The organism is Poseidonocella sp. HB161398, assembly GCF_005870025.1.
Lineage (GTDB): Bacteria > Pseudomonadota > Alphaproteobacteria > Rhodobacterales > Rhodobacteraceae > Mangrovicoccus.
Genome location: NZ_VATA01000051.1, coordinates 1 through 44,767 on the forward strand (window position 1 = coordinate 1; position 44,767 = coordinate 44,767).

The following is a 44,767-nucleotide window of genomic DNA, read 5'->3' on the forward strand; positions in this document are numbered from 1 at the left end:
TCCCGAAGCCCGCCTGACCGTCCCGTTGTGGCAAAACTCGCAATGCGATGCGAGCAATATCAAATGCTTATCGATTTTGACGTCGAACTTGGGGGGTCCTCGAGAGCTGCACGGTTCCGTTGCGGACGCTGGGCCAGACGAAGCCGCGGCCCTCGATCCGCTTGTGGATCAGCACCAGCCCGGTGCCGTCCCAGACGATCATCTTCAGCTTGTTCGCCCGCTTCGAACGGAAAATGAACACCGCTCCGGCGAACGGGTCCAGCTCGAGCTCGGACATCACATGGCCCGCAAGCCCATCCATGCCCTTGCGAAAATCCACTGGTTCGGTCGCCAGGTAGATTTTCAGCCCGTTCAGCGGCAGCATCAAGCAGCCCTCAGGGCGCGGATAAATTTCGACAGCGTTCCCTCGTCCAGATCCACCGGCACCTCGATGCGGGCGTCGCCGATCGAAATGGCGATGGTGGCTGCCTGGTCAGGGACAGGTTCCCCGGAGCGGGGCAGCGCGGGCGCCGAGGCCTCCGTGTCTCCGACGGTGACCTCGGCAAAGCCGGCCGACGGGTGCCGGACAGAGGCGCGCCGGACGCGTTCGTCCTTCAGCCAGTCGCGGAGCATGCAGTCATTGGCGCCGATTTCCCGGGCGATGTCTACGGGAGGCAGGCCGTCGTCCAACATCCTCCGGGCAGCCTCGCGTTTCAGCTCCGGCGGCCAGACATTGCGGCCGCTCTTGCTGCGCGTCACGGTGAATCCCCAGACTGTTCTGCTCATCGCTTGTGTCGTCCTGTTCCATGCGTGGGACCGGGCGGATCATCACCGCCGCATGGCGATCGGTACACCGCACCCCGGCAACGCTGGATCCTAGAGCAAAGCCGAAAGGCTCCAACTATAGATCCGGGGAACGGATGCACCGCTTACATTGCAGACGAGGTTTCGCAATGAGCAAGTTTCTCCAGCTTCGCATCCTGACGCCCTATCCGCCGTCGAACCCGAACCATGACGATCTAGGCCGCCCGAAGATGGCGGTTCTCGGCAGCACCAAACGCAACCAGATCTCCAGCCAGACGATCAAGCGTCATCCGGACCTCGGAGGTCTTCGCGGATGCGCTGGCAGACCATACCGGCAGCCGGACCGAGCGGATCGGCGAGGGGGTTGAGAAGCACTTGATTGCGGAAGGTGCCGGCGGCGAGAAGGCGCTCGGGATCGCCCGCTGCCGGGGCAGCCTGATCCTCTCCGGATCACCGTGGCACAAGTGCCGTCAGGAGAGGCTGCCCAACCCGTCATCCGGGCCGCTTCATTGTACTTTCATTGCTTGTTCGGGCAATGCCCAAGCCCGGCCAAGGCTTGGGAATGCGTTGTTGTTAGGTCGGCTCTGACTCTGTCACCGCGCGCTGTCGATGATGGAACCCCCATCGGGCGTCATCGTATAGCCAGTGAGATACTGTGCATCCTTGCTAGCAAGGAAGAGGACCACAGGCGCGATATCCTCCTCGGGCGACCCGTAACGTCCCAGAGGGTTCGTCGCCGGGGGGATGTCGGCTTCAGGGTCCCAGGTCTCGGCAACGGGAAGCAGGTTGTTCACGGTGATCTGGTCGGCAGCCCATTCGCGTGCGGCGGTCCGTGTCAATGCCCGTACGGCCTCTTTCGCCATGTTGTAGGGGGCCATGCCGGCAAGGCCGATCACGCCCGCCATCGAACCGAAATTGATCACACGGGGCTGGGAGCTTTGCTTCAGATGCGGATAGGCAGCCTGCATGCAGCGCAGATAAGCGATCGGGCCCATTTCCAGGTTGCGCTGTAGCTGCTCTGCCGGCAGATCCAGAACCGATGCAAAGGCGACGGATGGGTCGAAGGCGTTGTTCACGAGGATATCCAGGCCGCCATAGGTCTCGGCCACTTTGGCGACGGCCGCCGTGATCTGGTCGGGGTCGCTGATATCGGCGGGGACAGCCAGCGCGATGCCGCCCGCAGCTTCGATCTCGGCCACGACTTCCTCGACATTGGTCGGCGTGCGCGAGAGAACGGCCACCTTGGCACCTTCTGCGGCAAACAGCTTCGCGGTGGCGCGGCCGATGCCGCGAGACGCGCCGGTCACCAGCGCAATCTTTCCGTCAAGTCTTCCCATGTGTGATCTCCATTTCGGTATGTGCAGGGGAGGGGGGCGGGCGCCTATTGCGACGCGGCCTGGATCTGAGGTGCGTAGGGGGAGGGGGCTTCCCGCGCGGCGTTCTGTGTCGCGAAGGACAGGCACAGCAGCAGAAGGCCAATCATGGCCGGGATGGCGCCTGCAGGCTTTCTGACGCCTAGATGGGCGCTGCCGGACAGCAGCATGTGAAACAGGATGCCCGCATAGGCCAGATCGCTCAGGGCCGGGCTCAGGCGCAGGAGGATCACCACCGGGGCGGCGATCTTCACCACGACCATGAGCGGCACGAGATAGGGGGCAGGATAGTTCAGTTCAGCCAGAGCCTGGCGGACCCATGCCCCTTTGGCGAGGTAAATCGCCGCCGAACTGAGATAGAGAAGGGACAGGAGCACTGTGCTGGCCCAATAGAAACTTTCCAAGTTCATGCCGCCTCCTCATCCCGGGCCGTCGCGGGACCGGTTTGCTTTCTGTTCGAAGGGCGTCCTGTGCGATTTCTCCTGGCAGCGCCCGATGTGAAAGTGGAAATGCGCTGCAACATATGTTATTGCAAGTAGGATGAATTATTGACGGATAGTATGGAAGATGTGACTAATGGGTGGTGAGCCGATCAACATGCACGAGGAGATGCGCCGCGCCTTCACCATGCTTGCCGGAAAATGGAAGCTGGAGATCATGTGGCTGCTGAACCAGAGGACGCACAGGTTCGGAGAGCTGCGCAAGCAGATACCCGGGATCACCCAGCACATGCTCACGTCCCAGCTCCGCGAGCTCGAAGCCGACGGGCTGGTCGTGAGGACCGTCTTCGCGGAAGTCCCGCCCCGGGTGGAATATGAGATGACTGACAAGGCCCGCGGCCTTGGTCCGACGATGCAAGCGCTGACAGCCTGGTGGGAGCAGTATGGGCACACCTTGCCGCCCAGGCCGTCGGCGCGTGGACGGAAGCCCTCCGGACCGGCAGCGCCGCGCGAGACAGGGTCCTGATCGCCGGAGAGCGGGTTGGCTCCACTTTCCGAATGTGGTGCGCGAGGACCGTAGTCCTCGCGGGTGCGGGGTTTTCCGGTGCGGAGCCTTGTCGCTCTGTTGATGCTCAGTTCTGCGACGGCATTCCGAGGTCCTTGCGAATGGCGTCAAGCGATTTGTGCTGTATGCCTTCGGAGTCGTAATTGTTAGGATCGAGCCAAGCCTCATAGGCAGGCCTGAGCGCCTTCCAGTCGCTGTCGAGCATGGCGAACCAGGCCGTGTCCCGGTTCTGGCCCTTGACGATCATGTGCTGGCGAAAGACGCCTTCGTGCCGGAAGCCGAACCGCAGGGCTGCGCGCCTGGACGGCAGGTTCTCGTTGTTGCACTTCCATTCGAAGCGTCGGTAGCCCAGATCGTCGAAGACATGCCGGGCCGAGAGGTAGAGCGCTTCGGTTGCGGCCGGACGGCGGGACACCAGGGGCCCCCAGTAGATGTGTCCGATTTCGGCAACGCCATTGGCAGGATCGAGCCGCATGAGGGCCTGACGGCCTGCCACTTTGCCTGATGCCTTGTCGATGACCGCGTAGAAAAGCGGGTCCTCACTGACCGCGGCCTGTTCCACCCAGGCGTGGAACTCGATGCGGTCCTGCGGAGGCAGGTCGGGCAGCCAACGGAAGCGTTCGTCGCCATCGGGCTGCGCAGACGCATCGAACAGACCATCAGCGTGCCTGGCCGGATCAAGCTTTTCCAAAAGGACGAAGCGGCCTTCCATCGGTTCGGCCGGAGGTTTCGGACGTGGCGTCCAATGAGACATGTCTTCTGCCATTTCAATCTCCATAAGTCTTGGGTAGCGATCACTCAGCCCGCTGCCGTGTCAGGCCCGTCGACGTTCTCCAGCGTTTCTCCCTGTCCGATCCGCACGAAGACATACCGGACATCATCACCGCCCTCGAGAATCTGGGCGCGATGGATCAGATGGCGCGGAAAGTAGGCATAGTCTCCAGCACCGAGCTCGAAGGACTGCTTTCCGCCCAGGCCATGGTCCACGCGGATGCGTCCGGACAGCATGTACATCACGCTGTCGAAGTCCTTGTGATGATGCCATTGGCTGGGCTGATCCAGGGCGGTGACGTGGCATTCTCCGACCCAGAGCTCTCCGGCCTCAAGGGCCTTGCGTCGAACTTGTCCTGGCGTGAGCGGGCCCTCCTCGAGTTCGTTCGAGCGGATCACGCCGATTTTCTTGAACAATTCTGCACCCATGTTCTGATGTCCTCGCCATATCTGCTTTCGGGGCGATCTTTCGCATGGTTCGTTGCGCGACGGCAGGACAAGTTTTGTCGCCAAGCGGACATGTTGTTAGGTTAATCAAGGCGCAGTGCCCGGGCCTGCGCAGGTGTCAGGCCAAAGGCACGCCGGAACGCGACACCAAATGCAGACTGGCTGCTGAAACCGACCTTCTGTGCGATGCGCGGAAGATCCCCATCAGTCATGAGCAGCACGAAGGCCGCGTTCAGTCTGGCCTGCAACCGCCATTGCCCGAAGGTCATCCCGGTTTCGCGCAGGAAGAGTCGCGCAAGCGTGCGGGAGGAGGCGCCGCAGGTCTCGCCCCAGTCATCCAGCGACCGCGCGTCCGCGGGGTTATCCATGATCGCCTTGGCAACCCGCGACGCCCGCGCCTCCCGAACGGAGGGCAGCCTGGTGAGAAGGGTTCTGGAGCGCCGGATTTCGTCGATGATGAGAGCTATGATATGCGGGCACCTACCGTCCTGTTCCCAGTCTATGGGCTCGTTGCAGATCGCCACAAGCAACTCGCGCAATAGCGGGCCGACAGTCAGGACCCGCGCTTCTGGCGCGACCGTGGCGGCCAGCGTCCGGTCTATGAACATCTCCCGCATGGAAACCTCTCCTTCCATGAAAATGGAATGGTCCTCGTCCGGAGGAAGAAACAGCGCCTTGGTGGGCGGCAACACGAAGTAGGCGTCTTCGGTCTCAACGTTCATCACGCCCGAGATGCCGTAGATCAGCTGTGCCTTCGGATGGCTGTGCATGCCGGTATGCAGGCCACTTGGGTAGTCCATGGAAAAGCCGACCGCCATGCGGTCAGCCTGTTCGTAAACATCAATCAACGCTTGGCGTTCTGGCGAAAGAAAGGTCGATCTTGGCTCCATAAGGCCAGACTAGGTGACCCGTGCCCGGGCCGCAATCTGGCGTTTTCTCAGCCCATTTGGTCGATCCTGCCTCCCTACAGCCGCGCGGCTACCAGGGCTGGTTTGCCGGACCCACGGTGAACTCGTTGATCGTCGTGTCCTCCGGCTGGTCGATGGCGATGGCCACGACACTGGCAACGCGCTCGGCCGGAATCCCGTAGGTTTTGTAGATGCCGTGCAGCGCATCAGAGGTCTTTTCATCCCCGATCGCATTCAGCAGCTCGGTGGTGATCGCTGCCGGATAGATCGTGGCGGTCCGGATGTTGGTGCCCTCCATTGCGGATTCCATGCGCAGGACTTCCATGAAGTTCTTAACGAACCATTTCGTGCCGCCATAAACGGCCCCGTTCGGGTAGGCTTTCAGGCCAGCGATGGAAGACGTAGCGATAATTTGACCGCCCTTTTGCGCAAGGAACGAGGGCAGGATCGCGGCCACCCCGTTGAGCACACCCTTGACGTTGACATCGACCATCTGGTGCCACTCGTCGGTGCGCAGGGCCGAGAGGGGAGAGTTCGGCATGATCCCCGCATTGAGGAAGACGACGTCCACGCGGCCATAGGTTTCCTTTGCGAGCCTGACGATGGCCTCGTTCTCGTCCTGCCGGGTGACGTCCAGTTCCTGATAGACCGCCTGGCCGCCTGCGCCGGTGATCTCGTCTGCGATGACCTTGAGCTTGTCGGCACGGCGCGCACCGAGGACGATCCTGGCGCCCTTGCTGGCCAGAAGCCTGGCTGTTGCCTCGCCGATGCCGGAGGAGGCGCCGGTGATGATGACGACCTTGTCCTTGATCATGATGAAGTCCTTTCTTCGATCCGTTGTCGCCAGGTCCTTTGGCAACCATGGGGGTGGGGAGGCGTCCTGTCCTGTGCGTGGCTAAAGCCGGATTCCGGACAGGGCCTGACACTGTTCCAGCAGCCGGGTCTGGATGTCTGTCTCGCGCGTGCCGCACTGAGGCTGGCGCACGCCCATGTGATAGAGGAATTCGCCGCTCAGCTTCTCCAGCTGCCTGGGCGCACCCGCTGCCAGCGCAGCCTGGGTCTTGGTCCCCTGCTCCAGATCGTCGGGGGCAGAGCGCCCGCCCATCCGGGTCGGGACCCAGCCGGGATCCACGGCGTTGGAGCGGGTATCCGGGCGCAGGCGTGCCACGGCGAAGGCCAGGGCGGTCACGAGGAACTTGCTTTCGGAATAGGCGGAATAGCCGCTCCAGTTGCGGCGACGCCAGAGCATGTCGTCAAGGTCAGGCGTGACGAAATGCATGTCCGAGCTGAGATAGACCAGACGTTTGGGGCCCTGGATGCTTGCCGTCAGAATGTAGGGGGCAAGGACATTGACGCCGAAGAGGTCAGGGATGCCGTCAGACGTCAGTGTCAGTCCCGTATCGGCACCTAGCCCGGCATTGTGGATCACGGCATCGGGCGCGCCGAGCGCGTTGACCTGGTCCGCGACATCGAGGGCACCGGAGACCGTGCTGATGTCGCCTGTCACGATGTCGGCAACGTCGCTGAGGTTCTGCTTCAGCGTGTCGGCCCGGAAGGCGTTACGGGCATGGAAGATCACCTCGTGACCCGCCGAAAGGAGGGTTCTGGCCGCCATCAGGCCGAGGCCGGTTGTCGATCCGGTGACGAAGATGCGCGCCATGGGTCGGGCACTCCTGTTGAAGTTGGGCCGGCGGACCGGCCCGGTTGGTCACATGCGGTCGTAGGTGACGCGCCAGGGTTCGCTGGAATTGGCCGGTCCGATCGTCAGCTGATCGCCCTCCACCGACCAGACGCGGGTCAGGTCCTGACCGATCAGGTCGCGCACGAGCGACGACTCGACCGTGATGGTGAAGGTGCCGTCCTGGTCGTCGATAGCGACGGGGCCGTAATACGCCTCGTAGGCATTCGCGGTATAGGGCGTGGGCGCGGCATCGGGGTCGGCATCCATGGCCTGGACCGAGAGCGTGCCCGCCTCGGTGAAGATCAGCTGGCCGCTATAGGGGATAGTGGAGGTGGTGCCGTCATCCTGGGTGATCATGAGCGCGGTCATGCGCCAGGCACCGATGATCGGCGACGTGGCGTCCTGAGCGAAGGCAGGCATGCACAGCATGAGGGCTGTGACGGCCAGAACGGGAAATTTCATTCTTGTTGTCCTTTCTATTGGAAAGGCGCGTTGGCGCCGGGGGGCACCGGCCACGGACGTGGCCGGTGATTGGGCGGGAAAGCACCTGCACCAGCTGCTTCGCCTTTTCTGGTCAGACCGGCTGTTGGACCGGACGGAACAGGACTTCGTTGATGTCGACATTCTCGGGCTCGTTGATCGCGAAGGCGACCGCGCGCGCGAAGGTGCCGGGCTCGATCGCGAACCTGGAGACCGCGTCCTTCACCCCTGCGCGCACATCCGCCTCGCCGATGTGGTCGGTGAGCTCCGTGTTGACCGCGCCCGGCGAGATGACGGTGGTGCGAATGTTGTAGGGCTTCGTTTCCTTGCGCAGCCCTTCCGACACCGCGCGGACGGCGAATTTCGTTGCGCAGTAGACGGCGGCACCCGGATCCACGACATGGCCGTAGACGGAGGACACGTTGATGACATGACCAGACTTCTGAGCCTGCATGTGCGGCAGGACGGCGGCGATGCCGTAGAGCATGCCCTTGAGATTGACGTCGATCATGCGATCCCATTCGTCGGTTTTCAGGCGCTCCAGCGGGGCAAGCGGCATGAGACCGGCATTGTTCAGCATGACGTCGACCCGGCCATAGACTTCGATCGCGCGGGCGACCAGGGCCTTCACCTGCTCCTTGTCGGTCACGTCGGTCTGGACCGCGGTCGCCTGGAAGCCCGCCTCGGTCAGTTCCTTCGCGAGGGCGTCGATCCGATCCGCACGGCGAGCGCCGAGCACGACCCGTGCGCCTTTTTCCGCGAGGTGGCGGGCGGTAGCGGCACCGAGTCCGCTGCTGGCACCGGTGATGACGACGACTTTGTTTGCGATGTTCTCAGACATGAGAAACTCCTTCGGGTTGGTATTTGAGGGATGAGTTGGCCGTGGACCGAACGGTGGCTGCGGCAAGAAGCGCTGATCCGATCAGCAGGAGAGAGGAGAGCAGGAAGCCGCTCCACCAACCGACGTGATCGAACAGGACTCCGCCGACGAAAGCTCCGCCCGCGAGGGCACATTGCATGAGGGCGACTTGCAGTCCGCCGCCTGCTTCGAGATTGTCAGGGATGGTTCGTGCCATCCAGGCGTTCCAGGCGACGATCAGCGGGCTCGTGAAAAGCCCCCAGAGAACCAGCAGAGAAGCGGTGATGGGCTTCACGTCTCCCGATGCGATCAGGGTGAGCGCGATGATCGCGGTGATCACGGGAAGGCCGATCAGGACGGGATTGGTGCCCCGGCGCAGGACGCGCCCGATCAGGGTCAGACCCGCCAGCCCGCCAAGGCCGAGGCCGAGCAGTGCGAACGAGACGGCAACGTCGTGAAAGCCCGTGACGCTCTCGAGAAAAGGCCTCAGATAGATTGACAGGGTATTTTGGCCGATGAAGGCAACTGCAATGGCAGCCATGCCGGTCGCGAAGTCTTTCCGGTTCAGAAGGCCAACCATCGCGCCGATCGAGGCCGAAGCCTTGGGGGGCATCTTGGGGAGCACGGCAAGCTGCCAGACGAGAAGCGCAACTCCGATCGGAACTGTGACGAGGAAGGTCGTGCGCCAGCCGATCAGGGCCTCAAGGAAGCTGCCGAGCGGGGCTGCGATCACAAGCGCAGACGCGTTTCCGATCTGCAGCAGCGCGATGGCCTTTGTGACATCCTCCTTGCGCGCGAGACGGGCGGCGAGCGAGGTTGACAGTGACCAGAACCCCCCGATGGCGATACCGGCAAGGGCGCGGCCAGCAAGGAAGACCGTGAAGTTGGGTGCAATGGCGACCGCAAGGCTAGATGTGGTGAGAGCGGCCGTGTACATCAGCACCGTCTTGCGGCGATCAATATGACCGAGCAGCGTATTGCCAAGCAGGCTTGCCATCACGGCCAACGCGCCGGAGACGACAATCGACAGTCCGGCTTGCCCCTCGGTAATTGAAAGATCCGCAGCAATCGGTGTCAGAAGGCTTGCAGGCATGAATTCGAGGCCGACAAGCAGAAAGGCCAGCACAGAAAGGCTGGTAACTGCCATCCACGGCGTTGCCGTCGGCTCAATTTTCGTGGTCGTGGCGATACTCATCAGTCGAGCTCTTCGGTTTGTGTTCTGGACTGCGAAGTAAGGCTGTTGGTTTTGGGCGACTAGATGCCATAATGTGAACCTAGTAGTGAAATAGGTTCACCAATGAAGCGAGACGAATTCAGTGAGCTAAGGGCACTCATTGAAGTGGCGCGCGAGCGGAGTTTTACGCGGGCCGCAGCCAATCTTGGCGTGACGCGTTCTGCGCTAAGCCATACAATTAGAGCACTTGAAGAACGGCTGGGGATTCAGCTGCTTTCACGCACGACGCGAGATGTCGCGCCGACTGCAGCAGGCGAACGTTTGATCGAAGGGATCGCGCCCCACTTCCAAGCAATTGCGACCGAGGTCGAGGCAATGGGCATTCTGCGAAGCAGGCCTGCCGGGAACGTTCGTGTCGTCTGCCCCGATGATGCCATCGCGATCGTCTTTCGGAGCCGGATGCCCGCTTTCCTGAAAGAATACCCGGACATCAATGTTGAGTTGGTTGCGGACAATGGCCTCACGAACATCGTCGAAAGCCAGTTCGACGCAGGTGTCAGGCTGGGAGAGGCGATCGCGCTGGACATGGTTGCGGTCCGTGTCAGTCCCGACATTCGCTATGTCGTTGTCGGAGCTGAGGCATATCTCGCGGAGAGCCCCGCACTTGACACGCCAGACGACCTCACGCGGCACCAGTGCATCAATCTGCGGCTTCCCACATCGGGCGCGATCTACCCTTGGGAGTTTCAAAAAGGAGACAGGGAATTCAGCGTCCGCGTCAGCGGGCAACTGACCTTCAACAACCTCCTGCCCGCAGTCGAGGCAGCGATTGACGGGATGGGCCTGATGTATGCCCCGCGAACGTTCCTTAAGGACCACATAGATGCGGGACGCTTGCGGGAAGTGCTGACGGACTGGACGCCCACATTCCAAGGGTACCACCTCTACTATCCCAGCAGACGCAATCTCTCCCCGGCCTTCGCTGCTTTCGTGAAGGTGTTCAGGTGCCGCCCCGGCCGCGAGGCGTGAGCCTGGGAAGGCTTTCTTGCAACGGTTTGTCACGCGGCCGCCTCCCTTTTCGCTAGATGTTCTTGCGAAGAGCTTCCAATACGGCTCGAAAGGCCGGAGATGCCTGTCGACGGCTTGGGTAGTAAAGGTGAAAAGGATCGAAGAAGGGGCAGTACTCGTCCAGCACCTTCAAGAGCCTTCCGGCTTGCAGGTGAGGATTTGCCAGGTCGACCGACATATAGGCATAGCCGAAGCCCGCCAGTGCTGCGTCCAGCACCAGTAAGATGTTGTTGAACGCCAGCTGTCCCTCGACCTTGACGCGAAGGTCGTGCCCATCTTCCCGGAACTCCCAGGGAAAGTTGCGATTGGCGGATTGCAGCCGGAAGTTGACACAAGGGAGCTGCGCCAGGTCGTGGGGGTGCCGCGGGACCGGGTATTTCTCGACCACTTCGGGTGCCGCCACGACGATGTAGCGGAGCTCTTTGCCAATCCGCGCCGATATCATGTCTCGTGCAAGGTGTTCGCCACGACGAACACCTGCGTCGTATCCCTCGGAGACAATGTCGTTGAGGCCGTTGTCGAGCGTGATCTCAACCTTGATGTCCGGGTTTTCTCTCAGCAGCGGTTGAAGTTTGGGCCAGAGAACCTGAGAAATGCCTAGCTCGGAAGAGACAATGCGCACCGTACCGGCTGGCGTGTCCCGTAGCGCACCCAAGGCGTCAAGCTGAGCGTCAATTCCCTCGAAATGATCGGCGATACCTTCCAACAGGCGCTGCCCGGCCTCTGTCGGAGAGACTGCTCGTGTTGTGCGGGCGAGCAACCGCACGCCAAGCCTTGCTTCCAGTTGCCGGATGGTATGGCTGAGCGCTGACTGCGAAACGCCTAGCCGGGCAGCAGCCCGGGTGAAGTTGCACTCCTGAGCGACAGCTACAAACGCCCTGAGGTCATTGAGGTTCTCTTGTGGCACAACCACCTCTCATATGTGAGCCATGCTAATATATTACGGTAAAATATATGATACTCTTCATCAATGTTTGGGAAGGAGGGCATGACGAAGGCACCCTCGCCAGTTGTCGCCATCATGAGGTCGGATCAGACATAGGCGAGATAGCGGCCAGCGACGAGCACGCAGATCCAGCACACGGCCGAGATTGCACCCGCCAAACGCGCCTGAATTGGGGGTTTCGCGCTCCCGTCCCAATGCGAGATACGACGATAAATTCCGAAGTGGAAGACCACGATGTTGAGAGCCGCAACGCCGATCAGGCTGAATTTCCATGGTGCGGCAGCGCTTTCGCCGACGGATCTGGCTACGGCGGTAAACAGTAGGGCACCGCTGACAGACACGAGGCCAAAGCCCAGATGTGCCAGCGGAAGCAGGACGTTCGATAGTTCGGTAACACGCAGGCGTCGCCCCCATACCCCCATGAGACGCAAGTCGACTGCGATCGCCGATCCGACCAGAAGTGCGATACCCAGAATGTGGATGCATTCGAGGATCGGATAGACGTGCGGGACAAGCCGGATGGCATTGGCAGATCCGGATTGCTCGATATCCCGCAACAGCATGACCAGCCATTCAGGCAGAGGCACGGCAGCTTACCTGCTTGAGCTTCGCGATCAAGGATGCCGAGCTGGTCAATTTGCAGGCTCGGGGCGTGTCGGGAAAGACGTGAGCTGTTGGTAGATCGCGGTTCCGTCCGCGAGCCAGAACATGACGGCACGCAGATCCTGATCATTCGCAGAGCCGAGGTAGCCGACGACTTCGAGTGTTTCTCCGACTTCGAGCGGTCTGTCGAGCCCCCAGCGTGTCATCCAGCTTGGCTCGGCCATCGTCAGGCGAAGTTCCGAATGCCCCCCCTCATAGGGCCGCGCGGATGCAAGCGTCGCGGTCGCGTCTTCTTCCCTTGCCTGAGCAGGCAACGACCGGTCCCGGAACCCGTCTGGCAGCTCTGTCTCATCGACCGATATCGTGACGATGGAATGGGGGTTGCCCCAGCGAACATCCGTTATCTCGCCGCGGATATAGTAGGCCAGACGCGTATCAAATGTGCTCCAGCCGTGGTGAGCCAGAACCGTTCCGGCGGGCACCAAGGCCGCGCTTGTCGCCGTCAGGACTGCGGTGAGCAGAAGGCCCCTGGTCGTCAATTTCTTCATCGCGATCTCCGATTATCAAGCACTGTATGGTGGGCCACTAATCGTGCCTGGAAGAAAATGCGCCCGTCACAGTTGTCGTGCGTCGACTTATCTGGGCGAGCCAGTGTCGTCAGGCCGCTTCCCGTGACCGTAACCCTTTGCTCCAGAGACTCCGTGACAGCCTTGGAGCATGTGTGGTGGACCTCATTACGGACCAAGCCCGCCCGATTTGTAGCTGCGATGAAGCAAATTCATGCAACGCCGGGCGGTTCTCCGCCTCATTGCCCGGCCTATTGTTGAATCATATTCATAGCGACATGCAGCGCCCGAGAGATTTCTGACGAGGCTGGCAGGGCCTACCTTTCTCGATGAGTATAATTGGCAGGGAGATGATCGCGTGCCTACATTCAGTCGAAGAAATTTCATGCTCGCCACAACCGCGTTCGGTGTGGCGGGGGGGACCGCAATCGCCACGTGCCGTTCAGCGCTCGCCCAGTCCTCGGAGCGGCCATCTGATCCAGCCGCCCGCGGGCAACGCTTCGGTGCCGGGGTCTACAATACGGATCAGGTCGCGGAAGAACTGCGCTACATCGAAGGCACGGTTCAGCGTTCGGCTGCAGTCGGCGCGAAACGTATCCTGATCACAGGGTCTACAGCGGGTGTCGGCCAACTTGCTGCTGCGTATCTTCTTCGCCGGGGTCACCTGGTGGTTGCCCACGCGCGCAATGCGCAGCGTGCATCCGAAGTGGTGCGTGATCTTCCCGGGATCGAGGCGGTCGTCGTCGGGGATCTCATCAACCTCGATGAGACCAGAGACCTCGCGGAACAGGTCAAGCGGCTGGGGACCTTCGACGTCATCGTGCATAACGCAGGCGAGTACGGCCTTCCGGATGCCCAGATCATCAACGCCAACTCGGTGTCGCCCTACCTTCTGACTGCCCTTGTCGATGCGCCGCGGGAGGCAATAGTCTACCTCAGTTCCAGCCTGCACACAGGCGGGGATCTCAAGCTCGACACGCTGCGCAGCGGCGGCACGAACGTCAATTACAACGACAGCAAGCTCCACATGGCGACGCTGGCGACGGCAATCGCGCGCCGACGCCCCGGCCTGCGCGTCAATGCTGTCCGCCCGGGCTGGGTCGCGACCCTCATGGGTTTCCACAATGGACCGCACGCGCCAGATGATCTTCGCGCCGGATACATGACCCAGGTCTGGCTGAGCGAGGGGGCCGATCCTGCGAGCGATCTGACCGGCCGCTTCCTCTTCCATCAGCAGGAGGAGAGGCGCGTGAACCCGAGTGTCTACGATGAGGCGGCGCAGGACGCTTTGCTTGACGCATATGCCGCTCGAACCGGTGTCGAGCTGACTTGAACGGCCTGAGTGCGTTTCCACAAACCCGAACAATCGCGGCATCCTCCGCGGTTGTTCAATCGAGATCGATCCAGCCGGGAGGTGCAATTGTCGGCCGACCTGTTTTTCAACGAGCAAGCCGGGGGCTTGCAGTCCGGGATACCGCGACTTCACGGAACGGCCGCCGCGCCTCTGTCGTTCCTTCCGGGGTTCTTCGTGCGATCCTTCGTCCTGGAGCGCCCTCAGGGCAACATCATCATCTACAACGCGCCTGCGCTGAGCGAGGCCGCCCCGGCCGTGCGCGGTCTTGGTGATCCGCAGAGGCTCTTGTTGAACCATCACCACGAGGCAATGTGCGGTATGCCGGACCTCGATGTTCCGGTCTGGGTACATGAACGAGACCTTCCGAAGGTCGCGATGCCGGTTTCCGGAACGTTCGGTGATCGACAGATGATCGATGATGATCTGGAAATCATTCCGATCCCGGGGCACACGCCGGGTGCAACTGCCTTCCTATGGGACATCGGTACGCATCGCTGTCTGTTTCCGGGGGACTCCCTCTGGGTGAAAGACGGCAGCTGGAGGGCCGTGCCCCTCGCGGAAAGCGACAGGGGCGCATATCTCGAGAGCCTCGCACTCATGAGGGATCTGGAGTTTGACCTGCTCGTGCCATGGGGAGGAGAAGCAGGCGCACCCTACGGTTATGCCGTCTCAAAGGAGCAGGCCCGCGCAGGCTTTGAACAGGCGATGACGCAACTGAAGGCTGACGGGCGGTCCTGATGTCAGACTATACCGGACCAGCCCGCATGACATCGCCGACCATAGGGGCCGCGGTGCCGGTGATGGGCGTGGTCTTCGTTTCGTTCCTGGTGATCGGCATCGGTCTGCCAAGTTTGCCGCTGCATGTGCATCAGGATCTTGGATTCGGCCCAGGCATCGTCGGGCTCATTGCCGGCAGCCAGTTCTGTGCGGCGCTTGTCTCGCGGCTCTGGGCCGGAAATCTGGCAGACCGCCTCGGGGCGAAACGCGCGGTGGAGCTGGGGCTGATCCTCGCAGTTTTAGGAGGACTCGCCTATTGCGTTTCCTTGCAATCGGCCTCGCCGGTGCTGGCGGCCCTGTTGCTGGTGCTTGCCCGCGCGCTCGTCGGGGCAGCGGAAAGCCTAGTCATCACGGGTGGTATCGCCTGGGGCCTCGGGCTGGTATCCGCAGGCGAGAAGGGAAAAGCGATTTCCTGGATCGGAATGTCCATGTTTGCGGCGTTTGCCTTTGGCGGGCCCTTAGGGGGCTTCCTCTACAAGCAATTCGGGTTCTGGGCCATCGCGCTGCCGACATTGTTCGTGCCGGGCGTCGTTCTGCTCTGGGTTCGCGGGATGCCGAAGGTTCCGCCCGCGGGGAACCGGCAGAGGGCGGCGCTGAGCGTATTGCGGTCCGTGATGCTCCCCGGCATCGCCTTTTCGCTGAGCGGCGTGACTTTCGGGGCGATGGTCTCCTTCGTCGTTCTCTACTACGCGGCGCAAGGCTGGAGTGGCGAGATCATTGCCTTCAGCGTATTTGCCGCCGCCTTGATCCTGGCCCGGCTGGTCGCGGGTGGATTGCCTGATCGTCTGGGTGGCGCTCGTGTCGCACTGGTCTGCCTCATGATCCAGGCGGCGGGCTTGTTCATTGTCGTGCTCAGCTCGGGGATGATGCTGGCCACTTTGGGCGTCGCACTGGCCGGGGTCGGCTTTTCGCTGGTGTTCCCTGGCCTGGGACTGGAGGCGATGCGGCGGGCGCCAGAGGAACAGCGCGGGCTCGCAATGGGCACGTACAACGCCTTTCTGGATCTGACGCTTGGTCTGGGCAGCCCGCTGCTTGGCGCTGCCGCCCATGTCTTTGGACTGGGTGCGGTCTTCACCATCGCCGGTCTCGGAGCCGTGCTCGCCATCCCTTTGGTCCTGAGAGTGCTGCGCGCCTCACCCGGCCGGACATGCCGCTAGCTAGCTGCCCTCCGCCGCCGCGCTTCAGAGCAATTCGATGCGGACGGGATAGGTGCCCTTGTGGCGCAAGGGTTCAACGCTTCCCTCGATATGTCCCAGCCGGATCAGGTCGTTCCTGAAGGTGAAGTCATCATAGAACATGGCCAAGTTTCCCCAGCCAAGAAAGTAGCACAGGTCGCCGGGCGTCTCGTCATCGAAGTCCTCGAAGCCGCCCTCATCCAGTCTTCGGGGAAGGCGGACGATTTTCTCGTTCGTCGAAAAATCGGTGATTTCCAGCTCAGCCGGCAGCATGGAGATCAGATCGCGCGCGGTCGGGTTGTCATGCATGCGGTAGATGACGACCTCGCTTGCGAAACTCACCTGCATGCGGGGAGGTGTCTGTGACCTCGCGACTGCGGGGACGAGCAACGAGGCGGCGCTGCTCGCGATAAATGCGCGACGCGTGGCGTGGAGCTTTGAGACGTTTTTCATGTTCAGCTGGTCCTTTCCTGAAGCGGTTCTGGGGAAGCGCGGAGCCTGCTGCCGCGTCCGATGACGGCGACCGCTGCCAAGGCAAGCAGGACGCTTCCGAGGAAGCTCGAGTCGATGGAGAACCAGTCCAGCAAAAGTCCGCCAAACACTCCACCTAGTAGGATGGAGGCCTGCATGGTCGCCACCATGAGCGCCCCGGCGGTCTCCGGCATGTCGTCAACGACCTGGGACATCCAGCTCATCCAGATGACGGACATCGCCGTGTTCATCGCCCCCCAGATGGCGAGCAAAAGGCTGATTGCGACAAGGGAGCTCTCCGTCAGGAGAAGCAGCGCCGTGGACGCTCCCATGACGATCGCTGGAAGCGCCAGGATGCGCTCGATCTTGTCGGTACCGATGCGCCCTGACAGGAAGGAGCCGACGAAGCCGGCGGCCCCCAGCGTCAGCAGAAGCAGGGAAAGCGTCTCCACATCAACGCCGCTCAGGGTCTCGAGGAAGGGGAGGAGATAGGTGAACATCGTGAAAGCTGATCCCCAGGTGAAGGTGATCGCGATGAGATCTGTCCGGAATTGGGGCCGAGCGAGCAGAACCTGAAAGCTGCGGAGGCTCTGGGGCTGGCGGGCTGGCAGCGACGGGAGGGTGACGAGGTGCCAGAAAAGGTTCACGGCGACCAAGGGAGACAATGCCCAGAAAATTCTACGCCACCCCACCAGATCACCAAGGTAGCTGCCCAGGGGCGCGGCAAATGCGGCCGCGATCGCCTGGCCGCCGTACATCATGCTGAGCGCGCGCGGGACACTTGTCTCCGGAACGAGGCGCATGATGATCGAGGCGGCAAGCGACCAGAAGCCGCCTACCGCGACACCAAGCAGAGCACGCCCCAGCATCACCTCTAAGGACGGGGCCACAGCCACGATGACCAGCGATGCCAGCATGACGGCCGTCAGGGCGACCAGCACGGCCTTGCGGTCCATCCTGCCTGCCGCTGTCGCGATGAGCAGGCTCGTGGCAATGGCAAACAGGCCGCTGATGGAAATGGTCTGACCCGTCTGCTCGCTGGTCGCGTCAAGCGAAGCTGCCATCGGGGTCAGCAGGCTGACGGGCATGAATTCCGAGGCAATGAGCATGGCAACGCAAAGCGACATCGAGAAGACCGCGGCCCATTTGGCCTGACCGTCTTGCGCGTCTTTGATGTGTAGGGCGGCTGGCACGGCAGGGCTCCTGGCTTGGTGGGCCGAACGCTAGCCGTTTCGCGGACGGCGAATTATGCCTGATTTTTGCATGTAACGATGGGCGGCATGAATAGATGATCATGCACCACTTTCGTGACTTTCATTCATGAAATTTGCTCATTGTGGCATGCGAAGAGCCGTGACTGTTATGACCGGCTGCGAAGGACCACCTGTGCCCCATTGGAAACAGGTGAGGTACTGGAATGTCCGAAATCGACCGCAGATCCATCGACGCCGCCGGAGCAGATGAGCGCCGCAGAAATTTCCTGAAGATGGCTGGCATCGGTGCTGCCGCCCTCGGGTCCGTTGCGACCTTCGGAACGCCGCTTGGTGCTCAGACCGCGGACTGGGACAAGACCTTCCCCAAGAGCGACGCGGTCGAGCATCGGAAGGTGGAATTCACCAACCGCTTCGGCATCACGCTGGTGGGTGATCTCTATCTCCCTGCCGATCGACCTTCCGATCGGCTACCGGCATTGGCGATCGCCGGGCCCTTCGGTGCGGTGAAGGAACAGGCGGCCGGCCTCTATGCCCAGATCATGGCGGAACGCGGGTTTGCGACCGTGGCGTTCGACCCGTCCTATGTCGGCGAAAGCGGCGGCCAGCCCCGCTCGGTTGCCTCGCCGGACATCAATACCGAAGACTTCATGGCTGCGGTCGACTTCCTCGGGTTTCATGACGCGGTGGACCGCGAGCGGATCGGCATCATCGGCATCTGCGGTTTCGGGGGCATGGCGCTGAACGCCGTCGCCGCCGACAAGCGGGTCAAGGCCGTCGCGACGACCAGCATGTACGACATGTCGCGGGTCATGGCGCGGGGTTACTATGACGCGATGACCGATGAGCAGCGCGCGGCCGGGCTGGAGCAGATGAGCCGCCAGAGGTGGGAAGACGCCGCAAACGGAGAGCCCGCACTGGCGGGCGGTCTGCCGGACAGCCTCGATGGCATCGATGACCCCGTGATCCAGATGTACTATGCCTATTACAAGGATCCCGAACGCGGCTACCATCCCCGGTCCGTGAACTCCAACGCAGGGTGGACGGTCACCAATCCGCTGTCCTTCATGAACATGCCGCTGCTGAGCTATGTAAACGAGATCGCGCCGCGTCCGATGCTGGTCATCGCAGGATCGGAAGCGCATTCGCGCTATTTCAGCGAGGACGCGGTGGCGGCTGCGGCGGAGCCGAAAGAGCTTCAGATCATCGACGGCGCGGATCATGTGGACCTCTACGATCAGGTCGATATCATCCCCTTCGACCGTCTCGAGGCGTTTTTCACCCAGCACCTCGCATGAACGATCCGCGAAGCTCACGAACCGTCGTGGGCTTCGTCCCTCTTCAGAGCGCGCTTTCGTCAGATTGTCCGACCGATGAGAGTGGCAATTTCGCGAACCGCGCGCCGGGAAAACGCGTCGGCCGATCCGTCGATGAACTGACCTCATCGCATGCATGAAATCCGTAGTTCTGGATTTGCGAGCTGGCCCAGCCACTTGTGACTAAGTCTGGTTCACCGGACTCCCTGGGCAAAACTCAAGGAAGGAAGCTCCATGCCACCACCCATCGAATTTGAACTTCGTCGCCGCACGCTCCTTGCGGGGACGGCCGCCGTGGCCGCTGCATCGGTGGCGCGCCTCGCCCATGCCCAGGAGCAGGCCGGATCGGCAGCCTCTGCGCAGCAGCAATCTGATATCGCGCTGACCGTGAACGGGACGGAACATCGGATCACGGTCGACAATCGCACGACGCTTCTCGACGTCCTGCGCGAGGATCTGCACCTGACCGGAACGAAGAAGGGCTGCGATCACGGCCAGTGCGGTGCCTGCACCTGTTCGGTCAACGGCGAGCGGATCAACAGCTGCCTCAGCCTTGCTGTCCTGCACGATGGCGATGACGTCACCACCATCGAGGGGCGGGGAGCTCCGGGGCAGCTTGATCCCATGCAGGCGGCCTTCGTTTCTCATGACGCGTTTCAATGCGGGTATTGCACGCCCGGCCAGATCCAGTCGGCGCATGCGGTCATCGGGGAAATCCGGGCAGGCATCCCGAGCCATGTCACGAGCGACCTGACGGCGGTCATCGAACTCACCGAGGCAGAGATCCGCGAGCGCATGTCCGGAAACATCTGCCGCTGCGGCGCCTACTCGAACATTCTGGCCGCGATCACGGAAGTTGCGGAGGATCAGGCATGAAGGCGTTTTCCTTCGAGCGCGCAAGCTCCGCGCAGGCCGCTGCAGCCCGGGCGGCCGAGGTTCAGGGTGCGAAGTTCATCGCAGGCGGAACCAATCTCGTGGACCTGATGAAGCTCGGGATCGAAGCGCCCGAGCATCTGATCGACGTGTCGGGTCTCGGCCTCGATCGCATCGAGGAAACCGACGAGGGTGGTCTGCGGATCGGTGCCATGGTCAGCAACACGGCCCTGTCCGCCGATGTCAGGATCCGCCGCGATTATCCGGTGCTGACCCGCGCCATCGCTGCCGGCGCCTCTGGCCAGCTGCGCAACAAGGCGACCACCGGGGGCAATCTGCTGCAACGCACGCGCTGCCCCTACTTCTACGACACGGCTCAGGCCTGCAGCAAGCGCGTGCCGGGGTCCGGTTGCTCCGCGCTCACCGAAGGCGCGTTCTCCAGACAGCTCGGCGTGATCGGGACGTCCGACGCCTGCATCGCGACGCATCCCTCGGATATGGCGGTCGCCATGCGCGTGCTCGATGCCACGATCGAGACGGTGACGCCCACGGGGATGACCCGCCGCATTCCGCTGGAAGAGTTCCATCTGTTGCCGGGCGACACGCCGGAAAAGGAGACGGCCCTGATGCCGGGCGAGCTGATCACCGCGGTGACGCTGCCCGCGCCTGTCGGCGGGATCCAGCGCTACCACAAGGTGCGCGACCGGGCCTCCTACGCATTTGCGCTGGTCTCGGTAGCCCTGATCCGGCAACCTGATGGGTCGGGACGGGTCGCGCTTGGCGGCGTGGCGCCCCGGCCGTGGCGACTGGCTGCCGCGGATGCTGAACTGCCCAACGGAGCGCGTGCCGTTATGGCCCGCCTTCTCGACGGCGCCCGCCCGACGGAAGAAACCCAGTTCAAGATCACCTTGGCCGAGCGGACGCTCGCAGCCCTTCTGCTGGAGGAGTAACTCCATGGAGTTCAATGAACCCGCAGGCCAGAACCTGTTCGACAATGCCCGGCTCGTCGGCAAACCCGCAGCGCGGATCGACGGCCCCCTCAAAGTTTCCGGTCTCGCGCCCTATGCGTACGAACGCCATGACGTCGTTGAAGGGCAGCTCTACGGCTATCCTGTCGGAGCGACGATCTCCCATGGCCGGATCCTGTCGATGGACGTGGAGGCGGCACGCGCCGCGCCGGGCGTCAGGGCCGTCGTCACGACGCTCGACATCGCGCCTCTGGCGCTTGGCATGCTGAACGTCGCGCGCCTGTTCGGCGGCGATGAGGTGCAGCACTACCATCAGGCCATTGCCGTCGTAGTCGCCGACAGCTTCGAGCAGGCTCGGGCGGCGGCAGGTCTGATCACGGCAGAGTACGCGACGGGTGACGCTGCCGATTTCGACCTCCATGCGGCTTTCGAGCGCCTGCAGGGGTCCGGCGATCCAGACACGCTGGTGGGCGATGTGGACACCGCTTTCCGATCTGCTGCGGCCGTGGTCGACCAGATGTATCACACCGCGTCCATCTCGCATGCCGCGATGGAGCCCCATGCGTCGATCGTGGACTGGTCCGATGGCGAGCGCATGCGCGTCTGGACCTCGAACCAGATGATCAACTGGACGCGCGGATCGATCGCCACCACGTTCGGGATCGACCCCGAGCTCGTGCAACTGGAAAGCCCTTATGTCGGTGGCGGCTTCGGCGGCAAGCTCTGGCTGAGGGCGGATGCGGTCCTGGCGGCGATCGGATCGCGTGCCGCAGGTGCTCCGGTCAAGCTGGCGCTGCCCCGGCCCTTCGTGATGAACAACACCACCCATCGGGCCGCAACCGTCCAGCGGGTGCGCCTCGCAGCGGCATCAGACGGCCGCCTGACCGGGATCTGGCACGAGGCCGCGTCCCATTCCCTGCCGGGGGGGCGCGGCGAGAACGCGACCGCCCAGACCCCTTATTTCTATGCGACCGACACGATGCGTGTGAAACATCACATCGTGGCCATGCCGCTGCCCGAAGCCTCGGACATGCGCGCGCCCGGCGAAGCCAGCGGGCATATGGGTCTCGAGGTCGCCATGGACGAGCTGGCCGAAGCGCTGGAGATGGATCCCGTCCAGCTCCGGATCGTCAACGACACGCAGGTCAACCCGTCCGAGCCGTCGCAGCCCTTTTCCGAGCGAAACTATGTCGCCTGTCTGGAAACAGGGGCCGAGGCCTTCGGCTGGTCGGACCGCAGCGCAACGCCCGGGCAGCGCCGCGAGGGCCAGTGGCTGATCGGCATGGGCATGGCCGGTGCCTATCGAGGGACACCTGTCCGCCCCTCCGGTGCCCGCGCCATTCTGGAGAATGGGCGGCTGATCATCGAAACGGACATGACGGATATCGGCACTGGAAGCTACACGGTCCTCGCGCAGACGGCCGCCGAAGTGATGGGGCTCACGCTCGACGAAGTTGAAATGCGGCTTGGCAACAGCCTCTATCCTGTGTCGTCCGGCTCCGGCGGGCAGTTCGGGGCCGCGTCCTCGACCGCGGGGGTCTATGCGGCCTGCATGGCACTGCGCGGGGAAATCGGTGAACGGCTCGGATATGATGCGCCCGAATTCAGCGATGGCCTCGTTGTCTCTGGTGACAGCAGCCAAGCGCTGGCCGATCTGCAGGGGCGGTTCGAAGCTGTCGATGAGATGACCATCGGCAACTTTCAGGACAACTACCTTCTGGCGACGTTCGGCGCACATTTCGCGGAGGTGGCCGTTCACATCGCAACAGGCGAGACCCGGGTGCGCCGGATGGTCTCGACGATCGATGCCGGCCGCATTCTCAATCCGACGACGGCGCGCAGTCAGCTGATCGGCGGCATGACGATGTCGATCGGTGGCGTCCTGTCCGAAGAGATGGCGCTTGATACCGGGCGCGGCTATTTCGTGAACCATGACCTTGCCGGGTACGAGGTGGCGGTTCACGCCGATATCCTCGATCAGGAGGTTATCTTCCTGGATACGGCGGATGCGGTTGCAACCCCGCTCAAGGCCAAGGGGGTCGGCGAGCTGGGCGTCTGCGGGGTCGGCGCGGCGGTCGCCAACGCCGTGTACAACGCGACGGGCGTCCGGGTGCGGGACTTCCCGCTCACCCTGGACCGCTTGCTGGGCGGGCTGCCCGAGCTCGCATGATGCCTCTCCTGCCAGCCCCCGGGCTGGCAGGATGCCCCCGGCATTCATCTGACGCCTTGCGTCACTCCCGATACCTGAGCCGATCAATCAGCAGCCGCATGGCCGAGGTGACTTGCCTGCGGCCCGCATAGAACAGGTGGAAGCCTTCGAATTCCGGGCACCAGTCCGTCAGAACGCGGCGAAGGCTGCCCTCCTCGATGTCCTCCGAGACCTCCGCCTCGGTCACGAAGCAGATGCCATGCCCCATCCGAGCCGCGTCGATGGCCATCGTGCTGTCATTGAAGATGAAAGGTCCCGAGATCCGCTTGACGATTTCCTCGCCATCTTTCTCGAACTCCCAGTCGTAGGGAGCGTCATGCACGTTGAAGCGCAGGGCGATGCAACGGTGGTCGTCCAGTTCTGAAGGGTGCTGCGGAGCAGGGTATTTCTTGAAATACTCGGGAGAGCCAACCGCAGCCAGACGGATCCTGGGGCCGACCCGGACGGCGATCATGTCCGGCCCGACATATTCCCCCAGCCGGATGCCGCAGTCGAACCTGTCCTCGGTCAGGTCGGCCAGCTTGGGGTCGGTGCTGACCTCGACGCAGATCTCCGGATAGTCCCTCACGAGCTGGTTGACGACCGGCCAGAGCACAGTCCTGGCTGCCGCGCGCCCGGTTGTGACGCGGATCAGGCCCTTCGGGGCGTCGCCAAGAAGACGAAGCTCCTCGATGCGAGCCTCGACCTGACCGAAGCCGGGACGCAACGCCGCGAGCAACTTTTCCCCCGCATCGGTTATCGTCACCTTCCGGGACGAGCGGTTCAGCAGTTTGACGCCGATGGAGCCCTCGAGCCTCCGGACGGTGTGGCTGATGGCAGACTGGGACACTCCCATGCGCGTTGCCGCCCGGGTAAAGCTGCACTCCTCGGCAACGGCCATGAAGACCGCAAGATCTCCTAGCTCATCCCTTTTCATTCGCGACATCGTGGTTTCCTCACGGCTAGGCCCGTCCCGAAGAGCGCAATAGGTCACTCTCCCGTTCAAGCTTTCGAAAACTAGCAGCCTGCAGAGGTCGTGGAATATCCGAATTCATGATCTGAGTTCATGGCAGCGACGAATCCGGGGGGCTGGAACCAAGGACCTCCATGCGCAGATTTATTGGGCAAGGCAGGCAATGTCGATCAGTCCGAAAGAGCTTTCAAGTAGCCGATCTGCTTCGGGTCGCGCTCTGGCTGACAGCGGTCTTGCGCAAGACAAACGCGCTTATCTCGGAGGAACTATGAACTCAACTAAATATAAGAGCGCCCTAGCGGCACTCGCACTGTCTGCGGGAACGGTACTGACGGCCTCGGCCGGTCTTGCTCAGGACGCCGGGGAAACACCCATTCGCATCATCGTGGGCGATACAGTCTTCGAAGGGCACCTCAACAGCACCACGATGGCTCAGAGGCTGTCCGACCGTTTGCCCATGACCGTGACATTCGGAGAGCACCCCGGAGGCGGCGGGTTCGACACCAAGGTCACGCATCTAGAGCCGCCGCTTTCCACCGAAGGGACCGAACTGGGCGCGGCGCCTGGGCCGGGCGACATTGCGCTCTATGTCCCGTCGGGCAATCTTGGTTTCTACTATGGCCAACTTCGACATTGGCCCGGTGCCGTCGTGCTGGGGACCTACGAGGGAGACCCGGGCTTCTTCGAGCGACAGACCGGCGAGTTCACGGTGACGATCGAAGTCGCCGAAAGGTGATCGGCCGCGAGGCGGCCAAGGCCGCCTCCATCGGTCTGAAATCTCTGCCTCCAAGGCGAAGAAGGGCGTATTCACCGGGTGCTCATCGAGGGGAGCTGGAGCGACCGGATGCTGGACGGCGTCAGCCGCAAATTGCTCGACTGGATCGAGGCCCTGTCGCAGGAGGTCCGTTACATGCCCTGGAAGGGCCAGTTGGCGATGTGCCGACGCGACCGCCACCTGATGGCGGCTGGAATGCCGAAGGGGGACATCGGCTGTGGGATGGCTGCTCCCGGTGCACCTGGGCAGCGTTCTGACACTCTTCCTGCTGATGCCCTATTCGAAAATGGTCCATGGTTTCTACCGCATGGCGGCGCTGACCCGCGAAGCGGCAGAACGAGAGGGACGCCCGGTCTGAGGTCGCAGGTTGACAGGGCATTGTGGTGTTCCGGCTCGGGCTTCTCGATCGTTGAACAGGGCAGGGAAGCTCGGTGAGCAGGCACGAGTTGCATCCCGCGTCCGAGAGCACCGCGCCGGGCCTGTCCCGAGCGTAGACTTTGCATGACTGCTAGGGAGCCGTGGGAGCTGTGCGACATGACAAGAAAGGAAATGTCATGACCCAGAGCTATGGCTGAATTTAGGTGACGCGGCTTGATCAGGCGGCGCGGCTTTCATTGGCATCAGCTTGGGCGACGCCGTCGGTGAATGTGACAACTTCGATGGCGCGCGGCAACTTGTTCCGAAAGGACCGCGAAGCTGAAAACTCTGGCAGCGCTGACGGAAATGGCGCGCAGACTTCAGACAATGCCGGGCGTGGGTCCGCTGACCGCGCTGGCAGTCGAGGCCTTTTTGCCGGACATGGCGCAGTTCACGTGCGGCCGGGATTTCGCGGCCTGGCTGGGTCTCGTGCCGCGCCAGCATTCCTCGGGCGGCAAGGACAGGCTCGGCCGGGTGTCGAAAGCCGGGCAGATCGACATCCGGCGGCTCATGATCATCGGCGCAATGACGCGGATCACGGGACGCGCGGGGGCCAAAGTGCTTGCGGAGAGCGACCGGCCGGATGCTGGCCAGGAAGCCGAAGATGCTGGTCGGCATTGCGCTGGCGAACAGGATGGCGCGACAGATCTGGGCCATGCTGACGAAGGGCGAAGATTACAGGGATCCGGCGCTGACCGCGGCATGACCCTCATGTCGTGAACGGCCAGAACCGGTGCGAAGGGGGGGGTGAGAAGGCGACGACCTGAATGGCGAAATGATCGAACAGATCTGGATTGGGAGAACCATGGCCGGACTTCGAGCTGCGAGCTCGGCCCCAAGATTTGGACCTGATCCGCTGATCACCATGCTGGCCCGCGGCTTCTGGAAAGCGCCGCACATCGAGGCCTGGAAGACGACCGCATTCGATCACACACCGGTAGGGACGGAAACTTCTCGCATCACGGGCGGCAACCAAAGAAGTCCGGCCGCTCATCTCCATCTGCCGTACTGGGGAAGAGCGCAGCTTCGCGCCGCAGGCAAACAGGCGCTGCTAAGCCAAGCGAGATGCCACAAGCCATAGCGATAACCTATAAGTGGCCATGGCAAAGGTACCGGTCCAGCCGGGGCGCCAGTCGGCTAGACTATGTCCGATAGACGAACGCAGCGAGGAACGCGGGGCCGCCATGGAGATAAGACGAAACGGAAGCCGCCCGGCGGCGCCTGGACCCGCCAGGAGCTTCTCCGGCTCCGTCCGGCGCGAGGCGATCCTCGATGCGGCACAGCCGTCGCGGCTGGCGGCTGGCTTCGTCACTTTCGAGCCCGGCGCACGGACGCATTGGCACACCCACCCGGTCGGCCAGCTCCTGATCGTCACAGGTGGCTGCGGGCGTGTCGGGACGTGCGGCGGGCCGGTGGAGGAGGTCCGGGCCGGGGACACCATCTGGTTCGGGCCGGGCGAAAAGCACTGGCATGGCGCCGGGCCGGACACCGGGATGACGCATGTCGCCGTCACCGAGGCTGAGAACGGCAGCGCCGTCGATTGGATGGAGCCGGTCACCGAAAAGGAATTCGCCGGAGGCTAAGCCTTGCGGCGGGATGCAGAGAGCCCGGAGGGGCCAGGAGGAGTGAACATGCGAGGACTTGAGGGCAAGGCCTTCATCGTTACCGGCGCCGGGTCGGGGATCGGCGCGGCCTGCGTCAGGCGGCTACTGGAGGAAGGCTGCAAGGTTGCGGCGGTGGATCTGGATGCGGCGGCCGCCCGGAAGACGCTGGAGGATGCCGGGGCGGCGGAGGGCATGGCCGCAGCCTTCGGTGCGGATGTCTCCGAACCGGACCGGGTCTCAGAAGTGGTTGCCGAGGCGGTAGCGCGGTTCGGCGGGCTCGACGGCGTGCTGAACTCGGCAGGCATCCGCGGCGTCGGCAACATCCTGGATACCAGCCACGAGATCCTGCGCCGCAATATGGCGGTTAATTTCGAGGGCAGCTTCAACACCTGCCAGGCCTTCTGCCGCTATGCCACGGAAAACAGCCGGGCGGGATCGATCGTGAACATCTCCTCCCAGGCTGGGATCGAGGCGGTGCCGAACCGCCTGGCCTATGTCGCGTCGAAGCACAGCGTGATCGGCCTGACACGCTCGGCGGCGCTCGAGATGGCGACCAGCAAGGTACGGGTGAACGCCATCGCGCCGGGGATGATCGCGACCGCGATGACCTCGGGCATGATGGAGGATGCCGGGAATCTTGCGCGGATCCGCAAGGCGCATCCGATCGGGCGCGAGGGCCAGCCCTCCGAGATCGCCGCTGCTGCGGCATTTCTGCTTTCGGATGATGCGAGCTACGTGACCGGAACGGTGCTCTGCGTCGATGGCGGCATTACCGCGGGGGCGCCGTCCTTCTGAGGTCCCCACCTGCCACCGAATGATGCCCGCCCGCCGCTTCGCTCCCAGGTGGCGAGCGGGCGTCGCTTCGGTTCCGGAGCCAGGACAGCCCGCACGGGCTATCCTGGCTCTGCGATTTTGGATGGGCTCAGGCTTCCCCGTCCATGTCGGCCTTCATGTCGGCCTGGAATATTTCCAGCCCCGCCTTGGCGGAGTTCACGCCGCAGGGCCAGCCGCCGTAGAAGGCCAGCTGCACCACGAGGCCGCGCAGCTCGTCGGGAGAGACGCCGTTGCCGATCGCCTTCTTCATATGCGCCTCGAGCTCTGCATTCTTGCCAAGCGCGCCTAGGATGGCGCAAGTGACGAGGCTCCGGTCGCGCGGCGACAGCTCCGGCTGCATCCAGACATCGTCATAGAGCACGTCCTTGCGTAGCCGGGCGAATTGCGGAACAGCGCGGTAGAAATCAAGGTCTTCCATGGTCTCTCTCCTTGGTGGTTCGGAATGGAGCAGCCGGGCGTGGTCTTCCCGGGAGCGCCGGGGCAGGGACGCAGCGGGAGGTGCCGTCTGGCCCGGAACGCAGGCGGGTCCGAGTTTCTCGCATGGCGCGGCGAAAGGCCGTTTGCCGGTATAGGCCAGAGCGGTCGGGGCGATGTCCTCCATGCGGGAGCACTCTAGTACCAGCGAGGGCGGTGTCCTTCAGGGCATTTGCGGGACGCAGACCGCGAGCGCTATGCTCAGGGGTTGCGGAATCCATCCGGCGGGACGTAGCGAGGCTATGGCGGATGCCGGGGTCTTTGCACTGTAGGCAGCCGTTGCGCGGATCCCGACAACGTGGCGTGCCTCCCGACAAGGCCTGCCAATGCGGAGGCCGGGTGGCTGCCAACCGCCGCGCACTCCAGCGGGTGGCGCGGCGGAACGAATGTCCGGGCGCTCCGGCGCCGCGATTGGCCATACCCCATCCTTCTGCATCCCGCCGCAGCGGCGGGGTGGCATCCGGTGCCCTCCTTGACGAGCAGGGTAGGTTCGGCCACCATCTTCCGTGCGTTCCGGCCCGCGGCCGGGACAGGCCGCGGGCCGGGCGCTCATCGCGCTAGGTTCTCGACAATCAGCGCTATACCCTGGCCGCCGCCGATGCACATGGTCGCTGCGCCGTAGCGCCCGCCCGTGCGCACCAGTTCGTGCAGCAGCTTCGTCGTGATGATTGCGCCGCTGGCCCCGATCGGATGGCCAAGCGCGACTGCGCCGCCATTGGGGTTGACCTTGGCCGGATCGAGTTCCAGCTCGGCCGCGACGGCACAGGCCTGGGCGGCGAAGGCCTCGTTCGACTCGATCACGTCGAGATCGGCGACCGTCAGCCCGGCGCGCTCCAGCGCGACCTGCATGGCCGGGACCGGTCCGATGCCCATGTAGCGCGGATCGACCCCGGCATGGCCATGCGCCAGTACCCGCGCCATCGGCGCCGCGCCCTGCGCCGCCGCCGCCGCTTCGGTCATCAGGATCACCGAAGAGGCGCCGTCATTGATCCCCGAGGCATTGCCAGCGGTGACCTTGCCGTCCTTCTTGAAGACCGCGCGCAGTTTTGCCATGTCTTCGAGCGTCGCGCCCGGACGGACATGTTCGTCGGTGTCGAAGATCTGTTCGCCCTTGCGGTTCTTCAGCGTGACCGGAACGATCTGGCCTTTGAAGAACCCCGCCTCGATGGCGGCGGCGGCGCGGCGGTGGCTCTCGACGGCGAAGGCGTCCTGAGTCTCGCGGCCGATGCCGTATTTCTCGGCGACGTTCTCGGCAGTGACGCCCATGTGGCCGTTGCCGAACGGGTCGGTCAGCACCGCAGTCATCATGTCGATCGCCTGGGTTTCGCCCATCTTCTGGCCCCAGCGAATTCCCGGCATGAGGTAGCCTGCGCGGCTCATGCTTTCCGCGCCGCCGGCCAGCACGATCGAGGCCTCGCCCAGCCGCAGCGCCTGGATGCCCGAGACGATCGCCTGCAGACCCGAGCCGCAGAGCCGGTTGACGGTCAGGGCGGGCGCGCGTTCGGCCACGCCAGCGCCGACGGCGATGGTTCGCGAGACGTACATGTCGCGCGGCTCAGTGTGGATCACGTTGCCGTAGAAGGCCTGATCGACCACGTCGGCGTCGATCCCGGCGCGGGCGATCGCCTCCCTGGCGGTGATCACGCCCATCTCGGTCGGGGTCATCCCGGCCAGGGCGCCGCCGAAATCTCCGACCGCGGTGCGGACTGCGGATACCAGAACTACATTAGTCATTGTCTCTGCCTGTTCCTGTCGTGACGGACCTGCCGCGCTCAGAGCGCGGGCAGGCCCTCGATTACGTCGATGCCGCGGGCGGCCAGCCGCTGGGCCATGGAGCCGTGGCGCGCGGCATCCGCCCCGGCGGCGGTTCCCTGGCGGACCCGGTCGGCGATGCCGACCCAGATCACCGAGAAGCGGTAGAGCGCGAAGGCCTTATGGAAGGTCAGCAGCGGCGGCGTGCCCGGCGCGCAGGCCATGTAGCGCGCGACGAACTCTTCCTCTGTCGGCAGGCCGAGCGCCTCGCGGTCGAGCCCGAGAATGCCGCCGTATTCCTCGGGGCCGGTATGCCAGGGCAGCACGCAGAAACCGAGATCGGCAAGCGGATGGCCCAGCGTCGAGAGCTCCCAGTCGAGGATCGCCACCACCCGCGGTTCGGTCGGGTGGAAGATCACGTTGCCCATGCGGAAATCGCCATGTGCAAGGCTCGTCGCGCCGTCATCGGGGGGCAGGTTGGCCCGCAGCCAGTCGCCGAGCCGGTCGAGCTCGGGGATCGGGCCGCTGGGGCTGGCCTCCCATTGCCGCGACCAGCGGGCGATCTGGCGCTCGAAATAGTTGCCCGGACGGCCGAAATCGCCGAGCCCGACTTCGTCGGGGCGGACCTTGTGCATCGCGGCCATGGCCTCGGCGAGGCCGAGCCAGATCGCCTTGCGCTCTTCCTTCGGCACCTCGGGCAGCGCGCAGTCGGTGAAGACCCGGCCATGGACGCGCTCCATCAGGTAGAAGGGCGTGCCCAGCAGTTCCGGATCGGCATGGTAGAGGATCGGCCGCGCCACCGGCACCCCGGCGGGATGCAGCGCCTCGAGCACGCGGTATTCGCGGTCGACGGCATGCGCGCCCTTCAGGATCGGGCCGTTGGGCTGCTTGCGCAGCACCATTTCCTGCCCGGTGCAGGTGACGAAATAGGTCGGGTTCGACTGGCCGCCGGCGATCCGCTCGATCGCCATGTCCCCGGCGGAGCCCAGCTTCTCCGCGAGAAAGCCCCGGAGCCGTTCGGGGTCGAAATCGATGTCAGCACTCATGTCGCCTGTCTCCTCCTCGGCGGGCGGGGCAGGGGCGCATCACGCGCCCGGGGCCCATTTCCAGAAGTCGCGGCCTTCCTTCTCGATACTGCGGTGCAGCACCATCTTGTGCACCTCGTCGGCGCCGTCGACGAGCCGCGCCTGCCGCGCATAGCGGTAGATCCATTCCAGCGGCGTGTCCTTGGAATAGCCGCGCGCGCCGTTGATCTGGATCGCGGTGTCGGCGGCCTTGTGCAGCACGTTGGCGACATGGACCTTGGCCATCGAGACCTCCTTGCGGGCATAGCCGCCGCGGTCGAGCTCCCAGGCCGCCTTCATCACCAGGAGCCGCCCGATCTCGATCTGCATGCCCAGATCGCCCAGCATCATCTGCACGCTTTCGCGCTTCGACAGCCGCTCGCCGAAGGCAAAGCGGTTATGGGCGTATTCGCTGGCGATCTCGACGCTGCGCTTCGCGAGGCCCAGCCAGCGCATGCAATGCGTCAGACGCGCCGGACCGAGCCGGATCTGCGTCAGCTTCAGCCCGTCGCCTTCTTCCATAAGCAGGTTTTCCGCCGGGATCTCCATGTCCTCGTAGACCACCTCGCAATGGCCGCCATGTTCCTCGGGGCCCATGATCGGGATCCGCCGCTCGATGCGGAAGCCGGGGGTGTTGCGGCGGTGCAGGAAGGCCGACAGCCCCTTGCGCGGATCGTCGGAGGTGCGGGCGATCAGGATGAAGTGGTCGCTGTCCTCGGCGCCGGTGATGAACCACTTGCGGCCGCGGACGACATAGTTGCCGCCCTTGCGCTCCGCCTTGGTCAGCATCATGCCGCCCGGGTCCGAGCCCGAGCCGGGCGCCGGTTCGGTCATCACGAAGGCCGAACGCACGTCGCCGCGCACGATCGGCTGTAGCCACTCTTCCTTCTGCGCCTCGGTCCCAACCTTTTCGAGCACCTGCATGTTGCCGTCGTCGGGAGCGGCGGAATTGAACACGACCGGCCCGAAGATCGAGCGGTTCATCTCCTCATAGCAGACCGCCATCCCGACCTTGTCGAGCCCCTGGCCGCCGGTCTCCTTCCGCAGCTGCAGGCACCAGAGGCCCTCGGCCTTGGCGCGGGCGCGCATGTCGTTCAACACCTCGGTACGGATGTTCTCGTGCGGGTCGTAATTGGCGCGGTCCTCCTCGAGGGGCAGCAGCTCGCGTTCGACGAACCTGGTGATCCGGGCGCGGTAGTCCTCGACCTCGGGGGAAATGGTGAAATCCATGGGGTGTTCCTAAAGCGAAGAGACCAGGTGGCCGCCATCGACGGCGATCACCGATCCGGTCATGAAAGCGCTCTCGTCCGAGGCAAGCAACAGCAGCGGGCCGTCGAGATCGCGAAGCTGGCCGAGACGGCGCTGCGGCACGCGGCGGATCAGCGCCTGCCCGGCATCGGAAGCGAAGAAATCGCGGTTCAGGTCGGTCTCGATATAGCCGGGGCAGAGCGCATTGACGCGGATGCCGTGCCGCGCCCATTCCAGCGCCAGGCTTTTCGACATCTGCACCACGCCGGCCTTGGCGGTGGCATAGGCAGCGAGGTTTCCGGCGACGCGCAGTCCGAGGATCGAGGCGATGTTGATGATGCTGCCGCCCTGTCCGGCGGCGGTCATCGCGCGGGCCGCCGCCTGGGCGACGCGGAAGACGCCGGTCATGTCGGTGTCGATCACCCGCGCCCAATCCTCCTCGGAGGTCTTCAGCGCGGGGCCGTCCACCGTGACGCCGGCATTGTTGACGACGATGTCATGCGCGGAGCCCGCGAAGGCCGCCGCCACGCTTGCCGGATCGGTCACGTCGAGCGCCACGGCGCGGGCGCTGCCGCCCGCCGCCACGATCCCGGCAACCAGCTCTTCGAGCCGGTCGGTGCGCCGCGCGGCGGCGGTCACCGCGGCGCCCTCGCGCGCCAGGACTTCGGCGAAGTGGTGCCCCAGCCCCGAGGAGGCGCCGGTGACCAGCGCCGTCTTCCCGGAAAGCCGTCCCTGATATGCCATGTCTGTCCTTCCTCCCGTCAGTACGATTTCGGCAGCTCGAGCACGCGCTCGGCAATGAAGGACATGATCATCTCGCGGGTCACCGGGGCAATCCGCGGCAGCACTATCTCGCGGAAATAGCGCTCCACGTGGTATTCCTTGGCATAGCCGAAGCCGCCATGGGTGCGCACCGCGCGGTCGCAGGCCTCGAAGGCGGCATCGGCGGCCAGGAATTTCGCGGCATTGGCTTCGGCGCCGCAGGGCTGGCCGCTGTCATAGAGTCGGCCGGCATGCCAGACCATCAGGTCGGCCGCCTCGAGCGCCATCCAGCTCTGCGCCAGCGGGTGCTGGATCGACTGGTTCTGGCCGATCTTGCGTCCGAAGACGACGCGCTCGTTGGCATAGTCGGCGGCCTTCTCCAGCGCCCGGCGGCCGACGCCGATCGCTTCGGCGGCAATCAGCACGCGCTCGGGATTGAGGCTATCGAGCAGCAGCTTGAAGCCCTTGCCTTCCTCGCCGATGCGGTCCTCCTCCGGCACCACCAGCCCGTCGATGAAGATCGAGTTCGAGTTGACGGCGTTGCGGCCCATTTTGTCGATCGGGGTGATGTCGATCTTGGCGCGGTCGAGATCGGTGTAGAACAGCGTCATGCCGTCGGTCGGCTTGCGGCAGTCCTCGATCGGCGTGGTGCGGGTCAGGAGCAGGATCTTGTCGGCATTCTGTGCCGTCGAGGTCCAGACCTTCTGGCCGTGGACGATGTAGTTCGCCCCCTGCCGCACCGCGCGGGTGGAGATATGCGTGGTGTCGAGCCCGGCATCGGGTTCAGTCACGCCGAAGCAGGCCTTCTGCGAACCGTCGACCAGCGGCGGGATCATCCGGTCCTTCTGCTCCTTGGTGCCGTGCTTGACCATGGCATGGGGGCCGAAGAGGTTGATGTGGATCGTCGAGCAGGCCGAGATCGCGCCGGCGGAATTGCCGATCGTCTGCATCAGCAGTGCCGCGTCGGTGACGCCCAGGTTCGCGCCGCCATATTCCTCGGGCATGGTGATGCCGAGCCAGCCGGCATCGGCCATCGCCTTGTGGAATTCGTGCGGGAACTCGTGCTTGCGCTCCTTTTCCAGCCAGAATTCGTCGTCGAACCCGTCGCAGATGCGGCGGACCGAGTCCGCGATCTGGCGGCGTTCCTCGGTGATCTCGATGCCTGCGGGCAAATCGCTTTTCTTCATGGGATACTCCTCCCCCGTCATTCGGTGCCGCGCGGCGCGCGGCGGCGCGCCTCAGCGGCGCGGATTGAAAACGCCTGCCTTCGACAGCTTGCCGGGCAGGGAACGGCCGACGATCTCCTCGGCCAGGCGGGCCGCGTCGATCAGCGCGCCGAGATCGATGCCGGTCTCGATGCCCATCCTCTCGCAGAGCAGCGCCAGCTCCTCGGTGGCGATGTTGCCGGCCGCGGCGGGATTGCCCGCGAAGGGACAGCCGCCGAGCCCGCCGACGGAGGCGTCGAAGCGCGCCACGCCCAGTTCCAGCCCGGCCATGGCATTGGCGATGCCGAGCCCGCGGGTGTCGTGCAGGTGCAGTGCCACCGGATAGTCCGGCCAGCGGTCGCGCACTGCGCCGACGAGGCGGCGCACCAGCCCCGGATCGGCGGCGCCGATCGTGTCGCAGAGATAGATGCAGGCGGGCGGCGATCCGGCCTCTTCGCAGAGCCCGACCAGGTCGGCGGCGCGCGCCAGCACCTTCTCCTGCGGGATCTCGCCCTCGTAGTTGCAGCCGAAAGCGGTGAAGAGATAGACCGGGCCGCTGCCGAGGCCGTGGGCGTCATAGAGCGCGCGCAGCTTGCGCTGGCCCTCGAGCTGGGCCTCGGGTGTGCGGCGGTTGTTACGCTCGAGGAAGGTGTCCGAGGCGCTGCCGCTGGTCAGCGCGGGCAGGTTGAGCCCGCTTTCCACGGCCTGCAGGAATCCCTTGTCGTTAAGCCACATGCAGCTGTAGGTCACGCCCTGCTCGCGGCGGATGCCTTCGGCGATCCCGAGGGCATCCGCCATCTGCGGCAGCACCTTCGGGTTGACGAAGGAGGCACAGTCGATCTCGGGCACGCCGGTGGCGGCCAGTGTCTCGATCAGCCTGATCTTTTCGGCGGTGGGCACGCCGGGCGGCTCGGCCTGGAAGCCCTCGCGCGGGCCTTCCTCGACGATGTGGATGCGGGCGGGGATGTCGCTCATGCCGGTCTCTCCGTTAATTGCCGGTCCAGACCGGCGCACGCTTCGCGGCGAAGGCGGCCATGCCTTCCTGCGCGTCCTCGGTCATCGGCATGAGGCCGATCTGCGCCTCCATGTAGGCGATCGCCTGCTCCGGGGTCATGCCGACCATGGCGTTGAGCGCATGCTTGCCGCGGCGGATCGCGGTGGGCGAGCGCGCCGCCACCGTCGCCGCCAGCCCGTCGACGCGGGCGTCGAGCCCGGCGGGATCGGCAACGTAGTTGACCAGCCCGGCCGCCTGCGCCTCCGCCGCGTCGAGGAATTCGCCGGTGTAGCACATCTCGGCAAATTTCCGGGCGGACATCAGCGGCATGAGCAGCGCGGCGACCTGCATCGGGAAGACCCCGACCTTGACCTCGGGGAGGCCGAATTTCGCCGTCGAGGCGGCCACCGCCATGTCGCAGATAGCCAGGAGCCCCATGCCGCCGGCCAGGCAATGCCCGTTGATCCGGCCGATCACCGGCACCGTGCCGCGCCGCGCCTGGCGCATCAGCTCGGCATAGGCGGTGGTCGGCGAGGCATAGTCGAAGCCGAAGGTTCCGGCATTCGGGTTCAGATCCGCCCCGGCGCAGAACGCCTTGTCGCCGGTGGCCGAGAGCACGATCGCCCGCACCGAGGGTCTGCGGGACGCGGCGGCGAAGGCCTCTGTCAGCGCCAGGATCAGCGCCTCGTTCAGCGCGTTGCGCCGTTCGGGGCGGTTCAGCGTCAGCCGCAGGATGCCGTCCTCCTCGCGGCTCAGAAGGATATCGTCAGAAGTTGACATCATGCCCGCCCTTCAGCTTGAGCATTTCGCGCGCCTCGTCCGGGGTCGCGACCTCGAGCCCGAGATCCTCGATCATCTTGCGCGCGGCGGCGACCTGCTCGGCATTGCTTTCGGCCATCCGGCCCTTGCGCAGCCACAGCGAGTCCTCGAGCCCGACGCGGACATTGCCGCCGAGCATCACCGACTGGAGCGCGATCTGGGTCTGGCCCTTGCCCGCGCCGATCACCGACCACTGGTAGTCGTCGCCGAAAAGCCGGTCGGCGGTCCGCTTCATGTGCATCACGTCCTCGGGATGCTGGCCGATGCCGCCGAGGATGCCGAAGACGCTCTGGATGAAGAAGGGCGGCTTGATCAGCCCGCGATCGGCAAAATGCGCGCAGGTATAGAGATGGCCGATATCGTAGCATTCCACCTCGAACCGCGTGCCGTTGTCGGCGCAGCGGGTCAGGATCATCTCGATATCCTCGAAGGTGTTCTTGAAGATCCGGTGCTTCGAGCCCTCGAGATAGTCGCGTTCCCAGTCATGCTTGAACTCGGTCATCCGCGCCAGCATCGGGAACAGGCCGAAATTCATCGATCCCATGTTGAGCGAGGCGACCTCGGGGCGGTAGGTCAGCGCCGGGGCCAGCCGTTCCTCGGTGGTCATCGTGGTCGAGCCGCCGGTGGTGATGTTCAGCACCGCATCCGTGCGCTGCTTGATGACCGGAAGGATGTTCGTATAGGCCTCGACCGACTGGTCTGGCACCCCGGTCACCGGGTTCCTGGCATGCAGGTGGATGATCGCTGCGCCGGCCTCGGCGGCGCCGATCGCGGCATCCGAGATCTGCTCGGGCGTCACCGGCAGGTGGGGCGACATCGAGGGCGTGTGGATCGATCCGGTCACCGCGCAGGTGATGATCACCTTGCGGGGGCTGCGGCCAGGTTTCGGGGTGTCCGTCATGGTCTTCTCCTCCAGGACCGCGCTGCTCATGCCAGGGTCTCCGCTTCGGCCAGCAGCGCGGCGCGGTCGTCGGGATGGGCGATGGCCGCGATGGCACGGGCGCGCTCGCGGACCGTCTTGTTGCGCAGCGAGGCCACGCCGTGCTCGGTCACCACCGTCTCGACGAAGGTGCGCGAGACCGAGACGATGTCGCCGTCGAGCCGCCGCACGATCCGCGCCTTGCCCTTGTTGGTGCGCGAACGCAGCCCGAGGATGAAGGTGCTGTCGGCGAGCTGACCGGAGATCGCGAAATCGACGAGCCCGCCCATCGCGCCGGACTGGCGGCCGCCGATGGTCTCCGCGTTGACCTGGCCGTAGAGGTCGATCTCCAGCCCGGAATTGACCGAGGCCACCGGGCTGCGGCCGACGAAGCTCTCGACCGTGTGGGTCTGCAGCGCCTCGGTCATGGCGACCGCGTCGTTCTCGTGCACCCAGTCATAGAGCGCCTGCGAGCCGAAGATGTCGCCGGCATGGGCCTTGGGCAGGCCGTCCGCGGCGCAGCCCGCCTCGATCAGCTTCATCACCGGGTCGGTCAGGGTGTTGAACGGCCGCAGCCCGCGCGCGCCGCGCGCGATCAGCGCCTCGGCCGCGGCCAGCGGGATGCCGCCGACCCCGAAGCTGACCGCCGCGCCGTCGGGGATCAGCCCGGCGATTTGGCGGCCGATGGTCTCGTCGATCGCGTCGCCGGGCCGGTTCGGGAACTCGGCCAGCGGCTCCTCGGCTTCGACCAGGATGTCGATCTGCGACGGATCGATCCGCGACGGGCCGCGGGTGCGCGGCACCTTCGGGTTGACCTGCGCGATCACCAGCTTCGCGCGGCGCAGGATCGACTGCACCACGGTGCTGTTCAGCCCGACGCTGTAATAGCCGTCAGTGTCGGCGGGCGAGACCTGAATCAGCCCGACATCGAAGGGCGTCTCGTCGAGATAGCGCGCGGTCTGCGCCCAAGTCATCGGCAGGTACTCGGCCTTCACGTCGCCGGTGGTCTTGCGCAGCAGCGTGCCGGGCAGGAACCAGGTCTTGAAGGTCACTTTCGGTGCTGCCGGGGAGGACAGGAACCCGTAGCCCGACAGCAGCATGCCGCTGCAGACCGTCAGCCGCTCGAGGGTTTCGGCACGGGACCACAGGGCGCGGGTCAGCACCAGCGGCTCGGCGCTGAGATGCGGGAACAGCACGGACATGCCGCTGTCCACCCGCGTTAGCGCCTCTTCGGCGCTCAGCCATACCGGAGTCTTCGTCATCGTCTCTTCTTCCGTCTTCCGCTTCAGGCCTGGGCCAGCACGCCGCGAGCGACCAGCGCCTCGATCGTCTGGGCATCGAGCACTTCCATCGCGATCTCCCGCGTATGGGCGCCGATATCGGGGGCGTCGTCCGGCTTGCCCGGCCGCTCGCCGTTGATCCGCCAGGGCGCACGCAAGAGGCGCTGGCCGTCCGGGCGGGCGGGTTCGAACATGTCGAGCCATTGCATCTGCTCGTTGCCGGGCAGCGCGTCGATGGTGACGACCGGTGCGAAGGGCACGTCGGCCGCGACCAGGCGGCGCTCCCATTCGGCGCGGTCATGGCGCAGGAATTCCGCTTCCACGAGCGGGCGCAGCGCGAAATAGTGGGCGCGCCGGTCGGGATAGGTGGCAAAGCGCGGGTCCTCGCCGAACTCAGGGTTGTCCATGGCCGCGAGGAACGCGATCCAGAATTTCTGCGGCGAGGACAGGTGGACGGTCATCCAGCTGCCGTCCGAGGTCCTGACGCAGAAGCTGTTCGCCGCCGGGTGGCGGCTTTCGCGGTGTGGCCGCTCGCCGGTCTCGAACATCTGGGTCAGTGCGTCGACGGTCATGGTCGACATGGCTTCGAGCAGCGAGGTCTTCAGCTCGGAGCCGCCGCGCGCCGGATCGAGCTCGCGGCCGACCAGGGCGGAGGCGATGCCGAGCGCGCAGACCAGCCCGGTCGTGAGATCGCCGATGCAGGTCCCTGCCAGCTGGTTGCGGTTTTCGTCGCTCATCAGCGACAGGAAGCCGCTCATCGACAGGCCGATCGTGTCATAGGCGGCGCGGTCGCGCCACGGGCCGCCATCGCCGAAGCCCGAGGCCGAGGCATAGACGATCGACGGGTTGATGGCGCGCACCGCCTCGGGCCCGAGGCCGAGCCGCTCCATCACGCCGGGACGGCTGTTCTCGATGAACACGTCGAAGCGCGGCAGCAGCGACTTGACCAGCGCGCAGCCCTCGGGGGCCTTGAGGTTGACGGCAAGGCTCTTCTTGCCGGCATTGGCCTGGACGAAATACGGGCTGCCGGTGCCTTCGCCGCGGCGGAACGGGTCGCCGCCATGGGTCGGCTCGACCTTGACCACCTCGGCACCGAGCATGGCGAGGATTTCGGCCGCATAGGGGCCGGCAATGAAGGATCCGAGATCGAGTACCCGGATCCCCTTGAGGGGTCTGTTGTTCTGCATGGGGACCTCTGCAAGATGGCACGCGGCGCTGCGGGCTCAGGCGGTGTCGGGTTGCTCCGCCTCGGGGGCGGGAAGGAAATAGGGCAGGGCGAAGCGCGGATCGTGGCGGATCACCGTGCATTCGAGGGCCATGCCGACGCGCAGCTCGGCCTCGTGTCCGGGCGGCAGGCCGCTGACCATGCGCACGCCTTCCTCCAGTTCGACCAGCGTCACCACATAGGGCACGGACGGCTCGAGGAGCGTGTGCACCGGATGGCGGACCTCGGTGAAGGATTTCAGCGTCGCCCGCCCCGAGGCGGGTTTCCAGCCGGTGTTGAACGAACGGCAGTGCGGGCAGATCGGCGAGGGCGGATGATGTGCCTTGCCGCAGTCATCGCAGCTGCTCAGATGCAGCGTCCCGGCGGCGAGATGCGTCCAGAACGGCTGGTCGAGATAGTCTTCGGAGGGTCGGATAACAGTCATGCGCGTCCCAGAACCATAGAGCTTGCCCCGCGGAGGGTGACGAGAGCGGTTTCCGCCGAGACCTGGTTGTGGGACTCGCCGCGAAGCTGGCGGACCCCCTCGGCGATCGTGTTGAGCCCGTGGAAATACCCCTCGGACAGGAGCCCCCCATGGGTGTTGACCGGTAGCGTTCCGCCCGGGCCGTGGCCGCCGGAGGTGAAGAAGTCATGCGCCTCGCCGCGGCCGATCAGGCCGAAATCCTCCAGTGCGATCGGCACCATCATCGAGGTGGCGTCGTAGATCATCGCGAGGTCGATGTCGGAGGCCGAGAGCCCGGCCTTGCCGAAGAGCTCGCGGCCGACCGCTTCGGGCGCCAGGCTGTGGGTGTCGGCGGCATAGAGATACATCGGCACCGAGCCGGGGAAGATGTGCTGCCCGGCGGCCAGGACGTCGACGGCCTTGGCGCCGAGGCTGCGCGCCCGTTCCCTCGAAACGATGACCATCGCCATCGCCCCGTCGGTTTCGAGGCAGTAGTCGTAGATCCTGAGCGGCGTGCTTATCACCCGGCCCGCGCGGTACTCCTCCATCGACAGCGTCCGGTCATGCAGCAGCGCCCGGGGATTGCCGTTGGCATAGCCGCGCTGGGTCACCGCGATCGCGCCCAGCATCTCGGTCATAGCCTCGGTATCGAGCCCGTAATGCCCGGCATAGGCCTGGGCATAGAGCGCGTGGTGCTGGCCGGGGACGAGCAGTCCGAAGGGTGCGGAATAGATGTCGCCCGGGGGCTCGGGCTGGCGCGTGACGAGGCCGCCATCGACCTCTTCGAGCACCCGTTCGCCACGGCCGAAGCGGACGCCGGAGCGCGCGTTCAGCGCCCGGTAGAACACCACGCAGGACGCGAGCCCCGCCTCGATCGCGGCCGAGGCCTGGGCCACCGCCCCGCAGCAATTGACGCCGCCGAACTCGGTCTCGCCGTAGTATTTCAGCGCCTTGATGCCGAGCGCATTGACGATCGTCGCCTCGCTGGTGTGATCCCACGTGTAGCGGACCAGTCCGTCGATGTCGTCGACCTCCAGCCCAGCATCCTCCAGCGCGGCCAGGATCGCCTCGGTGGCAAGCTTCAGCTCGCTGCGTCCGGAATTCTTCGAAAACTCCGTCTGTCCCAGGCCAACTATGCTTGTTTTCATTCTCTCGCCCATCGGTCTTTTCATTCGGCAATGCCAAGCCTCGGGCATCGCTTCGTATGGACCTAAGTAACCACGGACCGCCCCCTCTCCGTCAATTTCCGCGGGCGCCGCAAAAGCCTATGGCTGGTCAAGGAAAACCGATGGGCTGTCTGGCACGGCCCGGCAGGCGGACCGTCGCCGCCCGCGGAGCAAACCTGCCGTCGCGCGCCGGGATCAGTGGAAAGTCACAATATGTCAGTGAATTAACTTTGGGTATTCATGGGGGGACCTGCGCAGGGATGGCAGCAGGACGTGGCTCGGACCAGAGGGCGCCGGAAAGGCCTCAGCCGCAAGGTATGCGGAAACAGTGCGCCGGAGATTCGGAAAAGCAGGCGAAGATCCGGAGTTTCGCGGCGCGGCACCAAAGGTTTTCGGGATGGGCCGGTTTGGCCTTCGGCGCCTGGCAATGGTCGGACCTCGAAAGGGGATAGGTGTCTCCTATGAGACCGGAGAATCTGCGGACCGGGCCTCGCCAGGCGGCGGAAATGGATGCACTCATGGGCGGGACCGGATATCGGGCGCAGCGCGCCTGTGCCGCTTCCGGCGATGGCCACGTGATGTGCCGTCAAGGCAGGGGCGCTACGGCACATCACGGCCGGGCCCGGACCGCGAGATTTGAGGAGACATCTGCCGATGGTTTGGAACGCGCATGACAATGCCCTCTTTGTCGGCGGGGAATGGCATCTCCCGTCGGGAGGCGAGCGGATCTCCGTGGTCTCGCCTTTCACCGAAGAGGTGATCGCCGGGATTGCCGCCGCGGCCCCGGCCGATGTGGACCGTGCCGTCGCGGCGGCGCGCTGCGCCTTCGATACGGGCCCCTGGCCGCGCATGGCGATGGCCGAGCGGATTGCCGCGGTGGCGCGGCTCCGCGCGGTGATGGAGCGCCGGCTGGAGGAGGTTGCCCAGGTCATCACCGCGGAGATGGGCAGTCCGATCACCGCTTCCCGCACGCAGCAGGCGCTGCTGCCGATCCGCATGCTCGACGCCTTCATGGAGATCGCCCGGGAGCTGCCGCTGCGCGAGCTGCGCAGCTCCGCCGAGGCGCATGCTCTGGTGCTGCGCCAGCCCAAGGGTGTGGTGGCGGCGATCGTGCCGTGGAACGCGCCGCTGATGTCGCTGACCATGAAGATGGGCCCGGCGCTGCTCGCCGGCTGCACGATGATCATCAAGACCTCGCCGGAGACCGCGCTTTCGGGCAACCTGCTGGGGGAGATGATCGCCGAGGCGGGCTTTCCCGACGGCGTCGTCAGCATCCTGCCCGCCGGGCGCGAGACCAGCGAGTACCTGGCGCTGCATCCGGGTGTCGACAAAGTGTCCTTCACCGGCTCGACCGGCGCCGGGCGGCACCTGGCGGCGCGCTGCGGCGAGATGCTCCGGCCGATCACGCTGGAACTCGGCGGCAAGTCGGCCGCTCTGATCCTCGACGATGCCGATCTCCCCTCGGTCGTGGCCTCGCTTCGCGTCGGATCGCTGCGCAATTCCGGCCAGGTCTGTAGCCTGAAGACGCGGATTCTCGTCTCCGCCCGCCGCAGGGACGAGGTGGTAGACGCGTTGGCAGCGATGATCGGCACCATGCCGGTTGGCGATCCGAACGATCCGGCGACCGAGATCGGGCCGATGGCGACGCGCGTTCAGATGGAGCGGGTCGCGGGCTATATCGGCAAGGGCCTGGAGGAGGGCGCCCGCGCGGTCTGCGGCGGCCGCGGGCGGCCCGAGGGGCTGGAGCGCGGCTGGTTCGTGCGCCCGACCCTGTTCGACGGAGTCACTCCGGACGCGACCATCGCGCAGGAGGAGATCTTCGGTCCGGTCCTGTCGGTCATCGGCTATGCGAATGAGGAGGAAGCGGTCGCGATCGCCAACAATTCGCCCTATGGTCTTAACGGCTCGGTCTTCACAGCCGATCCCGGACGCGGGCTGGAGATCGCCGCGCGGATCAAGACCGGGGTGGTGGAGATCAACGGCAGCGGCGTGGGCTTCCGGGCGCCGATCGGCGGGGTGAAGGCTTCGGGCCTCGGCCGCGAGGCGGGAGCCGAAGGGTTCGACCCCTTCTTCGAGCTGAAGAGCATCGGCCTGCCTCCGGAAAGCGTCGCGGCGCTGGCTGCGGAATGAGGCTGCGGCGGCACCGCCGCGTGAGCAGGCGGGACCAGAGGCGATGACAGCCGTACGCCCGACCCTGCACGTTCGGGTCGAAAGCTGGGAATGTGATTTCAACGGCCATTGGAACACGCGGTTCTACTGCCGCAGCTTCGATGCGGCGCGGTCGGTCCTGGAGGCGCAGGAAGGCCAGGTTCGGCCCGGCGCGCCGCCGCCGGGCTGGCGTCACCTGCGCTTTCACCGCGAGCTGAAGGAGGGCGATGCGCTGGAAATCCGCTCTTGTCTGGCCGAAGGCGGGGCGGTGGCGCATGTCATGGTCTGCGAGGGCAGGGTGGCCGCCACGGCGCTGGAAGAGGCGGGACCGCACGTGCCGGACCTGCCCGATCTGCCGCGGGACCTGGAAGGGCTGGTCCTGTCGCGGGGGCTCGCCGGGATCGAGGTTGCGCCGTGGCAGGTCGCGCAGAGCGGGGACAGCCCGGCAGAACTCGGGCCCGTCCGCCGCGACGAGCTCGGCGAAGACGGAACGCTTTGCTTCGAAGCACAGATCGCCAGGCTGGCAACCGGGTCCCACCAGCACATGGAAGATGTGGGGTTCCGGCGCGAGACCGTCCGCAAGACCGGCATCGGCCGGATGCTCGTCGAACTCCGCCACCGGCCGCTGTCGTCCTGCGGCGCCGGTGAACTCCTCCGGATGGAGTCTCGGATCGTGCAGGCGGGCGGAAAATCCTGGATCAGTGCCCATCTCCTGAGGACCGCTTCTGGACGGCCGGTCGCGATTTGCGAAACCTGCCTTCTGGCGGTGGACATGAAGGAAAGGCGGGCGGCGGCTGTGCCGGAGATGATCCATGCCGCAGTTTCGGCGGACTGAGGGGGCCAGGTCCGGGCGGGCGCTGCGGCCCGCCCGTGCGGGTCACAGGCTGTTTTCCAGCTCCGGCACCGCGTCGAAGAGGTCGGCGACCAGCCCGTAATCGGCGACCTGGAAGATCGGCGCCTCCTCGTCCTTGTTGATCGCGACGATGACCTTCGAGTCCTTCATCCCCGCAAGGTGCTGAATCGCCCCGGAAATCCCCGCCGCTATGTAGAGATCCGGCGCCACCACCTTGCCGGTCTGCCCGACCTGCCAGTCATTTGGCGCGAAGCCCGAGTCGACCGCCGCGCGCGAGGCACCCACCGCCGCGCCCAGCTTGTCCGCCAGCGCGCCGATGATCGCGAAGCTCTCCTCGGAGCCCACGCCGCGCCCGCCCGAGACCACGATCTTCGCCGAGGTCAGCTCGGGACGGTCGCTCTCCGCCAGCTTGTCCTCGACCCATTCGGCGAGATCCGTCGCGCCCGGCACGGCCACCGTCTCCACCGCGCAGGCGGGCTGGGTTCCGGCGGCCTCGAAGGTCGAGGTCCGGATCGTCGCCACCTTCCTGTTATCGCTCGATTTCACCGTCTGGATCGCATTCCCGGCATAGACCGGACGCTCGAAGGTCGCGCCGTCGATCACCGCTGTCACGTCCGACAGGATCATCACGTCGAGGAGCGCCGCGACCCGCGGCAGGATGTTCTTCGCATCCGTCGTGGCCGGGGCAAGGATATGTTCATGCGACTCGGCGAGGCTCGCGATCAGCTGCGCGGTGTTCTCCGCCAGCCGGTGGCCCAGGGACGCGTCCTCGGCCACCAGGACCTTCGAGGCGCCCGCGATCTCCGCGGCGGCCGC

Annotated in this window: 49 protein-coding genes; 17 read left to right on the top strand and 32 right to left on the bottom strand. The window is 64.9% G+C overall.

What is annotated here, in order from left to right:
* Nucleotides 1-67: 67 nt before the first annotated feature.
* Together tnpB and FGX59_RS27340 are read right to left on the bottom strand one after the other, a co-directional pair.
* On the bottom strand, nucleotides 68-364 hold the full coding sequence (gene tnpB / locus FGX59_RS27335) for an IS66 family insertion sequence element accessory protein TnpB (protein WP_138470312.1): 297 nt from the start codon (nucleotides 362-364) through the stop codon (nucleotides 68-70).
* Nucleotides 364-738, bottom strand: a complete 375-nt coding sequence (locus FGX59_RS27340) for a transposase (protein WP_171060855.1) — start codon at nucleotides 736-738, stop codon at nucleotides 364-366. Before FGX59_RS27340 ends, tnpB begins: the two co-directional genes overlap by 1 nt.
* A 194-nt stretch (nucleotides 739-932) precedes the next feature.
* Between FGX59_RS27340 and FGX59_RS39840 the strand changes: the two genes are divergently transcribed.
* Complete coding sequence (locus FGX59_RS39840; protein ID WP_171060856.1) at nucleotides 933-1,151, top strand: type I-E CRISPR-associated protein Cas7/Cse4/CasC; 219 nt, start codon at nucleotides 933-935, stop codon at nucleotides 1,149-1,151.
* A 225-nt stretch (nucleotides 1,152-1,376) separates the two neighbouring features.
* On the opposite strand, the gene FGX59_RS27350 is transcribed toward FGX59_RS39840, so the two are convergent.
* Nucleotides 1,377-2,120, bottom strand: a complete 744-nt coding sequence (locus tag FGX59_RS27350) for an SDR family NAD(P)-dependent oxidoreductase (RefSeq protein ID WP_138470317.1) — start codon at nucleotides 2,118-2,120, stop codon at nucleotides 1,377-1,379.
* Nucleotides 2,121-2,164: 44 nt separating this feature from the next.
* Nucleotides 2,165-2,566, bottom strand: a complete 402-nt coding sequence (locus FGX59_RS27355) for a DoxX family protein (protein WP_138470319.1) — start codon at nucleotides 2,564-2,566, stop codon at nucleotides 2,165-2,167.
* A 166-nt stretch (nucleotides 2,567-2,732) separates the two neighbouring features.
* Here FGX59_RS27355 and FGX59_RS39370 point away from each other — a divergent pair, with 166 nt between their 5' ends.
* On the top strand, nucleotides 2,733-3,122 hold the full coding sequence (locus tag FGX59_RS39370) for a helix-turn-helix domain-containing protein (RefSeq protein WP_138470321.1): 390 nt from the start codon (nucleotides 2,733-2,735) through the stop codon (nucleotides 3,120-3,122).
* Nucleotides 3,123-3,228: 106 nt separating this feature from the next.
* On the opposite strand, the gene FGX59_RS27365 is transcribed toward FGX59_RS39370, so the two are convergent.
* The 8 genes from FGX59_RS27365 to FGX59_RS27400 all read right to left on the bottom strand — a co-directional run bounded on the left by FGX59_RS27365 (nucleotide 3,229) and on the right by FGX59_RS27400 (nucleotide 9,502).
* A complete protein-coding gene (locus tag FGX59_RS27365; RefSeq protein ID WP_138470323.1) occupies nucleotides 3,229-3,927 on the bottom strand; it encodes a GNAT family N-acetyltransferase in 699 nt (232 codons plus the stop codon).
* 32 nt (nucleotides 3,928-3,959) lie between these two features.
* Complete coding sequence (locus FGX59_RS27370) at nucleotides 3,960-4,361, bottom strand: cupin domain-containing protein (protein WP_138470325.1); 402 nt, start codon at nucleotides 4,359-4,361, stop codon at nucleotides 3,960-3,962.
* A gap of 101 nt (nucleotides 4,362-4,462) precedes the next feature.
* Nucleotides 4,463-5,227: a helix-turn-helix transcriptional regulator gene (locus FGX59_RS27375; protein ID WP_171060857.1), complete on the bottom strand. Its 765-nt coding sequence runs from the start codon at nucleotides 5,225-5,227 to the stop codon at nucleotides 4,463-4,465.
* Nucleotides 5,228-5,357: 130 nt separating this feature from the next.
* Complete coding sequence (locus FGX59_RS27380; RefSeq protein ID WP_138470329.1) at nucleotides 5,358-6,101, bottom strand: SDR family oxidoreductase; 744 nt, start codon at nucleotides 6,099-6,101, stop codon at nucleotides 5,358-5,360.
* 81 nt (nucleotides 6,102-6,182) lie between these two features.
* Entirely contained in the window at nucleotides 6,183-6,947 is a 765-nt protein-coding gene (locus FGX59_RS27385) for an SDR family NAD(P)-dependent oxidoreductase (RefSeq protein WP_138470331.1), read from the bottom strand.
* A 48-nt stretch (nucleotides 6,948-6,995) separates the two neighbouring features.
* Nucleotides 6,996-7,430 carry a lipocalin-like domain-containing protein gene (locus tag FGX59_RS27390; protein WP_138470333.1) on the bottom strand — a complete coding sequence of 145 codons (435 nt, stop codon included), beginning with the start codon at nucleotides 7,428-7,430 and terminating at the stop codon, nucleotides 6,996-6,998.
* Nucleotides 7,431-7,542: 112 nt separating this feature from the next.
* Complete coding sequence (locus FGX59_RS27395; RefSeq protein ID WP_138470335.1) at nucleotides 7,543-8,289, bottom strand: SDR family oxidoreductase; 747 nt, start codon at nucleotides 8,287-8,289, stop codon at nucleotides 7,543-7,545.
* Complete coding sequence (locus FGX59_RS27400; protein ID WP_138470337.1) at nucleotides 8,282-9,502, bottom strand: MFS transporter; 1,221 nt, start codon at nucleotides 9,500-9,502, stop codon at nucleotides 8,282-8,284. The genes FGX59_RS27395 and FGX59_RS27400 overlap by 8 nt, the downstream gene beginning before the upstream one ends.
* Nucleotides 9,503-9,604: 102 nt before the next feature.
* Here FGX59_RS27400 and FGX59_RS27405 point away from each other — a divergent pair, with 102 nt between their 5' ends.
* Nucleotides 9,605-10,510: a LysR family transcriptional regulator gene (locus FGX59_RS27405; RefSeq protein ID WP_138470339.1), complete on the top strand. Its 906-nt coding sequence runs from the start codon at nucleotides 9,605-9,607 to the stop codon at nucleotides 10,508-10,510.
* A gap of 52 nt (nucleotides 10,511-10,562) precedes the next feature.
* Here FGX59_RS27405 and FGX59_RS27410 read toward each other — a convergent pair whose 3' ends face one another.
* The 3 genes from FGX59_RS27410 to FGX59_RS27420 all read right to left on the bottom strand — a co-directional run bounded on the left by FGX59_RS27410 (nucleotide 10,563) and on the right by FGX59_RS27420 (nucleotide 12,646).
* Nucleotides 10,563-11,456 carry a LysR family transcriptional regulator gene (locus FGX59_RS27410; protein ID WP_138470341.1) on the bottom strand — a complete coding sequence of 298 codons (894 nt, stop codon included), beginning with the start codon at nucleotides 11,454-11,456 and terminating at the stop codon, nucleotides 10,563-10,565.
* Between the two features lie 125 nt (nucleotides 11,457-11,581).
* On the bottom strand, nucleotides 11,582-12,082 hold the full coding sequence (locus FGX59_RS27415; protein ID WP_240722756.1) for a hypothetical protein: 501 nt from the start codon (nucleotides 12,080-12,082) through the stop codon (nucleotides 11,582-11,584).
* 45 nt (nucleotides 12,083-12,127) lie between these two features.
* Complete coding sequence (locus FGX59_RS27420; RefSeq protein ID WP_138470343.1) at nucleotides 12,128-12,646, bottom strand: DUF6152 family protein; 519 nt, start codon at nucleotides 12,644-12,646, stop codon at nucleotides 12,128-12,130.
* A 403-nt stretch (nucleotides 12,647-13,049) separates the two neighbouring features.
* Between FGX59_RS27420 and FGX59_RS27425 the strand changes: the two genes are divergently transcribed.
* From FGX59_RS27425 to FGX59_RS27435, 3 genes are all read left to right on the top strand, one after another.
* A complete protein-coding gene (locus tag FGX59_RS27425) occupies nucleotides 13,050-13,997 on the top strand; it encodes an SDR family NAD(P)-dependent oxidoreductase (protein WP_138470345.1) in 948 nt (315 codons plus the stop codon).
* Between the two features lie 87 nt (nucleotides 13,998-14,084).
* Nucleotides 14,085-14,756 (top strand): MBL fold metallo-hydrolase, encoded by a 672-nt coding sequence (locus FGX59_RS27430; RefSeq protein ID WP_138470347.1) that lies wholly within the window; start codon nucleotides 14,085-14,087, stop codon nucleotides 14,754-14,756.
* 26 nt (nucleotides 14,757-14,782) lie between these two features.
* Entirely contained in the window at nucleotides 14,783-15,952 is a 1,170-nt protein-coding gene (locus FGX59_RS27435; RefSeq protein ID WP_206078449.1) for an arabinose transporter, read from the top strand.
* Nucleotides 15,953-15,976: 24 nt separating this feature from the next.
* Here the strand turns inward: FGX59_RS27435 and FGX59_RS27440 are convergent, their stop codons facing one another.
* On the bottom strand, nucleotides 15,977-16,423 hold the full coding sequence (locus tag FGX59_RS27440) for a cyclophilin-like fold protein (RefSeq protein ID WP_138470351.1): 447 nt from the start codon (nucleotides 16,421-16,423) through the stop codon (nucleotides 15,977-15,979).
* 2 nt (nucleotides 16,424-16,425) lie between these two features.
* On the bottom strand, nucleotides 16,426-17,634 hold the full coding sequence (locus tag FGX59_RS27445) for an MFS transporter (protein ID WP_240722758.1): 1,209 nt from the start codon (nucleotides 17,632-17,634) through the stop codon (nucleotides 16,426-16,428).
* A 224-nt stretch (nucleotides 17,635-17,858) separates the two neighbouring features.
* Between FGX59_RS27445 and FGX59_RS27450 the strand changes: the two genes are divergently transcribed.
* From FGX59_RS27450 to FGX59_RS27465, 4 genes are all read left to right on the top strand, one after another.
* On the top strand, nucleotides 17,859-18,950 hold the full coding sequence (locus FGX59_RS27450; protein ID WP_138470353.1) for an alpha/beta hydrolase: 1,092 nt from the start codon (nucleotides 17,859-17,861) through the stop codon (nucleotides 18,948-18,950).
* A 252-nt stretch (nucleotides 18,951-19,202) separates the two neighbouring features.
* Nucleotides 19,203-19,844, top strand: a complete 642-nt coding sequence (gene paoA / locus FGX59_RS27455; RefSeq protein ID WP_138470355.1) for an aldehyde dehydrogenase iron-sulfur subunit PaoA — start codon at nucleotides 19,203-19,205, stop codon at nucleotides 19,842-19,844.
* Complete coding sequence (locus FGX59_RS27460) at nucleotides 19,841-20,791, top strand: xanthine dehydrogenase family protein subunit M (RefSeq protein ID WP_138470357.1); 951 nt, start codon at nucleotides 19,841-19,843, stop codon at nucleotides 20,789-20,791. The genes paoA and FGX59_RS27460 overlap by 4 nt, the downstream gene beginning before the upstream one ends.
* Before the next feature lie 4 nt (nucleotides 20,792-20,795).
* The gene (locus tag FGX59_RS27465) at nucleotides 20,796-22,979 is read left to right on the top strand and encodes a xanthine dehydrogenase family protein molybdopterin-binding subunit (RefSeq protein ID WP_138470359.1); all 2,184 of its coding nucleotides are present in this window, start codon (nucleotides 20,796-20,798) and stop codon (nucleotides 22,977-22,979) included.
* A 61-nt stretch (nucleotides 22,980-23,040) separates the two neighbouring features.
* Here FGX59_RS27465 and FGX59_RS27470 read toward each other — a convergent pair whose 3' ends face one another.
* A complete protein-coding gene (locus tag FGX59_RS27470) occupies nucleotides 23,041-23,943 on the bottom strand; it encodes a LysR family transcriptional regulator (protein WP_240722759.1) in 903 nt (300 codons plus the stop codon).
* Nucleotides 23,944-24,238: 295 nt separating this feature from the next.
* Here FGX59_RS27470 and FGX59_RS27475 point away from each other — a divergent pair, with 295 nt between their 5' ends.
* The 5 genes from FGX59_RS27475 to FGX59_RS27490 all read left to right on the top strand — a co-directional run bounded on the left by FGX59_RS27475 (nucleotide 24,239) and on the right by FGX59_RS27490 (nucleotide 27,561).
* Entirely contained in the window at nucleotides 24,239-24,706 is a 468-nt protein-coding gene (locus FGX59_RS27475; RefSeq protein WP_138470361.1) for a cyclophilin-like fold protein, read from the top strand.
* A gap of 256 nt (nucleotides 24,707-24,962) precedes the next feature.
* On the top strand, nucleotides 24,963-25,103 hold the full coding sequence (locus FGX59_RS37820; protein ID WP_171060858.1) for a hypothetical protein: 141 nt from the start codon (nucleotides 24,963-24,965) through the stop codon (nucleotides 25,101-25,103).
* Between the two features lie 395 nt (nucleotides 25,104-25,498).
* A complete protein-coding gene (locus FGX59_RS27480; RefSeq protein ID WP_370296341.1) occupies nucleotides 25,499-25,882 on the top strand; it encodes a transposase in 384 nt (127 codons plus the stop codon).
* A 464-nt stretch (nucleotides 25,883-26,346) separates the two neighbouring features.
* Complete coding sequence (locus FGX59_RS27485) at nucleotides 26,347-26,745, top strand: cupin domain-containing protein (protein ID WP_138470399.1); 399 nt, start codon at nucleotides 26,347-26,349, stop codon at nucleotides 26,743-26,745.
* A 48-nt stretch (nucleotides 26,746-26,793) separates the two neighbouring features.
* Entirely contained in the window at nucleotides 26,794-27,561 is a 768-nt protein-coding gene (locus tag FGX59_RS27490; protein ID WP_138470363.1) for an SDR family NAD(P)-dependent oxidoreductase, read from the top strand.
* Between the two features lie 127 nt (nucleotides 27,562-27,688).
* On the opposite strand, the gene FGX59_RS27495 is transcribed toward FGX59_RS27490, so the two are convergent.
* The 13 genes from FGX59_RS27495 to FGX59_RS27555 form a co-directional block, all read right to left on the bottom strand.
* A complete protein-coding gene (locus tag FGX59_RS27495; RefSeq protein ID WP_138470365.1) occupies nucleotides 27,689-28,018 on the bottom strand; it encodes a carboxymuconolactone decarboxylase family protein in 330 nt (109 codons plus the stop codon).
* Nucleotides 28,019-28,623: 605 nt separating this feature from the next.
* On the bottom strand, nucleotides 28,624-29,808 hold the full coding sequence (gene bktB, locus FGX59_RS27500) for a beta-ketothiolase BktB (protein WP_138470367.1): 1,185 nt from the start codon (nucleotides 29,806-29,808) through the stop codon (nucleotides 28,624-28,626).
* A gap of 38 nt (nucleotides 29,809-29,846) precedes the next feature.
* A complete protein-coding gene (locus tag FGX59_RS27505) occupies nucleotides 29,847-30,872 on the bottom strand; it encodes a phosphotransferase family protein (RefSeq protein ID WP_138470369.1) in 1,026 nt (341 codons plus the stop codon).
* Nucleotides 30,873-30,911: 39 nt separating this feature from the next.
* Nucleotides 30,912-32,120: an acyl-CoA dehydrogenase family protein gene (locus FGX59_RS27510; protein WP_138470371.1), complete on the bottom strand. Its 1,209-nt coding sequence runs from the start codon at nucleotides 32,118-32,120 to the stop codon at nucleotides 30,912-30,914.
* 9 nt (nucleotides 32,121-32,129) lie between these two features.
* Nucleotides 32,130-32,882, bottom strand: coding sequence for an SDR family oxidoreductase (locus FGX59_RS27515; protein ID WP_138470373.1), 753 nt, complete (start codon nucleotides 32,880-32,882; stop codon nucleotides 32,130-32,132).
* Between the two features lie 17 nt (nucleotides 32,883-32,899).
* Entirely contained in the window at nucleotides 32,900-34,087 is a 1,188-nt protein-coding gene (locus FGX59_RS27520; RefSeq protein WP_138470375.1) for an acyl-CoA dehydrogenase family protein, read from the bottom strand.
* Between the two features lie 51 nt (nucleotides 34,088-34,138).
* The gene (locus FGX59_RS27525; RefSeq protein WP_138470377.1) at nucleotides 34,139-35,080 is read right to left on the bottom strand and encodes a hydroxymethylglutaryl-CoA lyase; all 942 of its coding nucleotides are present in this window, start codon (nucleotides 35,078-35,080) and stop codon (nucleotides 34,139-34,141) included.
* 13 nt (nucleotides 35,081-35,093) lie between these two features.
* Nucleotides 35,094-35,882: an enoyl-CoA hydratase-related protein gene (locus FGX59_RS27530; protein ID WP_240722761.1), complete on the bottom strand. Its 789-nt coding sequence runs from the start codon at nucleotides 35,880-35,882 to the stop codon at nucleotides 35,094-35,096.
* Complete coding sequence (locus FGX59_RS27535) at nucleotides 35,866-36,819, bottom strand: 3-keto-5-aminohexanoate cleavage protein (RefSeq protein ID WP_138470403.1); 954 nt, start codon at nucleotides 36,817-36,819, stop codon at nucleotides 35,866-35,868. Before FGX59_RS27535 ends, FGX59_RS27530 begins: the two co-directional genes overlap by 17 nt.
* 26 nt (nucleotides 36,820-36,845) lie before the next feature.
* Complete coding sequence (locus tag FGX59_RS27540) at nucleotides 36,846-38,099, bottom strand: acetyl-CoA hydrolase/transferase family protein (protein WP_138470379.1); 1,254 nt, start codon at nucleotides 38,097-38,099, stop codon at nucleotides 36,846-36,848.
* A gap of 23 nt (nucleotides 38,100-38,122) precedes the next feature.
* Complete coding sequence (locus FGX59_RS27545; RefSeq protein ID WP_138470381.1) at nucleotides 38,123-39,304, bottom strand: CaiB/BaiF CoA-transferase family protein; 1,182 nt, start codon at nucleotides 39,302-39,304, stop codon at nucleotides 38,123-38,125.
* A 36-nt stretch (nucleotides 39,305-39,340) separates the two neighbouring features.
* The gene (locus tag FGX59_RS27550) at nucleotides 39,341-39,766 is read right to left on the bottom strand and encodes a Zn-ribbon domain-containing OB-fold protein (protein ID WP_138470383.1); all 426 of its coding nucleotides are present in this window, start codon (nucleotides 39,764-39,766) and stop codon (nucleotides 39,341-39,343) included.
* Nucleotides 39,763-40,932 (bottom strand): lipid-transfer protein, encoded by a 1,170-nt coding sequence (locus FGX59_RS27555; protein ID WP_138470385.1) that lies wholly within the window; start codon nucleotides 40,930-40,932, stop codon nucleotides 39,763-39,765. The genes FGX59_RS27550 and FGX59_RS27555 overlap by 4 nt, the downstream gene beginning before the upstream one ends.
* 672 nt (nucleotides 40,933-41,604) lie before the next feature.
* On the opposite strand from FGX59_RS27555, the gene FGX59_RS27560 reads away from it, so the two are divergent.
* Nucleotides 41,605-43,080: an aldehyde dehydrogenase gene (locus FGX59_RS27560; protein WP_138470387.1), complete on the top strand. Its 1,476-nt coding sequence runs from the start codon at nucleotides 41,605-41,607 to the stop codon at nucleotides 43,078-43,080.
* Between the two features lie 43 nt (nucleotides 43,081-43,123).
* Nucleotides 43,124-43,933: a thioesterase family protein gene (locus FGX59_RS27565; RefSeq protein ID WP_370296344.1), complete on the top strand. Its 810-nt coding sequence runs from the start codon at nucleotides 43,124-43,126 to the stop codon at nucleotides 43,931-43,933.
* Nucleotides 43,934-43,975: 42 nt separating this feature from the next.
* On the opposite strand, the gene FGX59_RS27570 is transcribed toward FGX59_RS27565, so the two are convergent.
* A partial coding sequence (locus FGX59_RS27570; protein WP_138470391.1) for an electron transfer flavoprotein subunit alpha/FixB family protein occupies nucleotides 43,976-44,767 on the bottom strand: 792 nt, incomplete at its 5' end.

What these genes read in the sequence shown, in the direction of transcription:
- tnpB (WP_138470312.1), bottom strand. Translation starts at nt 364, where the DNA reads ATGCTGCCGCTGAACGGGCTGAAAATCTACCTGGCGACCGAACCAGTG.
- FGX59_RS39840 (WP_171060856.1), top strand. Translation starts at nt 933, where the DNA reads ATGAGCAAGTTTCTCCAGCTTCGCATCCTGACGCCCTATCCGCCGTCG.
- FGX59_RS27350 (WP_138470317.1), bottom strand. Translation starts at nt 2,120, where the DNA reads ATGGGAAGACTTGACGGAAAGATTGCGCTGGTGACCGGCGCGTCTCGC.
- FGX59_RS27355 (WP_138470319.1), bottom strand. Translation starts at nt 2,566, where the DNA reads ATGAACTTGGAAAGTTTCTATTGGGCCAGCACAGTGCTCCTGTCCCTT.
- FGX59_RS39370 (WP_138470321.1), top strand. Translation starts at nt 2,733, where the DNA reads ATGGGTGGTGAGCCGATCAACATGCACGAGGAGATGCGCCGCGCCTTC.
- FGX59_RS27365 (WP_138470323.1), bottom strand. Translation starts at nt 3,927, where the DNA reads ATGGCAGAAGACATGTCTCATTGGACGCCACGTCCGAAACCTCCGGCC.
- FGX59_RS27370 (WP_138470325.1), bottom strand. Translation starts at nt 4,361, where the DNA reads ATGGGTGCAGAATTGTTCAAGAAAATCGGCGTGATCCGCTCGAACGAA.
- FGX59_RS27380 (WP_138470329.1), bottom strand. Translation starts at nt 6,101, where the DNA reads ATGATCAAGGACAAGGTCGTCATCATCACCGGCGCCTCCTCCGGCATC.
- FGX59_RS27385 (WP_138470331.1), bottom strand. Translation starts at nt 6,947, where the DNA reads ATGGCGCGCATCTTCGTCACCGGATCGACAACCGGCCTCGGCCTGATG.
- FGX59_RS27390 (WP_138470333.1), bottom strand. Translation starts at nt 7,430, where the DNA reads ATGAAATTTCCCGTTCTGGCCGTCACAGCCCTCATGCTGTGCATGCCT.
- FGX59_RS27395 (WP_138470335.1), bottom strand. Translation starts at nt 8,289, where the DNA reads ATGTCTGAGAACATCGCAAACAAAGTCGTCGTCATCACCGGTGCCAGC.
- FGX59_RS27400 (WP_138470337.1), bottom strand. Translation starts at nt 9,502, where the DNA reads ATGAGTATCGCCACGACCACGAAAATTGAGCCGACGGCAACGCCGTGG.
- FGX59_RS27405 (WP_138470339.1), top strand. Translation starts at nt 9,605, where the DNA reads ATGAAGCGAGACGAATTCAGTGAGCTAAGGGCACTCATTGAAGTGGCG.
- FGX59_RS27420 (WP_138470343.1), bottom strand. Translation starts at nt 12,646, where the DNA reads ATGAAGAAATTGACGACCAGGGGCCTTCTGCTCACCGCAGTCCTGACG.
- FGX59_RS27425 (WP_138470345.1), top strand. Translation starts at nt 13,050, where the DNA reads ATGCTCGCCACAACCGCGTTCGGTGTGGCGGGGGGGACCGCAATCGCC.
- FGX59_RS27435 (WP_206078449.1), top strand. Translation starts at nt 14,783, where the DNA reads ATGACATCGCCGACCATAGGGGCCGCGGTGCCGGTGATGGGCGTGGTC.
- FGX59_RS27440 (WP_138470351.1), bottom strand. Translation starts at nt 16,423, where the DNA reads ATGAAAAACGTCTCAAAGCTCCACGCCACGCGTCGCGCATTTATCGCG.
- FGX59_RS27450 (WP_138470353.1), top strand. Translation starts at nt 17,859, where the DNA reads ATGTCCGAAATCGACCGCAGATCCATCGACGCCGCCGGAGCAGATGAG.
- paoA (WP_138470355.1), top strand. Translation starts at nt 19,203, where the DNA reads ATGCCACCACCCATCGAATTTGAACTTCGTCGCCGCACGCTCCTTGCG.
- FGX59_RS27460 (WP_138470357.1), top strand. Translation starts at nt 19,841, where the DNA reads ATGAAGGCGTTTTCCTTCGAGCGCGCAAGCTCCGCGCAGGCCGCTGCA.
- FGX59_RS27465 (WP_138470359.1), top strand. Translation starts at nt 20,796, where the DNA reads ATGGAGTTCAATGAACCCGCAGGCCAGAACCTGTTCGACAATGCCCGG.
- FGX59_RS27470 (WP_240722759.1), bottom strand. Translation starts at nt 23,943, where the DNA reads ATGTCGCGAATGAAAAGGGATGAGCTAGGAGATCTTGCGGTCTTCATG.
- FGX59_RS27475 (WP_138470361.1), top strand. Translation starts at nt 24,239, where the DNA reads ATGAACTCAACTAAATATAAGAGCGCCCTAGCGGCACTCGCACTGTCT.
- FGX59_RS27485 (WP_138470399.1), top strand. Translation starts at nt 26,347, where the DNA reads ATGGAGATAAGACGAAACGGAAGCCGCCCGGCGGCGCCTGGACCCGCC.
- FGX59_RS27490 (WP_138470363.1), top strand. Translation starts at nt 26,794, where the DNA reads ATGCGAGGACTTGAGGGCAAGGCCTTCATCGTTACCGGCGCCGGGTCG.
- FGX59_RS27495 (WP_138470365.1), bottom strand. Translation starts at nt 28,018, where the DNA reads ATGGAAGACCTTGATTTCTACCGCGCTGTTCCGCAATTCGCCCGGCTA.
- bktB (WP_138470367.1), bottom strand. Translation starts at nt 29,808, where the DNA reads ATGACTAATGTAGTTCTGGTATCCGCAGTCCGCACCGCGGTCGGAGAT.
- FGX59_RS27505 (WP_138470369.1), bottom strand. Translation starts at nt 30,872, where the DNA reads ATGAGTGCTGACATCGATTTCGACCCCGAACGGCTCCGGGGCTTTCTC.
- FGX59_RS27510 (WP_138470371.1), bottom strand. Translation starts at nt 32,120, where the DNA reads ATGGATTTCACCATTTCCCCCGAGGTCGAGGACTACCGCGCCCGGATC.
- FGX59_RS27515 (WP_138470373.1), bottom strand. Translation starts at nt 32,882, where the DNA reads ATGGCATATCAGGGACGGCTTTCCGGGAAGACGGCGCTGGTCACCGGC.
- FGX59_RS27520 (WP_138470375.1), bottom strand. Translation starts at nt 34,087, where the DNA reads ATGAAGAAAAGCGATTTGCCCGCAGGCATCGAGATCACCGAGGAACGC.
- FGX59_RS27525 (WP_138470377.1), bottom strand. Translation starts at nt 35,080, where the DNA reads ATGAGCGACATCCCCGCCCGCATCCACATCGTCGAGGAAGGCCCGCGC.
- FGX59_RS27530 (WP_240722761.1), bottom strand. Translation starts at nt 35,882, where the DNA reads ATGATGTCAACTTCTGACGATATCCTTCTGAGCCGCGAGGAGGACGGC.
- FGX59_RS27535 (WP_138470403.1), bottom strand. Translation starts at nt 36,819, where the DNA reads ATGACGGACACCCCGAAACCTGGCCGCAGCCCCCGCAAGGTGATCATC.
- FGX59_RS27540 (WP_138470379.1), bottom strand. Translation starts at nt 38,099, where the DNA reads ATGACGAAGACTCCGGTATGGCTGAGCGCCGAAGAGGCGCTAACGCGG.
- FGX59_RS27545 (WP_138470381.1), bottom strand. Translation starts at nt 39,304, where the DNA reads ATGCAGAACAACAGACCCCTCAAGGGGATCCGGGTACTCGATCTCGGA.
- FGX59_RS27550 (WP_138470383.1), bottom strand. Translation starts at nt 39,766, where the DNA reads ATGACTGTTATCCGACCCTCCGAAGACTATCTCGACCAGCCGTTCTGG.
- FGX59_RS27555 (WP_138470385.1), bottom strand. Translation starts at nt 40,932, where the DNA reads ATGAAAACAAGCATAGTTGGCCTGGGACAGACGGAGTTTTCGAAGAAT.
- FGX59_RS27560 (WP_138470387.1), top strand. Translation starts at nt 41,605, where the DNA reads ATGGTTTGGAACGCGCATGACAATGCCCTCTTTGTCGGCGGGGAATGG.
- FGX59_RS27565 (WP_370296344.1), top strand. Translation starts at nt 43,124, where the DNA reads ATGACAGCCGTACGCCCGACCCTGCACGTTCGGGTCGAAAGCTGGGAA.